Origin of the sequence: Oceanisphaera ostreae (genome assembly GCF_042676125.1) — a bacterium.
In the GTDB taxonomy this organism is placed as follows: Bacteria; Pseudomonadota; Gammaproteobacteria; order Enterobacterales; family Aeromonadaceae; genus Oceanimonas; species Oceanimonas ostreae.
The window spans coordinates 57,524-106,449 of the sequence record NZ_JBHTJS010000015.1 but is presented as its reverse complement, the minus strand read 5'-3'; the positions used below and the strand labels follow the sequence as shown (position 1 = coordinate 106,449).

Annotated in this window: 42 protein-coding genes and 2 pseudogenes (1 of these 44 cut by a window edge); 29 read left to right on the top strand and 15 right to left on the bottom strand. The window is 49.7% G+C overall.

From position 1 onward, the window contains the following. Window positions 1-360 precede the first annotated feature (360 nt). On the top strand, window positions 361-1,746 hold the full coding sequence (locus tag ACFQ1C_RS05670; RefSeq protein WP_379557627.1) for a sodium-dependent transporter: 1,386 nt from the start codon (window positions 361-363) through the stop codon (window positions 1,744-1,746). A 69-nt stretch (window positions 1,747-1,815) separates the two neighbouring features. Here the strand turns inward: ACFQ1C_RS05670 and ACFQ1C_RS05665 are convergent, their stop codons facing one another. After that, on the bottom strand, window positions 1,816-3,180 hold the full coding sequence (locus tag ACFQ1C_RS05665) for a sigma-54-dependent transcriptional regulator (protein ID WP_379557626.1): 1,365 nt from the start codon (window positions 3,178-3,180) through the stop codon (window positions 1,816-1,818). Next, window positions 3,177-5,051 carry an ATP-binding protein gene (locus ACFQ1C_RS05660; protein WP_379557625.1) on the bottom strand — a complete coding sequence of 625 codons (1,875 nt, stop codon included), beginning with the start codon at window positions 5,049-5,051 and terminating at the stop codon, window positions 3,177-3,179. Before ACFQ1C_RS05660 ends, ACFQ1C_RS05665 begins: the two co-directional genes overlap by 4 nt. A 330-nt stretch (window positions 5,052-5,381) precedes the next feature. On the opposite strand from ACFQ1C_RS05660, the gene ACFQ1C_RS05655 reads away from it, so the two are divergent. The 4 genes from ACFQ1C_RS05655 (at window position 5,382) to ACFQ1C_RS05640 (ending at window position 11,079) form a co-directional block, all read left to right on the top strand. Then, window positions 5,382-6,788: a cytochrome ubiquinol oxidase subunit I gene (locus ACFQ1C_RS05655; RefSeq protein WP_379557624.1), complete on the top strand. Its 1,407-nt coding sequence runs from the start codon at window positions 5,382-5,384 to the stop codon at window positions 6,786-6,788. A 1-nt stretch (window position 6,789) separates the two neighbouring features. Next, the gene (cydB, locus tag ACFQ1C_RS05650) at window positions 6,790-7,779 is read left to right on the top strand and encodes a cytochrome d ubiquinol oxidase subunit II (RefSeq protein WP_379557623.1); all 990 of its coding nucleotides are present in this window, start codon (window positions 6,790-6,792) and stop codon (window positions 7,777-7,779) included. Between the two features lie 397 nt (window positions 7,780-8,176). Continuing rightward, window positions 8,177-9,661 carry an aldehyde dehydrogenase gene (locus tag ACFQ1C_RS05645; protein WP_379557622.1) on the top strand — a complete coding sequence of 495 codons (1,485 nt, stop codon included), beginning with the start codon at window positions 8,177-8,179 and terminating at the stop codon, window positions 9,659-9,661. A gap of 428 nt (window positions 9,662-10,089) precedes the next feature. Next, window positions 10,090-11,079 (top strand): META domain-containing protein, encoded by a 990-nt coding sequence (locus ACFQ1C_RS05640; protein ID WP_379557621.1) that lies wholly within the window; start codon window positions 10,090-10,092, stop codon window positions 11,077-11,079. A 60-nt stretch (window positions 11,080-11,139) separates the two neighbouring features. Here the strand turns inward: ACFQ1C_RS05640 and pncB are convergent, their stop codons facing one another. Continuing rightward, window positions 11,140-12,342: a nicotinate phosphoribosyltransferase gene (gene pncB / locus ACFQ1C_RS05635; RefSeq protein WP_379557620.1), complete on the bottom strand. Its 1,203-nt coding sequence runs from the start codon at window positions 12,340-12,342 to the stop codon at window positions 11,140-11,142. After that, window positions 12,335-12,982, bottom strand: a complete 648-nt coding sequence (locus tag ACFQ1C_RS05630; protein ID WP_379557619.1) for an isochorismatase family protein — start codon at window positions 12,980-12,982, stop codon at window positions 12,335-12,337. The genes pncB and ACFQ1C_RS05630 overlap by 8 nt, the downstream gene beginning before the upstream one ends. 144 nt (window positions 12,983-13,126) lie before the next feature. On the opposite strand from ACFQ1C_RS05630, the gene ACFQ1C_RS05625 reads away from it, so the two are divergent. Next, window positions 13,127-13,468: a DUF2750 domain-containing protein gene (locus ACFQ1C_RS05625; RefSeq protein ID WP_379557618.1), complete on the top strand. Its 342-nt coding sequence runs from the start codon at window positions 13,127-13,129 to the stop codon at window positions 13,466-13,468. A 108-nt stretch (window positions 13,469-13,576) separates the two neighbouring features. Further along, the gene (zapE, locus tag ACFQ1C_RS05620; RefSeq protein ID WP_379557617.1) at window positions 13,577-14,689 is read left to right on the top strand and encodes a cell division protein ZapE; all 1,113 of its coding nucleotides are present in this window, start codon (window positions 13,577-13,579) and stop codon (window positions 14,687-14,689) included. 114 nt (window positions 14,690-14,803) lie between these two features. On the opposite strand, the gene ACFQ1C_RS05615 is transcribed toward zapE, so the two are convergent. Beyond that, window positions 14,804-15,262: a hypothetical protein gene (locus ACFQ1C_RS05615; RefSeq protein WP_379557616.1), complete on the bottom strand. Its 459-nt coding sequence runs from the start codon at window positions 15,260-15,262 to the stop codon at window positions 14,804-14,806. Window positions 15,263-15,438: 176 nt separating this feature from the next. Between ACFQ1C_RS05615 and ACFQ1C_RS05610 the strand changes: the two genes are divergently transcribed. The 7 genes from ACFQ1C_RS05610 to ACFQ1C_RS05580 all read left to right on the top strand — a co-directional run bounded on the left by ACFQ1C_RS05610 (window position 15,439) and on the right by ACFQ1C_RS05580 (window position 25,204). Next, entirely contained in the window at window positions 15,439-16,497 is a 1,059-nt protein-coding gene (locus tag ACFQ1C_RS05610; protein WP_379557615.1) for an efflux RND transporter periplasmic adaptor subunit, read from the top strand. 60 nt (window positions 16,498-16,557) lie between these two features. Continuing rightward, window positions 16,558-19,620, top strand: a complete 3,063-nt coding sequence (locus tag ACFQ1C_RS05605; RefSeq protein ID WP_379557614.1) for an efflux RND transporter permease subunit — start codon at window positions 16,558-16,560, stop codon at window positions 19,618-19,620. Between the two features lie 143 nt (window positions 19,621-19,763). Further along, window positions 19,764-20,345, top strand: a complete 582-nt coding sequence (locus tag ACFQ1C_RS05600; RefSeq protein WP_379557613.1) for an anthranilate synthase component II — start codon at window positions 19,764-19,766, stop codon at window positions 20,343-20,345. 312 nt (window positions 20,346-20,657) lie between these two features. Further along, the gene (locus ACFQ1C_RS05595) at window positions 20,658-21,872 is read left to right on the top strand and encodes an aspartate aminotransferase family protein (protein ID WP_379557612.1); all 1,215 of its coding nucleotides are present in this window, start codon (window positions 20,658-20,660) and stop codon (window positions 21,870-21,872) included. 77 nt (window positions 21,873-21,949) lie between these two features. Continuing rightward, window positions 21,950-22,972, top strand: coding sequence for an arginine N-succinyltransferase (astA, locus tag ACFQ1C_RS05590; protein ID WP_379557611.1), 1,023 nt, complete (start codon window positions 21,950-21,952; stop codon window positions 22,970-22,972). A gap of 55 nt (window positions 22,973-23,027) precedes the next feature. Then, window positions 23,028-24,497 (top strand): succinylglutamate-semialdehyde dehydrogenase, encoded by a 1,470-nt coding sequence (gene astD / locus ACFQ1C_RS05585; protein WP_379557631.1) that lies wholly within the window; start codon window positions 23,028-23,030, stop codon window positions 24,495-24,497. Between the two features lie 107 nt (window positions 24,498-24,604). Continuing rightward, complete coding sequence (locus tag ACFQ1C_RS05580) at window positions 24,605-25,204, top strand: DUF938 domain-containing protein (protein WP_379557610.1); 600 nt, start codon at window positions 24,605-24,607, stop codon at window positions 25,202-25,204. 286 nt (window positions 25,205-25,490) lie between these two features. Here ACFQ1C_RS05580 and ACFQ1C_RS05575 read toward each other — a convergent pair whose 3' ends face one another. Further along, on the bottom strand, window positions 25,491-26,639 hold the full coding sequence (locus ACFQ1C_RS05575) for a GNAT family N-acetyltransferase (RefSeq protein ID WP_379557609.1): 1,149 nt from the start codon (window positions 26,637-26,639) through the stop codon (window positions 25,491-25,493). Window positions 26,640-26,964: 325 nt separating this feature from the next. On the opposite strand from ACFQ1C_RS05575, the pseudogene ACFQ1C_RS05570 reads away from it, so the two are divergent. The 5 genes and pseudogenes from ACFQ1C_RS05570 to ACFQ1C_RS05550 all read left to right on the top strand — a co-directional run. Then, window positions 26,965-27,435: pseudogene (locus ACFQ1C_RS05570) on the top strand (NAD(P)-dependent oxidoreductase); the annotation flags it as partial. Window positions 27,436-27,438: 3 nt separating this feature from the next. Beyond that, window positions 27,439-27,831: an NAD(P)-dependent oxidoreductase gene (locus ACFQ1C_RS05565; protein WP_379557630.1), complete on the top strand. Its 393-nt coding sequence runs from the start codon at window positions 27,439-27,441 to the stop codon at window positions 27,829-27,831. 421 nt (window positions 27,832-28,252) lie between these two features. After that, window positions 28,253-28,525: a nucleoid-associated protein HU-alpha gene (hupA, locus tag ACFQ1C_RS05560; protein WP_379557607.1), complete on the top strand. Its 273-nt coding sequence runs from the start codon at window positions 28,253-28,255 to the stop codon at window positions 28,523-28,525. A gap of 131 nt (window positions 28,526-28,656) precedes the next feature. Beyond that, window positions 28,657-29,079, top strand: a complete 423-nt coding sequence (locus ACFQ1C_RS05555; protein WP_379557605.1) for a hypothetical protein — start codon at window positions 28,657-28,659, stop codon at window positions 29,077-29,079. Between the two features lie 11 nt (window positions 29,080-29,090). Further along, window positions 29,091-29,447 (top strand): sirohydrochlorin chelatase, encoded by a 357-nt coding sequence (locus ACFQ1C_RS05550; RefSeq protein ID WP_379557603.1) that lies wholly within the window; start codon window positions 29,091-29,093, stop codon window positions 29,445-29,447. An 84-nt stretch (window positions 29,448-29,531) separates the two neighbouring features. On the opposite strand, the gene bepA is transcribed toward ACFQ1C_RS05550, so the two are convergent. Then, window positions 29,532-30,974, bottom strand: a complete 1,443-nt coding sequence (gene bepA / locus ACFQ1C_RS05545; protein WP_379557601.1) for a beta-barrel assembly-enhancing protease — start codon at window positions 30,972-30,974, stop codon at window positions 29,532-29,534. A 119-nt stretch (window positions 30,975-31,093) separates the two neighbouring features. On the opposite strand from bepA, the gene ACFQ1C_RS05540 reads away from it, so the two are divergent. The 3 genes from ACFQ1C_RS05540 (at window position 31,094) to ACFQ1C_RS05530 (ending at window position 33,956) form a co-directional block, all read left to right on the top strand. Continuing rightward, window positions 31,094-31,315, top strand: coding sequence for a sulfurtransferase TusA family protein (locus ACFQ1C_RS05540; protein ID WP_379557599.1), 222 nt, complete (start codon window positions 31,094-31,096; stop codon window positions 31,313-31,315). A 12-nt stretch (window positions 31,316-31,327) separates the two neighbouring features. Next, window positions 31,328-32,404 carry an AI-2E family transporter gene (locus tag ACFQ1C_RS05535; RefSeq protein WP_379557597.1) on the top strand — a complete coding sequence of 359 codons (1,077 nt, stop codon included), beginning with the start codon at window positions 31,328-31,330 and terminating at the stop codon, window positions 32,402-32,404. Between the two features lie 214 nt (window positions 32,405-32,618). Next, complete coding sequence (locus ACFQ1C_RS05530) at window positions 32,619-33,956, top strand: sodium-dependent transporter (RefSeq protein ID WP_379557595.1); 1,338 nt, start codon at window positions 32,619-32,621, stop codon at window positions 33,954-33,956. Window positions 33,957-34,079: 123 nt separating this feature from the next. Here the strand turns inward: ACFQ1C_RS05530 and ACFQ1C_RS05525 are convergent, their stop codons facing one another. Further along, window positions 34,080-34,916 carry a tetratricopeptide repeat protein gene (locus tag ACFQ1C_RS05525; RefSeq protein WP_379557593.1) on the bottom strand — a complete coding sequence of 279 codons (837 nt, stop codon included), beginning with the start codon at window positions 34,914-34,916 and terminating at the stop codon, window positions 34,080-34,082. 39 nt (window positions 34,917-34,955) lie between these two features. Beyond that, window positions 34,956-35,711, bottom strand: coding sequence for a 4'-phosphopantetheinyl transferase family protein (locus ACFQ1C_RS05520; protein WP_379557591.1), 756 nt, complete (start codon window positions 35,709-35,711; stop codon window positions 34,956-34,958). A 121-nt stretch (window positions 35,712-35,832) separates the two neighbouring features. On the opposite strand from ACFQ1C_RS05520, the gene ACFQ1C_RS05515 reads away from it, so the two are divergent. Further along, complete coding sequence (locus ACFQ1C_RS05515; RefSeq protein ID WP_379557589.1) at window positions 35,833-36,357, top strand: NlpC/P60 family protein; 525 nt, start codon at window positions 35,833-35,835, stop codon at window positions 36,355-36,357. Between the two features lie 204 nt (window positions 36,358-36,561). Here ACFQ1C_RS05515 and ACFQ1C_RS05510 read toward each other — a convergent pair whose 3' ends face one another. Together ACFQ1C_RS05510 and ACFQ1C_RS05505 are read right to left on the bottom strand one after the other, a co-directional pair. Next, window positions 36,562-38,418, bottom strand: coding sequence for a DUF3413 domain-containing protein (locus ACFQ1C_RS05510; RefSeq protein WP_379557587.1), 1,857 nt, complete (start codon window positions 38,416-38,418; stop codon window positions 36,562-36,564). A gap of 80 nt (window positions 38,419-38,498) precedes the next feature. Beyond that, window positions 38,499-38,726: a YejL family protein gene (locus tag ACFQ1C_RS05505; RefSeq protein ID WP_379557585.1), complete on the bottom strand. Its 228-nt coding sequence runs from the start codon at window positions 38,724-38,726 to the stop codon at window positions 38,499-38,501. 77 nt (window positions 38,727-38,803) lie between these two features. On the opposite strand from ACFQ1C_RS05505, the gene yejK reads away from it, so the two are divergent. After that, window positions 38,804-39,796, top strand: coding sequence for a nucleoid-associated protein YejK (yejK, locus tag ACFQ1C_RS05500; RefSeq protein ID WP_379557583.1), 993 nt, complete (start codon window positions 38,804-38,806; stop codon window positions 39,794-39,796). Between the two features lie 240 nt (window positions 39,797-40,036). Here yejK and ahpF read toward each other — a convergent pair whose 3' ends face one another. Together ahpF and ahpC are read right to left on the bottom strand one after the other, a co-directional pair. Continuing rightward, window positions 40,037-41,611, bottom strand: a complete 1,575-nt coding sequence (gene ahpF / locus ACFQ1C_RS05495; protein WP_379557581.1) for an alkyl hydroperoxide reductase subunit F — start codon at window positions 41,609-41,611, stop codon at window positions 40,037-40,039. Between the two features lie 84 nt (window positions 41,612-41,695). Continuing rightward, complete coding sequence (gene ahpC, locus ACFQ1C_RS05490; protein ID WP_379557579.1) at window positions 41,696-42,262, bottom strand: alkyl hydroperoxide reductase subunit C; 567 nt, start codon at window positions 42,260-42,262, stop codon at window positions 41,696-41,698. A gap of 760 nt (window positions 42,263-43,022) precedes the next feature. Between ahpC and ACFQ1C_RS05485 the strand changes: the two genes are divergently transcribed. Beyond that, window positions 43,023-44,621 (top strand): isocitrate lyase, encoded by a 1,599-nt coding sequence (locus ACFQ1C_RS05485; RefSeq protein WP_379557577.1) that lies wholly within the window; start codon window positions 43,023-43,025, stop codon window positions 44,619-44,621. Between the two features lie 231 nt (window positions 44,622-44,852). Here the strand turns inward: ACFQ1C_RS05485 and ACFQ1C_RS16170 are convergent. Both ACFQ1C_RS16170 and ACFQ1C_RS05475 read right to left on the bottom strand, forming a co-directional pair. After that, window positions 44,853-45,461, bottom strand: a pseudogene (locus ACFQ1C_RS16170) (acyl carrier protein phosphodiesterase). After that, a complete protein-coding gene (locus tag ACFQ1C_RS05475) occupies window positions 45,458-45,964 on the bottom strand; it encodes a CBS domain-containing protein (RefSeq protein ID WP_379557573.1) in 507 nt (168 codons plus the stop codon). Before ACFQ1C_RS05475 ends, ACFQ1C_RS16170 begins: the two are co-directional and overlap by 4 nt. Before the next feature lie 209 nt (window positions 45,965-46,173). On the opposite strand from ACFQ1C_RS05475, the gene queA reads away from it, so the two are divergent. The 4 genes from queA to secD all read left to right on the top strand — a co-directional run. Then, window positions 46,174-47,238: a tRNA preQ1(34) S-adenosylmethionine ribosyltransferase-isomerase QueA gene (gene queA, locus ACFQ1C_RS05470; RefSeq protein WP_379557571.1), complete on the top strand. Its 1,065-nt coding sequence runs from the start codon at window positions 46,174-46,176 to the stop codon at window positions 47,236-47,238. An 87-nt stretch (window positions 47,239-47,325) separates the two neighbouring features. Next, entirely contained in the window at window positions 47,326-48,471 is a 1,146-nt protein-coding gene (gene tgt / locus ACFQ1C_RS05465; protein ID WP_379557569.1) for a tRNA guanosine(34) transglycosylase Tgt, read from the top strand. A gap of 105 nt (window positions 48,472-48,576) precedes the next feature. After that, on the top strand, window positions 48,577-48,903 hold the full coding sequence (gene yajC, locus ACFQ1C_RS05460; protein ID WP_379557567.1) for a preprotein translocase subunit YajC: 327 nt from the start codon (window positions 48,577-48,579) through the stop codon (window positions 48,901-48,903). Between the two features lie 21 nt (window positions 48,904-48,924). Then, window positions 48,925-48,926 carry a 2-nt sliver of a protein translocase subunit SecD gene (gene secD / locus ACFQ1C_RS05455; protein WP_379557565.1) on the top strand. The gene runs 1,852 nt beyond the window's last position, so just 2 of its 1,854 coding nucleotides fall inside the window; its start codon straddles the right edge of the window (only 2 of its three bases are visible, at window positions 48,925-48,926); its stop codon lies off the right edge, out of view.

Here is a 48,926-nt window from a genome sequence, read left to right as displayed (position 1 = left end):
TTTGGTTCGGTATTGCATACACTTCCTCACTCTGAAGAAGTGTCTACTTATTCGGGGCCATTCCAACAAGTCAAGTGCAGTCGCAGAGCGACCCGATCTGTATTCCGTTGTCGCGCATGGGAACGAGACACAAAAACAAAGCCAGCAACGTCGATTCTGATGTACTGATTTAGCTCAGCGCTTGGTGCTGGGCGCTCGGCGCTAATTTTACCCATTTTTTATTTTAGCCATTAGTGGCAATATAGCAGGACATGCTGTCAGCTATCCTTTACACCGATCTAGGATGCTGGCATTTTTGTTACGTAAGACGTTTAGTTTCAAGCGTTGAATACAAATACACCAACAGGAGTGGCAGCGCCCGTGCCCCATAACAAGCAAATGGCCCAAGGCCAACCCACCTCGATTAGCCCCGCGCTATGGTCTAGTCGTTTTGTGTTTATTATGGCCGCGGTTGGCTCGGCCGTTGGCTTGGGTAATATTTGGAAGTTTCCTTATATTACCGGCGAAAACGGCGGCGGTGCCTTTGTGTTGGTGTATTTGGCGTGTATAGCCGTTATTGGTTTGCCGCTGATGATGTCGGAAGTAATGGTGGGGCGACGCGGTGGCAAAAGCCCGATTGGCACCATGGCGGTGGTGGCTAAGGCAGAAGGCCGCAGTAAACACTGGGTCGGTGTGGGTATTATGGCCACATTGGCGGCGTTTATAATTTTGTCGTTTTACAGCGTGATTGCCGGCTGGACCATGCCTTATATTATATCGGCTATGAGTGGCAGTTTTAGCGACATAAGCGCAGAAGACTCGGGAGCCTTATTTGGCGGCTTACTGGCCTCTCCCTGGCAATTACTATTGTGGCATTCCATCTTTATGGGCCTGACCGTACTGGTATCGGCCGGCGGCGTTCGCCATGGGCTCGAGCGTGCCGTGACTAAGTTGATGCCCGCGCTGTTCATATTGTTGCTTATTTTGGTGGGCTACGCGGCCACCACCGGGCACTTTGGTGAAGCGGTGAGCTTTTTGTTCAAGCCGGACTTTTCCGCGCTCACCGCCGAAGCGATACTGACTGCCCTGGGCCATGCCTTCTTTACCCTGAGTCTGGCCAGTGGTGCCATGATGGCCTACGGTGCCTATTTGCCGAAACACGTTTCCATTGCGCGCACCGCCGTCGTGATCGCGGTCATGGACACCGGCGTGGCGCTGTTAGCTGGTTTGGCTATTTTTCCGATCGTATTTGCCCATGGCTTGGCTGCGGGCGAAGGCCCTGGCTTAATTTTTGTCACCTTGCCAGTAGCCTTTGGTCAAATGCCGGGCGGCGGATTCTTTGCCACGTTGTTTTTTGTGCTGCTGCTGTTTGCCGCCTGGACGTCGTCTATCTCTATGTTGGAGTCGTTGGTTAGCTACCTAAACGAAAAAGGCATAGGACGCGTAAAAGCGGCCATTGGCGGTGGCCTTGCAGCCTGGTTGGTGGGAATTACCACGTTATTATCATTAAACGTGTGGAGTGATTTTACCCCGCTGGATATGTTTGCCCGCTTTGAAGGAAAAACCCTATTTGATTTATACGACTATTTAACCGCTAACATCATGATGCCGGTCGTCGCCTTGCTGATCGCGGTGTTTGTTGGTTGGAAAATGAAACCCGAACATTCCGCCAGTGAGCTGGGCGCGTGGCACAAGGTGTGGTTTCCGGTGGTTCGTTACTTGACCCCGATCGCCTTGCTGATCGTATTTTATTTTAATTTGAAATAAGAAGAGATGGCGCCGATCACCAAGCGCCCAGCCAGCTGGCAGCTTACCGCTTAAAGCTGACGGCTTTCCCTATAACCCGTACCTCTCAATCTTCTTTAACAGCCCTTGTCGCGATAGGCCGAGGGCTTGGGCGGCGTGGGTGCGATTGTTCAGGTGTTTGGTGAGAGCTTGGCTGATGAGTGATATTTCTAGCGCGCGCACTTGGGCGTCTAGGCTGTCGCCGGGGTGAGCGGGAGCTTGGGGGCGGGATGAAACTTGCGCATCAGGATAAAGCAGGCCGATGTCGTCTAAGGTGATCACGCCGTTGCGGGCAATGGCGGCTACGCTGTCGAGTGCGCTTTTTAATTCACGCACGTTGCCGGGCCAGCTGCGCTGAATAAACCAGTTAAAGGCCGGGGTGTCGGGGTTCATTGGTGGCTGTTGATGAGAGTGTGCCTGCAACTCTAAAAAGTGTTTAATCAGCAAGGGAATGTCTTCTGGCCGCTCATCAAGTGGCCGTGTTTCTATATTCACCCCTTTAATACGATAAAACAGATCTTCTCTAAACTCTCCCTGTCGTACTTTTTCTGCCAAATCAGCATTGGTCGCCGACACCAGCCGCACGTCAATTGTTTCTAGACTGCGCCCTCCTACGGGATAAAAGCTGCCTTCTTGTAATACCCGCAATAGCTTTACTTGCATGGCTAATGGCGTATCACCAATTTCATCTAAAAACAGCGTGCCACCGTCAGCCAGTTTTAATAGTCCTGTGCGTGCTTTATCGGCCCCGGTAAAGGCGCCTTTGGTGTGGCCAAATAATTCGCTTTCTAGCAACTCGGCCGGAATGGCCCCGCAGTGCACCGAAATAAATGGCTGATTGGCGCGGTTGCTTAGATCATGAATCGCACGCGAGATCACTTCTTTACCGGTACCCGAAGGGCCTGTGACTAATACGCGCACGTCGGTGGGGGCAATACGTTGCACTAAGGCGCGAATATTATTCATGGAGGCGGAAGCACCAATAAGCGTATTTAACGCTTGTTGGCCGCCCAAGTTGTGCTTAAGGCAATTTAGCTCGCGCACCAATTTATGCTTAGTGAGTGCTCGTTTAACCACCACCGCTAGCATATCTGGATCTATCGGTTTGGCTAAAAAATCCCACGCACCTTGGCGCAATGCCTCTAGTGCCAGCTCGCGCTCACCATGGCCAGTTAAAATAATTACCGGCCGCTCAATTAATTGGGGTAAGGCCGCCAAGGTATGTTGGGGATCAAAGTGCGGTGGCAGTGATAAGTCGAGCAAAATTAAATCGGCGTCAAAATGGCTAAGCAGGCTGTACAGTTCGGCTAAACTGGCCCCAGTTTGTACTTGATAACCTTCTGCTTGTAACCATTGTGCGCTTAAGGTGCGAAATGCGGGTTCGTCATCAATTAACACGATACGGGGCAGACTCATGGATGTTCCTCAGGAAAATAAAGCTCAAAAGTGACGGGCCAGCCTAGATCGCAGCGATGAGTGATGTGGCCACCATGGGCATCCATAATTCGGCGCACAATAGACAACCCTAATCCGCTGCCGCCACTGCGCTTGCTAACAAAGGGGCGAAATAAATGGGCTAGCATGTCGGGAGCAATGGCTGGGCCATTGTTGTGCACGCGGATAATGCTGTTGGCTTGTGGCCCTTCACCAGCAGTAATGCAAATGATCCCATTTTCTTGATTACGTACAAAAGACAGCGCGTTATCAATGAGATTAACCAGTACTTGTTGCAGTCGATAGGTGTCTGCCAAAATAAGCACGTTGTTGGCAATTTGACAGTCAAATTTGGTCTTATGCCAGTCAAATTGCGGGCGTAAGCTGCTAAGTAATGACGCTAACGGTACCGGGGTGCGGTGCACTGAGATATTGCCAGAATAGGTGAGCATGTCAGAAATAAGGCGGTCGGCGCGCTTAAGTTGCGCTTGGATTATCGCTTTGCGCCCGACTTCTAGGCCAGCCGATGCCATTGAAATAATATTAAGGGGGTTGCGCAGTTCGTGCGCCATGGCCGCCGACAGCCCGCCTAGCTCTACTAAATGCTGATCAGACAACCGTGTACGCTCGGCTTCGGCCAACTGTAATGAGCGCTCTAATAAGCTGCAGCGCGTGGTAAGCAAAGAGGCAAACACTTCTGCGGTGAGCCTGACGCTTGGAGTTACATCATCAAAGCCCTGCAAAGATGATTGCCACTTTAATGGCTGGTAATAACAAATGATGCAAGGACCAATAACAGGGGGCATAACAAAGGTGTGTGGTTGTAATAACACGCAAGCGGATTGGCCCATTTGCTGACCGAGCAGTTGTTCGGCAATGCGGCTTAACTCAGGCCAGTCGTGGGCTTGTGCTAAATGATGCTGCCAACTGTTTAACTGTTGTTCATTTAATTGGCTGCCAGGATAAATAAGCCGTGCAACCAGTTTGCTAACCGGTTGATAGAGCGCTAACGCCAAGGTGAGTAACAGCATGGAGTACAGCCACAACTGCCAATTGGGCACATTAGCCAGCGCTTGCATGCCAAAAGGCCCCGCCAAAGAGCTAAACAGCGCTATGATCCCTAGCACCAATAGTGTCATTAAAATCCACAGTAGTGCACGGTTGGCCCAGGCGTTGACCTCTAACATTTGATAGCGCACTACGCCGTACACCAATAGCACCACATAGCTGGGCAATAGCAGCATTGGCCACGGATACCAATGTAGGCCGAGAGACGGAAAAATAAAGCTGCTGGCCAGCAATAAGCCCCAGGCACCGGCAATAAACATAGCGGCAATAGAGCGGCGGCGATTGCCACTGTGCATTTTCCAGCCCCACAGTAACAACGCATGGGCCACTATGCCTACGCCAATGGTATATGCGATATTAAACCAGCCGATACCACTGAATACGAAGTAGTGACTAAAGGGGCCAAATGCGATCACATTGCCCCCTTCACCCAATAAGCTGCCTCCCAGCACCAGCAGGGCGGCGACATATAATAAGGCGCGGTGGCGGGCGAGGCGACTTAACCAAGGGCGCTGGGCTGGCCCTTGGTTAACAAAGCCAATGGCAAAGTCGAGAAAAAAGGTAGGCATCAGAGGATTTGCTAAAATGAGCGCGTTGCCCAGCCCCGTTTTGCCATAAAAAATTGCCACATGGCCGCAGCACCACAGCGCCATCATAATGCCAAATCCGGCCAGTGCCTTCATGCTGTGCTGGCTTTGGGCCCGCCAAAATAGCCAAGCGGATACTAATAATGCGCTGCCTGCAGTAAGCAGCATCATCAGTTCAAAGGCGAGATCGAGCGCCATGCAGTATCCTTGGGTTTGTGGAAATTGTGGGTGTAAAAATAATCTCGCTGTAAATAAGGTTTACAGTCAGGCCGTCGGGAACTGTAAACCTAGTTGTCGGTTGGAGCAAGTGTTAGCAGGGGACTTGATCTAAGTTAAGGTAATTGCAGGTTTTTTTGTTAGTGGCACAGTTTATGCTTATTAAGCGTATTGTTATATTGCCTTCACTCTGCGAGCGTATTTATGAACATTACCACTTTAATTTTAGAATTTTCTGCCATCTTTATTGTTCTACTCTTGGCTACTCTGCCTGCGGCAGTTAATTGTTTTCAACGTACATAAGGAGGCAATATGGACTTAGATTCAGCCATGCTGTCGCGAATTCAATTTGCGTTTACTATCAGCTTTCACATTATTTTTCCGGCCATTACCATTGGTTTAGCCACCGCGATTGCGATTTGGGAAGGCCTATGGCTGAAAACCCGCAATCCAGTTTACTTTCAACTCGCTAAATTCTGGATTAAACCGTTTGCCATTACCTTTGGTATGGGGGTAGTCAGTGGCATTGTGCTGTCTTATGAATTTGGAACTAACTTCTCTAAATTTTCCGAGTTAGTGGGGCCGGTCTTGGGGCCACTGTTGGCCTATGAAGTATTAACTGCGTTCTTCTTAGAAGCGGGATTCTTAGGCGTTATGCTATTTGGTTGGCAACGCGTGGGTGAAAAGCTGCACTACTTTGCTACTTGCGTGGTGGCGGTGGGTACTTGGATATCGTCGTTTTGGATTATTGCCGCTAACTCTTGGATGCAAACACCGGCTGGTCACAAGATAGTAGACGGTCGTTTTGAAGTGGAAAGCTGGATGGAAGTAATTTTTAACCCTTCCATGCCCTATCGCTTAACACACATGCTGTTGGCCGCCATGCTGACGGCTACCTTTGTGATTGGTGGCGTCAGCGCCTGGTATTTACGTAAAAATCGTGATGTGGCCTTTGCGCGCAAAGGCTTATCGATGGCGTTATGGGCGGCTTTGGTTCTGGCACCGTTGCAGCTGATGGTGGGTGATGCTCATGGTTTGAACACAAAAGAGCATCAGCCAGTTAAAATCGCGGCCATGGAAGGTATTTGGCCCGCTACAGAAACCGGCGCACCGTTATTGCTGTTCGCCATTCCTGATATGGAAAATGAAACCAACCACTTTGAAATAAAAGTGCCCAAGGTGGCGTCACTCATCTTAACCCACTCATTAGACGGCGAGTTGCAAGGGCTAAAATCGGTGCCGGCTGAAGACCGGCCTTATGTGCCCTTAATATTCTTCTCGTTTCGCATTATGGTCGGCTTAGGCATGTTAATGATTGCCGCCGCTGTTTGGGGCCTGTGGTTGCGCCGAAAAGGTGGGACGTTTGAGAGCAAACCCTTTTTATTGTTGATGAACATGATGATCCCTGCTGGCGTAATTTGTACGTTGGCGGGTTGGTACGTAACCGAAGTAGGCCGTCAGCCTTGGTTGGTACATGGACTGGTACGCACTATGGAAGTGGTGACGCCACTGCCTGCCGAACGAGTATTGTTTTCGCTCACCTTGTTTGTGCTGACCTATAGCACGCTGCTGTTAGTGTATTTGTACTTTATGGCGAAGTTAGTGCGCAAAGGTCCGCCCAATATGGCGACCTTAGAGCAGCATATGATTGGTGTAAATGCACCTAGCTTTGCCCTCGAGTGGGTGAAAAAACTACAACGCGACGTGGTGGAGAAATAATATGGATCTGGCACTGTTTTATTATTTATTACTGGGCTTTGCGGTCCTAATGTATGTGGTGCTTGATGGCTTCGATCTTGGCCTCGGCATCTTGTATCCCTGGTTTAAAAGTGAAGGCGAGCGCGACCACATGATGCGCTCTATTTCACACGTGTGGGACGGTAACGAAACTTGGTTAGTGTTTGGTGGCGTGGTGTTATTTGCCGCGTTTCCTGCAGCCTATGCCGGCATTTTATCGACCATGTATACGCCAATCATTATTATGCTGATTGGACTTATTTTTCGTGGCGTAGCTTTTGAATATCGCTTTAAGGCGCATCGCTCTAAACACTTGTGGGATTGGGCTTTCTTCTTGGGCTCTGCGGTGGCGACTTTTTGCCAAGGCACCATTTTGGGGGCCGTGGTACAGGGGGGTAAAGCCGGCGATCAGGGCGCGCTAGACTGGCTGACGCCCTTTAGCGTGTTTACCGGCTTTGCGCTGATGACCGCCTATGCTTTGCTGGCCTGCTGCTATTTGGTGATGAAAAGCCGAGGCGAGATTATGGCGCGCTCCGCTCATCTGGGCCGCAAGCTGGTGATCGCCCTCATGGTGATTCTGGTGATTGTGAGCCTGTGGACCCTGTATGCCAATACCGAAGTGCGCGCGCGCTGGTTTGACGGCATTAACTTTATTCTGCTGTTGCCACTACCCTTGCTGAGTGCGTTGTTCGGTTGGTTGCTGTATCGCGACCTAGACGGCGATCCTCACGAGACGCGCCCGTTTTGGCTAGCGGTAGGGTTGTTTATTTTAGGGTTTGCAGGGCTAGTAGTAGGCTTATTCCCCTACCTGATTCCGCATCAGCTAACCTTGTGGGAAGCCAGTGCGCCTGACTCTAGTTTGACCTTTTTACTGCCCGGTATTCTCATTTTCTTACCGTTAATTTGTGCTTACACCCTGTGGGGCTATCGCATTTTCTCGGGCAAGGTTGAAGACTTTGAAGAAGGGTATTAATCATGGCTTTAACTTATGAGTAAGAAAAAAAGCTGGTTGTGGTTTGCGGCCATCTATTTGGGTGGTGTACTGCTACTCACCTTAGTGGGCGGCGCCATTAAGCTGCTGCTAACGGGTTTGTAAAAGCCGGGCTGAGCATTCTGGCATAGGCCAAAGAATAATAAAAAAGCCGCAGCAGCGGCTTTTTTATTATCTAACTCACCGTACAGGAGAAGCCTGCTTTGAGCGGCCACTACATTCGTGAAATATGTTGGAATGATGCCGCTTCTGGCACTGCTTTAGTCGCAAAAATAGTTTTTAGTGTTTGTTATTTGCCGCCTTTGCTTTAGCCGATTAGAGTAAAAGCTATTGCAGCGTCTTATTGCTCGACATCAAGCTACAACATGCAGGGGTCATTATGGAATATAAAGACAAGGCGTATTGGCAGGAACTAGCAAGCACGTTAACCCTAGAGCACCGATTGTTTATTGCGGGGAAATATCAAAAAGCACAGGCGGGTGAATACTTTAGCTGTATTAATCCGGCAACAGAGCAACTGCTGGTTGAAGTGAGTCGGGCGCAAGAAACCGATGTAAATAAAGCGGTAGTCGCGGCAAGAAGTAGCTTTGAGTCAGGTGTGTGGTCAGATACGTCACCCGCTGAGCGTAAGGCGGTATTACTGCGTTTTGCGGCATTAATAGAAAAGCATCAGCATGAACTGGCACTGTTAGACACGCTGAATACAGGTAAACCGATTCGCCATAGCCTGAGTGATGATATTCCTGGCGCCGTACACGCTATACGTTGGTATGGTGAGGCGGTTGATAAGGTGTACGGTGAAGTTGCACCTACTGCCAGCAATGTAGTGGCATTGATAACGCGAGAGCCTGTGGGGGTGGTAGCGGCCATTGTGCCGTGGAATTTTCCGCTGTTGCTGGCGTGCTGGAAGATAGGCTCGGCGTTGGCCACGGGCAACTCAGTGGTACTTAAGCCATCAGAAAAGTCCCCCTTAAGTGCCATTCGTTTAGGGGCTTTGGCCAAAAAAGCGGGGCTGCCAGATGGAGTATTAAATATTATCCCTGGTTTGGGTTTAGAGGCGGGCAAGGCGCTGGCTTTACATCACGATGTTGATTGTTTGAGCTTTACTGGCTCTACCGGAGTAGGACGTCGCTTACTGGAGTATGCGGGCAGTTCTAACATGAAGCGGGTATGGATTGAAGGAGGCGGAAAAAGTGCCAATATTGTGTTTGCGGATTGCCCCGATCTGACCAAAGCGGCAACAACCTGTGCCGCCGCCATTTTTTATAATCAGGGTGAAGTGTGTATTGCCGGTGCTCGTCTATTAGTGGAGGCGAGTATAAAAGACGCTTTTATGGCTGAATTTAGGAAGGCTGCCGCCGCCTTCGTGCCTATGGACCCGCTCGATCCGCAGTCGATCATGGGGCCGCTGATCGATCAAAATCATCATGCTAGTGTGTGCCGTTATATTAATCTGGGGGTAGAAGAAGGCGCCAAACTAACCTTGGATGGCCGAGATCACCCAGGTAATTTTATGGGGCCGACCGTGTTAGAACAAGTAACGCCGAACATGCGCATAGTAAATGAAGAAATATTCGGGCCCGTATTGGTGATGGCCACGTTTAGTAATGAACAAGAAGCGCTGCACCTCGCCAATAGCAGCAAATACGGCCAAAGTGCGGGAGTATGGACTGCTAATCTACAGCGGGCCCATAGGCTGGCGCGCAAGCTTAAAGTTGGCTCGGTATTTATCAATAGCTATAACGAGGGTGACATGACGGTGCCATTGGGCGGCATGAAAAAAAGTGGTAACGGCCGAGATCAGTCATTACATGCATTTGACAAGTTTAGTGAGTTGAAAACCACCTGGCTGGCGCTGGATTGAGCCTTGAACCAGTGAACTTATTTGATGGCAAAGGGTGGAACCTGTGCATCAGATCCGGCGTTGCCGGATTTAGCAGCTAAAGCAGCTACTACAAGGTGCGAGGGTCTGGTTTTTGTAGGCGCTGCTTTAGCTGCGCAATGCCGCAAGGCGGCATCTTTGCTCCGAGATTGCATATATCGTCGTATTGCTTTGAACCTGTGCATCAGAATGACGTTTTGTGCAGGCATCCTGCAATATCGCGCAGCGCCGTCTGCTTGTGTCGCAATGGTGGTGGTTTACGGGGTAAAGGCCGGACTTTTGCCATTAGCTAGCGCTTTTATTTATCACACCCTATATTGTAATTAGGTTTCTTACTCTAACTTCTGAATTGCAAGCGGACGTGCACTTTTGCTCAAGGATGATGGTACCTTATTATTTGAGGTGTATTTATGAATAGACTAACTTCCCTTGCATTAACTTCGGCTGTAGCCATGACGGCGCTTAGCGGTTGTGCTGGGCAAAATGATGTGACCCAACAGCAGCAGATAACTGGTAGCTTATCTTACTTGTCTCGTATTGCGCTGGCGCCGAATAGCGTAGCCGAAGTAACGGTACGTGATACCAGCGTCGCCAATGGTGCCATTATTGCCCAACAGCAGATCGATCTGGATAAGCAGGCGCTGCCCGTTCCGTTTAATGTGACCGTTAATACCCGGGAGTTGAACTCGGGTGCTTACAGCTTGAGTGCGGTCATTAAAGAGCAGGGGCTGGAGAGCTGGCGCAGCGCCCCCATTGGTGTGACCGTCGAGCCGGGCCTGACAGATATGGGCAATCTGCTATTGCAGCAGGTAACCGATTACCAATCTCGCAGTGTAATGCAATGCGGTGAGCAGCGTATTCAGGTGAAATTTGCCGATGATCAGGCGCATTTGCAGCTTAACGAGCAGACTCTGACTCTAGATCTGGTCAAGTCAGCCTCTGGCGCTCGCTTTCAGTTGGCCAACGACGGCAACACCGAATTTTGGAGCAAGGCAGACATGGCTCTGCTAACCGTAAACGGTCAGGCATATCCCGAGTGTGTGTCCGATCCAAAGGCGTTGCTGCAGAGCAGAGAATGGCAGGTGACCAATCTAAACGGTGAAGATGTATCGGTGCCCGCCGAGGCCGTAGCAGATGCCGAAACCAGCATTCATTTTGGCGACGATGGCCGTTTGTATGGGCGCGCGTTTTGTAACAGCTTTAACGGTAGCTATCAGTTGCAAGGCGACAAGTTAAGCGCCTCCCAGCTAGCGGGCACCATGATGATGTGCAGCGATGCGCAAATGCAGCACGAGCGCACCATGTTAGATGTGTTGGGGCATGCCCAACGTATTGAGTGGAATGCCAACGGCGGCTTGGTTATCTTTGCTAAAGACGGCCGTACCCTCACTGCCAACTAAAGCGGCTAACGAAATAGACATTACAGAAAAAAACGGCCAGCATTTGCTGGCCGTTTTTATTTACTTTACAGTCGCTAAATCGACCTCGAATACTTGCGCCAAATAGGCCATATAGCCTTCGTCATCGCTCATCGCCTTGCCCGGGCTGTCGGACAATTTAGCCACGGCTTGGCCATTACAACGGGTCATTTTTAGCACAATATTAATCGGCGAATGGCTCATGATGTCGTTGGTTAAATGGGTACCGATGCCAAAGGCTGGCCGACACTCGTCGCGAAATTGTCTATATAAATCGAGAGCACTGTGCATGGTTAGGCCATCGCTATAGACAAAGGTTTTGCTGCGCGGATCTATGTTTAACCGACGATAGTGCGCTAGCGCTTTTTCGGTCCACTCTACTGGATCGCCTGAGTCTTGGCGCAGGCCATCGAATAGCTTGGCAAAGTACAAATCAAAATCCCGTAAAAAGGCGTCCATGCCCACCACATCGGTGAGGGCAATGCCTAATTGGCCGCGATATTCATGAACCCACGCTTCTAACGCCATCTTTTGGCTATCGATAAGTCGAGGCCCTAACGCCTGAAAAGCCTGCATAAATTCATGGGCCAAGGTGCCCACTGGTTTAAGATTGAAGCGACGAGCTAGGTCCAGATTACTGGTGCCACTAAATTGCAGTGGCAGTTGCTGAGCCAGTTCTTGCACCACCTCTTGCTGCCAAAGACGCGAGTAACGGCGGCGGGTACCAAAATCGGAAAAACGAAAATCTGCATGGGCGTCGTTACTTTTTACGAGACTAATTTTGTCTTGTAGTCGTGAGCGAGCGCCGGCCAAGTCTGGATTGGGGTGATGACGGCGACAATAGACTTCGCTGATAATCGCCAGCACAGGCACTTCAAATAAAATGGTATGTAACCAAGGGCCGTGAATCTTTAGCTCTAGGGTACCTTGATGGCAGCTTAAGTGAATAAAGCGTTGATCGAGGCGAAACAGCCGTAAAAAGTGAATGAAATCGGGCTTAATATAGTCGAGTTGGCCTAGGTAAGTTAGTTCTTCTTCGGTTAAACGAAGCTGACACAAATGCGCTATTTCGGCTTCTATTTCGTCGAGGCAGTCACTGAAGTCTAAGTCGAGATTACGGCTGCGAAAATGGTATTCCACTTCGGCTGCGGGGTGTTGATGCAGTACGGTCTGCATCATGGTGAACTTATATAAGTCGGTATCAAGCAAAGATTGAATTACATTTTTTGTTTTAAGCTCAGTCATTGGCTTGCTCCAACTCAGCACTGTGGTGCACAAAGTGGGCACCGTGCTGGATCATCTCGGCAATGGCGTGACGGCTGGTCTTATCGGCGACACCAAAAGTAGCAGCACGATTAACGATCACCTCGAATCCCGCTGCTAATAATTGCAATACGGTGTGGCATACACAGTAGTCTGTGGCGAGCCCGCCGACGATCACCGTGCTTACCTTATTTGCCCGTAAATATTCGATAATACCGGTACTCATGCGCTCGGCTAAGTCGTGATAACAAGCACCGTAAGGATGCATGTCTGGTTCTACGCCTTTCCACACAAAAAAATCGTAGTCGGCTGGGTGCGGCAAGCCGGCTAGCAGCTCAAATCCTTTGGTGCCGGGCACCGCATGACTTGGCCAGCGAATGTCCATGTTGGCGCCATCAACCGGACTAAAAGGAGGATGCTGCTCGTTACTTACCCAGAGCGCCTGAGGTGAGTGGGCATCTTTAGAGCCAAGACGATAAGCGCCAAATTGTGCCTGATGGTTGAGTTCGTTTGCAATGGTGTCACCACCGGGGACGGGCAGCTCGTTGGGGCAAACGGGAGTAAAAGTGTATTGAGCATCTACATCTAGGCTAGCAACGTATTTTCTGGCGGGTAATTGCATACTCCACCTCCTATTATTTGATATGGACATTTGGCTCTGGTGTGTCGCTGTATTAGTATTGTTTTGATTGAGTCTAGGGGGGATTTGGTTCAGTATCGCCCCATTAGGGGTATCTTCCCCGTTATCAGCCCAAAGGTGAATGACATGAGCGATAGCCATCAGCAAAATTACCAGCGTTTTCTCGACGAAGTAACCGCCAACCGAGTAATGTGGGGGTTGCGCTTCGGAGAGGAGTGGGTCGTTTGTGACTCGTCCGAGTTTGAAGATACCGAAGTTATGCCTGTATGGTCTCGCGAGAGCGAGGCAAAAACCCAGTGTATCGACGAGTGGGCCGAATATGTTCCCTTTGAGATTACTTTACCCGAATTTTTAGAAATATGGGTAGAAGATATGTCGGAAGATGGCGTGCGCATTGGTCCTAACTGGGATGCAGAGCTGGATGGCGTTGAACAGGATGTATTAGAGCTGGTAAAAGCCTTGGCTTAATCACCACCGCTTTTGGGTTAACGGCCTGTTCTGCTTGCAGAACAGGCCGTTTCTATTTGTGGGCCAAGTCTGGCTTAATAGGGTGGCATTCTAATTAACGGGGGTTTAATGGCGGCACTTTCTCCTTATCTGGCCTATCAGCAGGCACTAAACGCCGGTTTTAAAGAAGATAGCGCTCAACTGCGGGCCGTTGAGTGTTTAGAGCGGTGTTATCAGCAATTAGAGGCTGGTGACGCCGTTATCTGTGGTGTGTATTTGTGGGGGCCGGTTGGGCGGGGTAAAACGTGGCTAATGGACCGTTTTTATCAAAGCTTAACGAGCGGCCTAAGTGTGCCAGCCCAGCGAATGCATTTTCATCACTTTATGCGCTGGGTACATAAACGATTGTTTCAGCTTACCGGACAGCAAGATCCGCTGAGCCTGCTAGCACAAGAGTTAGCGAGTAAGGCCAAAGTATTGTGTTTGGATGAGCTGTTTATTAATGACATTGGCGATGTGATGTTGCTGAGTCGTTTATTACAACAGTTGTTTGAACAGGGTTTGACGTTAATTGTGACCTCTAACCAGCCGCCAGAAAAACTCTATGAAAATGGTTTCAATCGTGAGCGTTTACTACCGGCTATTGATGCGATTAACCGACACATGCAGGTGCTAAGTGTGAATGGTGAAGAAGATCACCGTTTGCACCCCGGCCAGCAACATCTGCGATTTTGGGTTAACGAACCTCAGGCATTAGCAGCGGTATTTACTGAGTTAGCGCAAGGAACAGCGCACGATAGGCCACTGCACTTGGGTCACAGAAATATTAAGGTGATACGGCGCAGTGCGCAGGTGTTGTGGTGTGGTTATGCCGACTTATGCGAGCAACCCTTGGCCGCGCCGGACTTTATTGAACTATGTGATGAATTTTCGCATATATTGCTCAGCGACGTGCCCAAGTTAACGGGTAGTAATCAGCAAAATGCTATCGCCCGAGGCACCGAAGATGGCGTGGTTCAGGTAGCAGCAGGGGATAGACTACTTCCCGTATTATCCCGTCAAGATGATGGTGTACGGCGCTTTATTGCTTTGGTTGATGAGTGCTACGACCGCCAGATCCCCTTGTATTTAAGTGCCGCAGTGCCGCTGGATGAGTTATATGTACAAGGTGCGTTGGCGTTTCCTTTTCGGCGTACGCTAAGCCGATTAAAAGAGATGCAACTACAACGGTTTGGTCAGTAATCTAGGCTTATACCAATCTGGAAAACTAACTGATCAGATTTTTATGTCTTCTGTAGGGGCGGTTGGTATTCGCCAGTTTTATATTTGTTATTTAAAGGCGTGCTGTCTCGATATTTACTCGAACTCTTTTTTATTAAAAGCAATGCCGCTGGCACCTAGGGCAACCAGATATTGCACACTGGCTTCGGTAGATACAGTCAGCTCAGTGGTCGCTTTTGCGGTAATTTTTAGCATGCCTTGGGTGTCACGATGTACGTAGCCTAATTGCTCCAATTTATTGACTTTGCGGCGTACTGTTTCTCGGGCGATGCCACTGCATTCAGCGACCGATTGAATATTAATGGGTTGTACGTTGGCGGCTGGTTTATCGCTTGCCTGAAACTCTTGATAGGTCATGGCGGTGGTTTGTCTTGCTGGTAGTGCGCGTGAGCCAATAATGGCCAAGATCAGCATTAAGTCGAGATCACCAAAAAATTGCTTACGTAATACGATCAGTAACTCGCACAACTCCTCTACATGGGTGGGGAAGATATGACCAAAATGGGTGGTAATCTTTTCATAACTAAAGGGCATTCTCAGCACTCAACTCATAATAAATCGCCATTTAGGCGTTAGGTTGCCCATTTTGGGCGTAGGGTGCGTTGTCTGCAAGTGATGTTTAACCGACACTGTTATGTTGACCTACTATATAGCTCGACAGGTGCGCAGTGTTAGGGCGAATAAAAATAAATTGTGAACTAAATGGGAGTATGAGGTTGAAAAACTATGTTGGTTTATTCTCAGGGATATTGCTGCTGAGTGCATTGAGCGGTTGTGGCGAGCAGGAAGAGGCAGTAGAGCCGGTAGAGGTCTCGCGGCCAGTATCTATGATCACTGTTGGTGCCGGTGATGCCAGTTCGGGATTACGCTTTCCTGGACGAGTGCGAGCGGTGCAGCGAGCCGAGTTGGCCTTTAATGTGCCAGGGCGCTTAATTGAGCTGCCGGTGCAAGAAGGTCAGCGAGTTGCCAAGGGCGACTTGGTGGCGACACTCGACGGCGAGAATTACCAGATAGTATTGGCCTCGGCTCAGGCGGAATATAACAAAGCCCGCACCGATTATAACCGCGTGCTAAAGATCTGGAAGCAAAGTCAGGCGGTGGCCAAAGCTGAAGTCGATCAAAAACTCACCGCTATGGAAGTGGCGCGCTCCCATTATTTATCTGCTAAAAAAGATGCCGACGATACTCGTTTAACGGCGCCGTTTAGTGGTGTGATTACTAAGCGTCAGGTAGAAAATTTCAGCAATGTACAAGCCAAAGAGCCGATCGTCAGCCTACAAGACCTTAATAATCTAGAAATTGTGATTAATGTGCCCGAACGAGTAGTGCGTAATCAACCTAAGCAGGTAGCGGGTTATGCGATATTTGCCGGTCATACTGAGCATCCTTTGCCTGTCACACTTAAATCATTCTCTTCAGAAAGCGACAGCCAAACTCAAAGTTATGAAGCGGTACTGGCGCTAGAACCGGGCTATGAGATAACCGTATTACCCGGTATGTCAGTCGATATTATTCCTAAAGACGAGCAGACAGCAGAGAGTGACGGACTCGTTAGCGTGCCCCTGAAGGCGATTTATGCCAGCGGTGACAGTGAGACCAGCGTGTGGGTAGTCGACCAAGACGAGTCTCGGGTGTCGTTGCGTGCGGTGGAATTAGGCGAAGTGATGGGCACCGAGGTGGTGGTGCAAAGCGGCTTAAACAGTGGCGAACAGATTGTTACGGCCGGCGTCAGCCAACTACGAGAAAACATGTTAGTTAGACCCCTGTAGACCTTTGAAATACACCTTTTTAATACACCAAGGTAATCACTTAATGATAAGGCGTATAACGTGAATATTGCTGAACAGACATTAGCAAAGCGTACCATTGCTTGGATGGTATGTGTGTTGCTGCTGGTGGGGGGATACATCAGTTATCAGAAGCTTGGGCGGTTTGAAGACCCTGAGTTTGTGATCCGCCAAGCGGCGATTACCACTCCCTATCCAGGGGCCTTGCCCGCACAAGTAGCGGAAGAAGTTACCGAAGTTATCGAAGAAGCGGTGCAACAACTGCAAGAGCTAAAAGAAGTGACTTCGGTGTCGCGCATGGGCAGCTCGCTGGTTAAGGTTGAGATTTCCATGGAGTTTGCCCATAGTCGGGCCGAGCTGGAGCAGGTGTGGGATAAGCTCAGACGAAAAATTAATGATGCGCAAAGTAAATTACCGCCTGGGGCTGGGCCATCCCATGTGAATGATGATTTTGGCGATGTCTATTCACTGTTTTTTGCCGTCACCGGCGAAGGTTACAGTCTGCAACAGATCAAAGATTATCTTGATGATTTGGAGCGCGAGCTTTTACAAGTCCCCGGTGTGGCGCGCATTGCTACCTTGGGTGCCCCTCAAGAAGCGATATTTTTAGAAATTGCCTCGGCTAAAGCTGCCCAATTAGGGATCTCGCAAGATAATATTTATGAGTCGCTACGCCAGCAAAACGTCATCAGCGACTCAGGTAATCTGCTGATTGGCCCGCAGCGAGTCCATTTTAGTCCCAAAGGGCAAGTGGAATCGGTAGCCGCGCTTGGCAATATTGCGCTGGCTTCGCAAAGCGGCGATCAGGTGATTTTCTTAAAAGATATCGCCACCATTACCCGCTCTACTATAGAGCCCACTCGTGCTTTGATGAACTACGACGGGAAACCCGCCATTGGCTTAGGGATCTCGCAAGTGGCCGGCGGTAACGTGGTGGACATGGGGGATGCCGTTCGAGCACGTTTAAAAGAGCTAGACGGGCAACGCCCGCTCGGCATGGATCTGGAAATTGTTTCGTACCAGTCCGACTCGGTACGTGACGCGGTAAATGGTTTCGTCGCTAATCTAGCCGCCGCCGTGGGCATAGTGGTGCTGGTACTGATTATCTTCATGGGCTGGCGCAGTGGCGTGATCGTCGGCACCGTGTTGTTGCTGACCGTGGCCGGTACCTTGATTGCGATGTACATGGATAATATTGCCATGCAGCGAGTCTCGCTGGGGGCATTGATTATCGCCCTTGGTATGCTGGTAGATAATGCCATCGTAGTGACCGATGGCATTCTAGTACGTATGCAAAAAGGTGAACGGGCCGAAAGTGCCGCCGCCGCCGTAGTCAAAGGGACTCAGTGGCCGCTGTTGGGTGGTACTTTAGTCGGCATTTTGGCCTTTAGCGCCATTGGTCTATCACCGACCGACATGGGCGAATATGCTGGATCCCTGTTTTGGGTGATCATGTATTCGATGCTGCTCAGCTGGCTGTTTGCGGTTACTTTAACGCCGCTGCTGTGTGTGACGCTGTTGAAGGTAAAAGTACGCGCCGCAGATGAGGATGATAAGCCAACGGGTATTTTGGCTCGTTATCGTGCCTTGCTAAATAGCGCGCTGCGTCGTCGGATGATCACTGGCGGCATTTTACTGGCGCTATTAGCGGGTGCTATTTTCGGCTTTGGTTGGGTACAACCTGGTTTTATGCCAGAGTCGGCACGACCCCAGTTTGTGGTTGATATGTACTTGCCCCAGGGCTCGGATATTACAGAAACCGCCGCCGAGTTAGCCGGCATGGCCGACTATGTGCAGAGCCAAGACGGTGTGAGTCATGTCACCAGCTTCGTCGGACAGGGTGGTTTGCGCTTTATGCTGACCTACAGCCCAGAAGATCCAAACAGCAGTTATGGGCAATTACTGGTGGATGTAGAGGATCCCACCATCATTGCCAAGCTGGTAGAAGACTTACAAGCTGAACTGTCAGAACGTCATCCATTGGCGGCGGTTAAAGCCTGGAAGTTCATGCTCGGCCGCGGCGGTGGTAAAAAAATAGAAGCCGCCTTTATGGGGCCAGATCCGGCGGTATTACGTGAGCTGGCCGAAGAAGCCAAAACCATTATGGCCAACGATGGCGGTGCTATTGCCATTCAGGATGACTGGCGAGAAAAAACGCCGGTGCTACGTCCCATAGTGGATGAAGTGGCGGCGCGCCGTGCTGGGGTGGATATTACCGACATCAGCCAAGCGATTAACCGCGCCTTTACCGGCGAGCGAATTGGTGTGTATCGAGAAAGTGACAAGCTGATCCCGATCATTGCCCGTGCTCCTGAGGCTGAGCGCGGCTTGGCGCAAGATATCGATAACGTGCAGGTCTATAGTCCCACGGCCAAGAAGTACCTGCCGGTGAGTCAATTGATCACCGGCGTGGATGTGGAATGGGTAGATGCTATTTTACGACGGATCGACCGTTTCCCCACCATTATGGCACAGACCGATCCACCACCAGGTGAGCAGTCTAACCCCTTGTTAGATAGACTGATGCCCAAGATCGAAGCTATGGAATTACCGCCAGGCTATCGTTTGGAATGGCACGGTGAATACAAGGCTTCTAACGAGTCGAACGAAGGCTTAGCCATCTCGGCACCCTATGGCTTTACTGCCATGATCTTGGCGGTGGTTGTGATGTTTAATGGTCTACGTCAACCGTTAGTGATTTGGCTAACTGCACCGCTGGCCATCGTCGGCGTAACCGTCGGCTTGGTGATTTTTCAGGTGCCGTTTGAGTTTATGGCGATCCTCGGTTGCTTAAGCTTAGTGGGGATGTTGGTGAAAAACTCCATTGTGCTGGTAGATCAAGCCGATGAAGAGATACGGGATGGCAAGCCCGGCTTTACCGCGGTACTCGATGCGGCGGTCAGTCGGGCACGACCAGTATTCCTTGGTGCCTTCACCACTATTCTAGGGGTGGCGCCTTTGCTGTTCGACCCCTTCTTTAAGAGTATGGCGGTGGTGATCATGTTTGGTTTAACCTTCGCCACTATTCTTACATTAGTCGTGGTGCCGCTGTTATACGTGACGGTGTTTCGTCTACCAGCCGATCCGCAAACCAGCAGTAAATGACCGGTTGAGTATTTAACAGACCAAAACTAACACCAAGCGCCCTACATAGGGCGCTTTTTTTATCTGGCGCGTAATTGCTAATAGCAGTCGAACCAAGCAGAATAAAACCGAGTATCAATAATATATTTCTACATAGGCCCAACATGCTGCTGATGATCGATAACTACGACTCTTTTACTTATAACTTAGTACAGTATTTTGGTGAGTTGGGGCAAGAGGTTGTGGTGCGGCGGAACGATGACATCAGCTTGACAGAGATCGCCGCATTACAGCCGACGGGGCTGGTGATTTCACCGGGTCCTTGTACGCCTAGTGAGGCGGGTATTTCGCTGGCAGCCATTAAAGAGTTTGCCGGTAAGCTACCAATTTTGGGGGTATGTTTAGGGCATCAAGCGATTGCCCAAGCGTTTGGTGGCAAGGTAGTGCGGGCGCGCCGAGTGATGCATGGCAAAACCTCGGCCATCCGCCATACCGGTATCGGTTTATTTGATGAGCTGCCTGACCCGCTAACGGTGACCCGTTATCATTCTCTGATTGTAGAGGCCGCAAGTTTGCCGTCTTGTTTTACCGTCACCGCCTGGAGCGAAACCGAGATCGGTGAACAAGATGAAATTATGGGCATGCAACATAATGAGCTGGCGTTGCACAGCGTGCAGTTTCACCCCGAAAGCATTTTGACCGAACGCGGCCATCAATTGCTGCAGAATTTTCTTCGCCTACTTTAAAACCGTATTGTTTGTTGTTTACTGCTAATTCAGGAAATTTTAGTAATAGGTTGAAAGTAGGCGAATTAACACTTTCTGTTGCTGCGCTTTACACCATTTTTATGCACTATGGGACAGTATTAAGCGCAAGTCTGATATTTTGAGTGCGAGCTTATGCACTATCTTTGACTAACTCTTATTAATCAGCCGAATAAACGACTGCTTTGTTTATTGTTTGTAGAGACAGGTCACAGGTTGTTTGCAATAATGTTTGTATATTTACATGGATTTAACGTTTGTCGCAGAGCAAACTGCGATATCTGAGGAGTAAGCATGACTAATATGGCCGTCACCCGCGAGTTATTTGATCAAGTAATGGTCCCCAACTATGCCCCAGCCGAGATGATCCCTGTGCGTGGCTTGGGTGCTCGCGTGTGGGATCAGCAACACCGAGAGTATGTCGATTTTGCCGGTGGTATTGCGGTTAGCTGTTTAGGTCATTGCCATCCTGTATTGGTTGGTGCGCTAAAAGAGCAGAGCGAAAAGCTGTGGCATGTGAGTAATGTGCTGACCAACGAGCCGGCGTTGCGCTTGGCAAGCAAAATGGTGGAAGCCACTTTTGCTGAAAAAGCCTATTTTTGTAACTCGGGCGCCGAGGCTAATGAGGCTGCATTTAAGCTGGCGCGTCGTTATGCACTCGAGCACTTTGGAGCCGAAAAAACGCAGATTATTGCCTTCAATCAAGGGTTTCATGGCCGTACCTTCTTTACCGTGACCGTCGGCGGCCAAGCCGCTTATTCTGATGGATTTGGCCCCAAACCGGCTGATATTGACCATGTTGATTACAACGACATAGCCGCGCTTAAAGCCATTATGTCGGACAAGACCTGTGCCGTGGTTATGGAGCCGCTGCAAGGAGAAGGCGGTATTATTAGCCCTGAACTCGACTATGTTAAGGCGGTGCGTGAGTTATGCGATCAGCATAATGCGCTATTGATTTTTGATGAAGTGCAAACCGGAGTAGGTCGAACCGGTGCACTGTATGCCTACATGAATTTAGGCGTGACTCCCGATATTTTAACCAGTGCTAAGTCATTGGGGGGCGGCTTTCCTATTGGTGCCATGTTAACTACCAGCGTGATTGCGGCCTCACTTAAGCCTGGCACACATGGCTCTACTTATGGCGGTAATCCGCTGGCCTGTGCGGTAGCAGAAGCCGCCTTTGATGCGGTGAATACCGATGCGGTATTAAATGGCGTTAAAGAGCGTGAAGGCTGGTATCGTGAAGGACTCGCGGCCATTAACGCTAAGTATCATTGTTTTGCAGAAGTTCGTGGCAAGGGGCTGTTACTGGGCTGCGTGCTAAACGAAGAGTTTAAAGGTCGAGCAAAAGAATTTTTGAATGCCGCCATGGCTGAGCAACTCATGGTGTTAATCGCGGGCGCCAATGTGGTGCGTTTTGCGCCTTCTTTGGTGATCAGCAAAGAAGATATCACCGAGGGGCTGGCGCGTTTTGAGCGGGCAGTGGCTAAGATCGTAAACGGCTAACTTACTTCTCGCGACAGCCATACAGGGCGGGGCAGCATGCTCCGCTTTGGCCGCAACTTAGTCATAAGGAGTGCTGCATGTTGGTTATTCGCCCCATTGAACAACGGGATTTCACTGCTCTTAAACAGTTCGCTATTGAGTCTGGTCATGGTTTTACCTCGCTGCCAGTTAATGATGAACTACTGCAAAAAAAGCTAGATCATTCTATTGCTTCCTTTGCCAGCCGTCCGGCAGGTAAGGGCGAGTGCTTGTACTTCTTTGTGGCAGAAGATAGCGACACTGGTGAGGTGATAGGCACCTGTGCCATTGATGCCGCCGTGGGATTGTCTGCGCCTTTTTATAATTATCTGTTGGGTAAACAAGTGCACAGCTCGTCGCGGCTGGGAATTTATAATGTGGTCGACACGCTTACGCTCACTAATGATTACACGGGGGTGAGCGAGCTGTGCACGCTGTTTTTGCGTGAGTCGGCTCGTCATGGCTTGAACGGACGCTTGTTATCTAAGAGTCGCTTTTTATTTCTGGCGGAATTTAGCGAATTATTTGATCATCGAATTCTGGCAGAAATGCGGGGCGTGTCGGATGATAAAGGCAACAGTCCTTTTTGGTGCTGGTTGCAAGAGCACTTTTTTTCGATGGACTTTCCTACCGTCGATTATCTGACTGGCATTGGTCAAAAAGGCTTTATTGCCGATCTCATGCCCAAATATCCCATTTATGTGAATTTGCTATCTAAAGAGGCTAAGTCTGTTATTGGGCTTACCCACGATAATACGCGGCCCGCACTGCGCATGTTGGAAGAAGAAGGTTTTAGCTGGCGTGGTTACGTCGATATTTTTGATGCGGGCCCCAGCGTAGAGTGTGAGTTATCACAAATACGTAGTGTGCGGGCCAGCCGCAAACTAAAGGTACACGTTGCAGATCGAGAGGTACCTCACGGGTATACTTGTTTACTGAGTAATATACATTTTGCCGATTTTCGTGCTCTTATTGCCGACGTTGCCGTTAATGAAGAGAAAGAGCAAGTGGTGCTGAGTGAAGAAGTAGCGCTCTTACTCAAGGTCGCAGACGGTGATACGGTTCGGCTTGTCGAAATATAAGCCGAGCTAAGCCAAGATATAAATGGAGATATCATTGATGACTGACACAGTACAAATGACTGACGCGGTTCAATATATTAATGGCCAATGGCTGCCAGGTGAGGGCCCGTTGTTTACGTCTCGCGATCCTGCTAAAAATGCAGAACTCTGGCGTGGCGCTGCCGCCAGTACTAGCCAGGTGAGTGCGGCGATAGTGGCAGCACGAGCGGCCAGCGTAGCATGGGCCGACAGAGGCGTTGAAGAGCGTCTTATTATTGCCAAGCGTTATGGCGACTTGCTGGTCGAGCACAAAGAACGGCTTGCCCAGTTAATTGCAGAGGAAACCGGCAAACCTTATTGGGAAAGCTTAACCGAAGCGGCGGCCATGGCAGGCAAGATAGCCCTGTCGGAAAAAGCCTATTTTGAACGCACCGGCACCACCGAAAATCCCATGGCCGATGGTCGCGCCTTTATTCGCCATAAACCCCATGGCGTGGTGGCGGTGTTTGGTCCTTATAATTTTCCAGGGCATTTGCCCAACGGCCATATTGTTCCTGCCTTAATTGCCGGCAATGCGGTGGTATTTAAGCCCTCAGAACTGACCCCTAAAGTCGCCCAAGAAATGGTTAAATTGTGGGATCAGGCAGGCTTGCCAGCAGGGGTGTTAAACTTGGTGCAAGGGGAGGTAAGTACCGGCCAAGCGCTGGCTGCACATCCTAATATAGACGGTTTATTTTTTACTGGTTCGTCGCGCACCGGTAATGTGCTGCACACTCAACTAGCCGGCCAACCGAGCAAAATTTTGGCGTTGGAAATGGGCGGAAATAATCCCTTAGTGGTGGGCGAAGTGGCCGATATAGACGCCGCCGTGCATAGCATAGTGCAGTCTGCGTTTATTACTGCCGGCCAGCGCTGCACCTGTGCCCGACGTTTATTACTACCCAAAGGTGAGGCGGGCGATCGCATTCTTGCGCGCCTGCTGGCCGTGACCAAAGCGATCAAGGTGGGGCTGTACGATGCCGAGCCACAGCCGTTTATGGGCTCCATGATTTCTCCTCAGGCGGCTAAATCCATGATAGCGGCGCAGGCGCATCTGCTAGCGCTGGGCGGGCAATCGCTGTTGATGCTGAAATCACTGCAAGCAGACACGGGGTTGGTGTCGCCTGGGATTATTGATGTAACGGCCATTAGTGATTTACCTGATGAAGAGTATTTTGGCCCCTTGTTGCAGGTGATCCGCTATGGCGATTTAGCCGAAGCATTAACGGTAGCTAACAACACCCGCTATGGTCTTTCTGCGGGCTTGTTGTCGGATTATCAGCAGGACTGGGAGTACTTTTTCCGCCATATTCGTGCCGGTATCGTCAACTGGAACAAACCCATTACCGGTGCCTCTGGTGCGGCCCCCTTTGGTGGCGTAGGCAATAGCGGTAATCACCGAGCCAGCGCCTATTATGCCGCCGACTACTGTGCCTATCCGGTGGCCTCGGTGGAAGATGACAAGGTCAGCATGCCAGCGAATTTGTCGCCAGGGCTGAACTTTTAAGCCAAGGGTTTCTTAAGTACTCTTCTGTCATAATATGACCCTGCTTTACGCATGGCGTGGGGGTAGGGTTATCTGTTTATCGATTCAGCAATGAAGGAAATATCTTGATGGTCGACAAGCCTTTTTCCCAGGCCAGTGAAAACAACAAACGGCCGATTCTGGCGGTGCTGGCGCGGGTGTTTGACCGGCCGGGTAACGTGCTGGAGATTGGCAGTGGCACCGGCCAGCATGGGGTATTTTTTGCTGGGAGTCTGCCCCACCTGCAGTGGCAGCCGAGTGACAAGACCGAGAATATTCCCGGCATGTCGCTCTGGTTTGCCGAGGCGGCTCTGCCCAATCTGCTGCCGCCGCTGGTGCTGGATGTTACCCAGCCGCAATGGCCGGCCGGGCAGTATCGGGGGGTATTTACCGCCAATACCCTGCATATTATGGCCTGGCCCGAAGTTAAGGCCATGTTCGCTGGGTTGGAAAGGGTGCTGGCACCGGGGGCAGCTGTCTGTATCTATGGCCCCTTCAATTACGAAGGGCGCTTTACCAGCCCGAGCAATCAGGCCTTTCACGCCATGCTGCGCAGCCAGACTCCCCATATGGGGATACGGGATATTGCGGATGTGACTGCGCTGGCCGGGCTACATGGGCTAACCCTGCAGGCAGATCATGCCATGCCCGCCAACAACCGGCTGCTAGTGTTTAACTACCATAAGTAGGGCGCAGGCAGCCTGATAACTGATATTAATTTTGGGAAAGCACAAACCTAAGGCCTTCTTCGCCACGGAATCCACGGAACCCACGGAAAAATAGAGATAAGATCTGAAAAACACTGTCATTAGCAATGACCTTATAAAAAGAAAGGGGGTGATCACTTTTCGATCTTGTCTCGCCTCGTCTCGATTTTTCCGTGGCAAAAACATCTTTAGTCTTTAAATACGAGATCCTGACGTTCGTCAGGATGACGGCTTAAAACAAAGCTGGAATCTCCCTAATCCCTAATCCCTAATCTCCACTCTTGAACGGCAATTGTTGCCGGCATTGTGCTTGATAATGGTGCATCTGCTCTTCTTCCCGTCGGCAGTAGTCGGCAATGGCGTCATTGAAGCCCCGCTCGAACAGTTTGAAGTAGCCGTAGCAGAGGCGGGGCTCAAAGCCGCGTTGTAGCTTGTGCTCGCCCTGGGCCCCGGCATCGAAGCGGGTCAGCCCATGTTTGATACAGTATTCAATGCCTTGGTAATAGCAGGCCTCGAAGTGCAGAAATTCCAGCTCCTGTTCGCAGCCCCAGTAACGACCATAGAGGGTGTTGTGTGAGCGAAAACACAGGGCGCCAGCCACCATGGTTTGATCTTGCCAGGCAGCAAATAGCACGCATTGATCCCGGCAGTATTCGCCCCACAACAGTAGGGTTTTCTGGGTGAGGTAACCGTTATGACCGGCCCGTTTCTGGTAGGTGCGCCGATAAAATCGGTAGAACTGTTGCCAGATTTCCGGGGTGAGCGCATCGCCGCTCAGGGTGGTAAAACGGATGCCGCTGCTCTGCACTCGGGCCCGCTCTTTCAGCAAGTTTTTGCGCTTGCGGGAGCTGAACCGGGCAAGAAAATCGTCCATATGGCTATAGCCCCGGTTCAGCCAGTGAAACTGCACATTGACCCGCCGTTGCCAATTCTGGCGTTGTAACGGCTCTTCCAGCTCAGGCTCGCAGAACAGGCACTGGTAGCCGCTGGCGCCGATGCTCTCGCTCAGGGCAAGCAGGCCCTGTTCAAGCCAGGGCATAACCTGTACTGGCTGATAACCGGGTGCCAGGCCCAGTCTGGGCCCGGTGGCAGGAGTAAAGGGGATGGCGCAGACCAGTTTGGGGTAGTAGTCCAGCTGGTGACGCTGGTAGGCCTCGGCAAAGGCCCAGTCGAACAGGTATTCACCATAGGAGTGGGTCTTGATGTAGCAGGGCATGGCGGCAATCAGCTGTCCGTCCTGATACAGGCAGGCATGCTGCACCAGCCAGCCGGTGTCTTTGCCCAGGCTGGTGCCTTCCTCCAGCGCTTGCAGAAAACCGTAGCGGGTAAAGGGATAGTCGTCGGTAAACAGCGCATCCCAGTGGTTGGCGTCAATTTGAGTAATAGCGGGGATAAAAACCAATTCGGGGGAAGGCATAGCGACCTGCTTTATATTAGACACGGCTGTGGGCGAGTATACCATTGTGGGGTTGGATTTGTTCGGGCCCACAAGACCTGCGGGCATTTTGACTGATGATTGGGTAGGGCATGCATAACAGCCGTGTAAACATAGCCGTAAGCCGTAAGTTAAAGATCAAACCGCGCCGGGCGCCCAGTAAAACATAGGGCGGTGTGGTTTGTGTTAGGGGCATCGTTCTTCGTTCGTGGTTTTTGTGGAAAAAAGTGTTTAAGGTTGGATGCGGTATCGCCATATCTATGCGGCATTAGTTATGTGAAATAACACAAAAAACAAAGGAGTAGCAGTAATGAAACTGGCATTTATCGGCTTGGGTGTCATGGGTTTTCCCATGGCGGGACACTTACAGCAAGCAGGGCATCAGGTATGTGTTTATAACCGCAGCCAAGCCAAAGCAGCCGATTGGGCCGAGCGCCACGGCGGTACTTTTGCCGCCACTCCCGCCGAGGCGGTAGCAGAGGCCGATATGGTCATGGTGTGCGTGGGTAACGACGATGATGTGCGCTCGGTTGTCTATGGCGATGAAGGCGTGCTGGCTGGCATTAAAGCTGGCGCCTTGTTGGTCGATCACACCACGACTTCGGCCATATTGGCGGAAGAGTTAGCTGCAGCGGCAGAGAAGTTGCAGGTGCGTTTTATTGATGCACCAGTGTCTGGCGGTCAGCTTGGCGCGGAAAATGGTGCGCTGACCATTATGGTGGGCGGCTCTGAGGCTGATGTTGCGGCGGCGTCACCAGTATTAGCAGCTTACGGTAAAAAGGTGACTCGTTTAGGGCCTGTAGGCTCAGGTCAGCGCTGCAAGATGGTGAATCAAATTTGCGTGATTGGTGCCGTGCAGGGCATTGCCGAAGGTTTGATGATAGCTAAAAAAGCAGGGTTGGATATACCCACGTTAATTGATGTGTTAGCCGGTGGAGCGGCACAAAGTTGGCAGTTACAAAATCGTGCACAGACGATGGCCAATGGTGAATTTGATTTTGGCTTTGCCGCACAGTGGATGCACAAAGACTTAGGCATCTGTTTGGATGAAGCCGAACAACAGGGGCTAAAGCTGCCATTAACCGACCATGTGCACAAGGTCTATGAAAAACTGCTAAGCGAGGGCTTTGGCCGTTGCGACTCAACTGTCGTGATCAAGGATTTAGAGTCTTAATGCACTAAAGGTGCGGTGAATAGTGTAGTGAATAGAGCGGTGAAAATACCAAAACAGAGATCAGAGGCGGCTGGGTAGTCTCTTGCTGCCCGTTTCAAGCACTTCCACGTGACGCTCAGCTTCAGCGTAGTCGGCTGGTGACATATTCCCGGACGGGTTTTGTCGGGCAGGCATAGCTTAAGCGGGTTATTTTGCGCCAAAAGGCGTTTGAGACCTAGAAGCCTCGGTACACCTCGGTTATGCTGCGTTTGTCGTTGGCTGCAGCTTAGCGGTATTTTATGTGGCGGTTATGTGATGTTTTCCGCAGATTTAGCACAAAACAACGGCACTTGATGCAGGGCTACAAGACAAAGGCTTTGCTTGACGCCTAAATTTGAATAGAGTGGGTAACCACTTAATGCCAAGTGAGAAAGGATCCCTTATGAATAAGACTCAGCTTGTTGATGCAATTGCCGCCAAGGCAGATTTAAATAAAGTACAGGCCAAGGCCGCGTTGGAAGAAGTGCTAAGCGGTATCACCCAAAGCCTGAAAGAAGGTGATCCGGTGCAATTGGTTGGTTTTGGTACCTTTAAGGTTAATCACCGTGCCGCCCGTACTGGCCGTAACCCACAAACGGGTAACGAAATTCAGATTGCCGCTGCGAATGTTCCCGCTTTTGTTGCCGGTAAAGCATTTAAAGACGCCATCAAGTAATTGCTTATCAGCTTTGCTTTCTAGCGCATGCTTCCAAACCCGGCCCTCGCCGGGTTTTTTCTTCTATACTTGCTCTTTTAGCTGTTAGGTTATTATTACTTAGTTCAGTCGGTTCCCGCATTTGGGAGGCTATGATGGAAGTGAATACAATTCGACAAATGACAACTCCTTGGGCTGGTGCTCGTGGTTTAACCACTGGGCTAATGCTGACTGAGATACATCAGGATGTGTGGACAGGTCGGCTACTGCTTTCTATGGGCATGCCTATTCAGGCAGATGTTCCGCCTCAAGTTATTTATCAGCTACAGTTTGATCATTTGTTTGGTTATCGCGTGTTAGAAGGTGCCGACGTACTGGACCTAATGGACGATAACGACTCTAACTCAGATAGCCAAATTCAGTTGATTACTCCTTCGCGTTTTTTGATTTGGTTTCACCAGCAAAGCCAAGGCATACATCTGGATGAAGATATTCAGCATTATCGTATTGCGAGTTGGGATTATTGTGTGGATGTGCTGGCAGCACAAGAACCCTTGGTAAAGCGTAAAGTATAAAAAGGGATAATATGAACGGATTTATACTGGTTGCCCACGGTAGTCGCCGAGTGGCTGCTAACCAAGAGATTGCCGCATTTGCACAAAGCTTATCTCAGGCGATGGCAACACGCTTCGATGTGACAGGACATGCGTTTTGGGAGCTTGCTGATCCCAGAATAGGCGAGGTCATTGACCAGCAAATAGCGGTGGGGGCTACAAATATTAAGTTGTTACCGTATTTTCTGGCCCAAGGCACCCATGTGGTGAATGACCTGCCGTCAGTGTTAGAACAAAAACGAGTACAATATCCAGAAGTAACGCTCACGCTATTACCTCACCTTGGGGCATTACCTAATTTCGCCAACTGGTTAGCCGAACAGCTGTAATACGAATAAGAGCCCGATAATGGGCTCTTATTCGTTTATGGCGCTAGCTGAAGCTAGGCGTGTTGAGCTGATGAGATACGGTCGTTATTCTCTTAGTGCTTCCCATTCTGTTTGCTGCTGGCGCAATTGCTCTAGCCTGGCACCGAGGCGGGCGCGTTGCATACTATCTTTTGAGAGATTAGCGGCAATTTCCATTTGGTCCACTGCTAAGTCATAACGCCCTTTTAGCGCGGCAACTTCGGCCTGCGCTTGGCGAAATGCCGACTCATCACTAAGAGGGCGATAAGCTTGTGCTATTAGCTCCCAAGCAAGCAGATTTTCTGGATGACGACGCAGGTAATTATCGAGCAGAGTCGCCGCTTGCTGATAACGACCCGCTTGCAGCATGCTATCGGCCAAGTTAATCATGACCACTTGGTTATCGGGGCGATGTAACTGTGCAGCTTGCAGGCGAGCGATGGCTGCATCAAACCGGTCTTGGCCATTATCAAGATCCGTTAGCGCATCTAATATAAAAATATTATTGGCATGGCGGCGGGCCAAATCGTCCAATATTGGACGTGCTTGATCATATTTATGAATTTTTAAGAGTGCTAGTGCCTGCCCATAACGGGCGGCATCAACGTGCCATTCGCCGCCTTGCGCTGGCTGTTGCTCAAAAAAACGCTGTAGTTCACCGGCGCTACCTCGTTGAAAACGCACCATAACTCTGGCCTTCGCTAATTGAAAACTGAGGCTGTCGGGGTAGCGCTGCTTAGGGTAATCTTGTGCCCGGCTACGGGCCTCGGCAATACGGCTGCTAGGCAGCGGGTGAGTTAGCAACATGGGGGGCGGAGTGCTGGCAAATTGATATTTATCAGCCAGCTTTTGAAAGAAACTCGCCATGGCATTAGGATCGAAGTCGGCATTATGCAGCAAACGTAAACCAATGCGGTCTGCTTCAAGCTCATTGTCTCGGGTATAGTTGATGGCCGATTGCATTTTCAGGCCCAAAGTGGTTTGCAAAGCCGCCATGCCGGCTTGGGGATTAACCACTGCCAGCGCCACCGAGCCCACTAACCCGGCAATAGTCAGTGGGGTACTGCGCGATTGAGATTCTAAATAACGCGCAATATGGCGTTGGGTCACGTGGGTAATTTCGTGAGCAATAACCGACGCCAGTTCGCTTTCGTTATCTGCATATAAAAACAATCCAGTATGCAGTTGCACTACACCGCCTAAAAAAGCGCTGGCATTAATGGTGTCTTCGTTGATCAATAAAAACTGAAACGGAAAGCGTACCGAGTCGGCCTGAGACAATAATTTTAAGCCAAGATCGGTCACATACTCATTAAGCACAGGGTCGTCTATCACGGGCTGATTGGCGCGAGCGAAGCGGGTAAATGCCTGACCAAATCGAGCTTCGCGCTCTATCGACATAGCCGTCACACCTGCGGTGCCAATGTCGGGCAAGTTATTTGCGGCCCCAACGTGTGTGGTGAGCAGCAAAGAAAACACCAGTGCCAACTTGCTGGTATTCAACCCCATGTTAATTACCTTGTTTTATGATGCGCTTATAGCAGAATACCTGCCCCTATTGGGGGTAACAAGCATTGTTTGACGGCCGTAACAAAGGGATAATGCTTTTCATTTTTAGTGGAGCTGCGGTGGAAACATTAGATGCTAGCGCTTGGCGCTGCCCTGTACCGTTGCTGCAGGTTAAATTGTGGCTCAAAGAGGCGCAGGGCGGGCAACAGTTGCAGTTGGTGATGACGGATGCGGGGTCACGACAAGACATTCCCGCATATCTTTTGCGCATGGGGCATTCAATAACAGTGGCGAGCGAAAATGCCAACATGCTGACACTTATTATTACCAAAGCACCATAAGGAATCATTTGCATGCTGGATGTTATTAAGCACTGGTACCGGCAGCGGTTTACCGACCCCGGTGCCGTTGCGCTATTTTTAAGCCTGCTGTTTGGCTTTGTGGTGGTGTATTTTCTTGGCCATATATTGGCGCCGTTTTTTGTCGCCGTCGTAGTGGCTTATTTACTGGATTGGCCGGTTACTCGCATGCAGCGATTTGGCTTAGGCCGAGTGTTGTCTGCCGCAATAGTACAGCTATTATTTGCTATTTTGGTGGTGTTATCACTGATCAGTATCGTGCCGACGTTTTTAACGCAAATGGCGAACTTGGCGCGTGAAATACCCACCATGATCAGCCGCACTCAAGAATTATTGTTAACGCTGCCCGAGGAATACCCAGAACTGGTCGATATTACCTTGATCCAAAGTGTGCTCGACGATTTACGCGCCCGTTTGCTGGGTTCGGCAGATGCGATTTTGAGCGTGTCGTTAAATTCATTGACCAATGCGGCAGTCTTGATGGTATATGCGCTTTTGGTGTCGGTGCTGGTGTTCTTTATGTTGAAAGACAAGCGCCAGTTGCTAAACAGCACCAATCGTTTTTTACCGCGCAATCGTGAGTTAGTTACTCGGGTGTGGCGAGAAATGAATGTGCAAATCGCCAATTATGTACGTGGTAAAGTTATTGAGATTTTAATCGTGGGTAGCGTGAGTTACCTCACCTTTATGTTGTTAGACTTGCGCTATCCGTTGTTACTGTCAGTGCTGGTAGGCTTTTCAGTGCTGATACCCTACATAGGGGCGGCAGCGGCAACGGTGCCGGTGGCTATGGTGGGGCTATTTCAATGGGGCTTTACGCCGCCCTTTTTATATCTGATTATAGCGTACGGTATTATTCAGGCGCTGGACGGTAACGTACTGGTGCCAATTCTGTTTTCGGAGGCGGTCAACCTACATCCCATTGCCATTATTATGGCGGTGCTGTTGTTTGGCGGGCTGTGGGGCTTTTGGGGAGTATTCTTTGCCATTCCGCTCGCCACACTCGTGAAGGCGGTGGTCAATGCATGGCCTAGGAATGAGGATCCGGCGGTGTTAATAGAGAAGACATAGCTTTAAGCGGTCAGCGGTAAGCTATCAGATAAGAACAACGGAAAAAATAGTTACCGCTTTAGCTGGCGAGTCTGGGTTTCAGGTACTCTGCTTCCTTTTAGTACTTGAGTTGTCTGTGAGTAATGCTGACCGAACACTCAGGGTTATAAAAAGAGGCTACCCAGTTGCCTCTGGGCTAATAAACAAAACTAATAAAAAATAGAAGGACGCTACAGTGAGAGAACATTTCGGCTCGCGCTTCGGGTTTATTATGGCGGCAGCCGGTGCCGCCGTGGGGCTGGGCAACATTTGGGGATTTCCGACACAGGCAGCCAGTAATGGTGGCGGGGCGTTTTTAATTGCCTACCTAGTGCTGGTGATGCTGCTCGGTTTCCCCATGCTGGTGATGGAAGTAGCCATTGGTCGTTTTGGTCAAGCAAACCCAGTGGACTCCGTTCGTAAACTGGGTCGTAATCCGCTGCAAAAATTTATGGCTTCCTTGGTCGGCTATGCGGGTATGTTGGTACCCAGCCTAGTGCTCTCTTTCTACGCCATAGTAGCCGGCTGGCTACTGGCTTTTTTAGCGGCGGCCGTCACCCGTTTGCTGGGTTGGGAGCAAGCGACGAGCTGGCTACAAGACTTTGGCTTAGCTCGCAACATAGTAGGTACGCTGGTATTTTATCTGTTGACGATTTTGGTGGTGCAGGCTGGCGTGCGTAAAGGTATAGAGCGTTGGTCGGCACGACTAATGCCCGCGTTGTTTGTGTTGTTCTTACTGCTGTTCTTTTATATTTTGACCCAAGACGGCGCCATGATGGGGCTGAAGCATTACTTAGTGCCTGACTTTAGCAAGGTGTTTGAGCCAGGCTTGCTGATCAGCGCCATGGGGCAGGCGTTTTTCTCGCTGACCATTGGCGGCTGCTCTATGCTGATGTATGGCTCGTACTTGAGTAAGAAAGAGAATATTCCTCGTACCGCTTTGCAGATAACCTTGCTGGATACCGGAGTGGCTTTTTTAGCGGGGCTGGTTATATTGCCGGCCATGTTTGTGGCCATGAAAAACGGTGTGACCATTTATGCCGATGACGGTAGCTTGCTGAGCTCCGACACCTTGGTGTTTGTGGTACTACCTGCGTTGTTCGACACTATGGGTCCAATAGGACTGGTGATGGCGTTGGTGTTCTTCGTATTAATGGGCATTGCGGCGCTAACGTCGTCGATCTCTATGCTAGAAGTGCCGGTGTCTTACAGCACCGAGCGCTTTAACATGCCGCGCCCACAGATGACGTGGCTATTGGGTGGCTTGCTGGCGTTAGTGAGTGTGATTATCTGCTTGAACTTTGGTAATTTGTTTGGCTTTGTTATTCGCCTGTCGACGCAACAAATACAGCCGTTAGTGGGGTTAGGCTTCGTGTTGCTAGGCGGCTGGATGTGGGGCCGAGCCAAGCTATTTGAAGAGCTAGCACAAGGCACTCCTGAACTAGCCAACAGTACCTTTTGGAAGATTTGGCCTTGGTACGTGCGCATTGTCTGCCCGCTGCTGGTTATTCTGGTCATCGCCAGCAGCTGGTGATGTATCGCACCGATCGCCCAGCTGGATAGTAATGCCAGCGCAGAACCATAAAAAAGCCCCGAACTCACAGGTTCGGGGCTTTTTCTTTAACTGACAGCCTAAAGCTGATGGCTTACCGCTTTTTTAATAAAGCATGCTGTATAGCTTGCGGCGATAACGAGAAGCGACTGGGTCGGCTCCCATGGTGGTGAGCATGTCTAAAAAGTACTTTCTGGCGTCACCAAAGGCAAGGTCAATTTGTAATACTTCAATCAGCAACTGCAGCGCTTCTTCTTGTTTACCTGCCTGAAATAACTGCACGGCTAACTCTTCTTTAAGCGGCAAGGACTCAGGTTCTGCCGCCAGTTTTTGCTCCAACTCGCGCAGTTCTGGGCTGTCGGCGGCTTCTACTGCTAGCTCTAACCGGGCCAGAATATGCTGATATTGCTGATCTTGATCCGCCATGCCGATAGTGGCGAGCAATTGCTTGGTTTCTTCAAGCTTATGCAGCGCTAATGCGCATTCAGCCAAGTAAAGTCGAATGGTGGCGCTGTCTTCTAGCGCGCGAGCTTGTTGCAATAAATCGTAAGCGGCCTGTGGATCCACACCCAACATTTGCTTAGCCTGAACGAGTAACAACTCGGCTTCATTAGGCTGATAAGGCTTTAAAAATTCGGTAATCGCACTCTCATCCTGAGGGCCTTCCAGAGCATCAACGGGTTGCCCCTCTTTAAAGGCCGCCATCGCCGGCAGTGCGCGCAAACCTAGCTGTGACGCCAAGCTTTGCAGCTGAGGATCTCCAACGTCCACTCGAGCTAAATCAATATGCTGGTTGTCGGCACCAATTAATCGCTCTAACACCGGCACCATCATTTGGCACTCGGGTACGGCTTGCGCATGGAAAAATACAACCACGGTTTTGCTATTGGAGGCTTCAATTAGTGCCTGCTGAAAATTCTGCACATTAATGTCAACGATCATAAAAAGGAATCTCGCTCAGGAAAAAGTGGATGTAATTATCTAAACGTATTTAAACGACTGTATACCTAAATTGGGTTGCGGGCCGATAATTTCAAGCTCAAAAGGCAAATCAGACACGTTAAGCAACTCTATACAGGTGCTCTTTGTGGTGGCGTTTTTAGCGTCACTCTTTGTGTGATTAAGAGCCAGCGTCACTCGGCTTTGCTGATAGCAGTATTGATGTAACTGATATTCGGTGTCGTTAAAGTGGGCGATATCTTCAAAAGGCTGCCAATGCACGGCGTTTAAGTTATTTGCAATACCACCGCCATGGGCTTTTAGTACGGCTTCTTTGATGGTCCATAACTGCAAAAAACGGTCTGAATTGTCTGTTTGGCTAAGCCTGATTTGCTCATCGGTGGCAAAATAACGCCGTGCTAAACGCTGTATTTGTGCGCTGGATAACCGGCGGCTTTCTACGTCGATGCCTAATGGCCCTTGGTTACCAAATGCCAGCGCTAATAGGCTGCCGCTGTGGCTGATATTAAAGTGCCAATCAGGCTCCAAAAGCTGCGGCTTGCCTTTGCTATCAACATGAATATGCACCAGCTCGGGAGCTTGCTGTAAAGCGAGGGCCAATAATTGGCGTGATAAGTAGCGACCTAATAAAAAGAGCTTCGCTTGCTGAGCATGCTGCATGTTGCTGAGGCGAGCTTGCTCTGGCCCCGAGAGCAGGCACTGCGCATTCATGGGTAAAATAAGGTGATTAGCATCACATATTAGGGCGCGGGTAAAAATAACCTTGTTTTTACTCATATTATTTTTGCAAACTCCCTATGTTCTGCTCTACTATATTTCTTTTCGGATGCCATTATTCTCATTAATCACTACTCTTATTAACACCCATTTTCACTTACCGTTGGTTGCCATTATTCTTATGAAAAAGGTAATTCTTCTTAGCAGTTTACTGGTGCTTGCCGGCTGCAGTAGCACAACGCAAGAGTCAGGTAAAAAAAAGGCTGGTAAACAGCCGGTTTCTTCCCTGACTTACAGCGTTAGCAAAGGCTCCATCAAATCTAAATCTAGGCTAAATTCTGTGCATAGCTTGCAGCAGGCTTATCAACGCTGGCGTGGTGTGCCCTATCGCTTTGGTGGTACGGATGGCGATGGAATGGATTGCTCTGCGTTCACTCAAACTATGTATCAAGAAGTATATGATATGTCTCTGCCGCGTAGTACTTACGAACAGGTTGAGGTAGGTCGTCCCATCGCTAAAGATGAACTACAACCGGGTGATGTTGTCTTTTTTCGCACCGGCCGCTCTAGTCGCCATAACGGCGTGTATGTTGGAGACGGTAAGTTTGCTCATGCCTCATCTAGCGTCGGCGTCACTATTTCTCGCCTAGATAACGTCTATTGGCGCAGCCGCTACTGGCAAGCTCGCCGGATGATTGATGACTGAAAGTAGAGCTGAAAGCCGTCAGCTGTAAGCGATCAGCTAAAGAAAAACCCTACCACCATACACTGTCTTTCTCCGTCTTACCGGGCTCGCCCCGGTATCTTGTACTTAGCTAAAAGCAGTCCAATACTCTTCGCCATAAAATATGGCTCCTACAAAACCGAGCACTCTTCTGACAGCTGAAAGCTTATCGCTGACCGCTGTATCTTAATCCCCTTGAAAGCGATTTAAATCGCTCATCACCTGCAGTAATAAAGACAATTCAGGGCTGTCGTCAGACTCCTGACTATAATCTTTAGCCCGCAATAATTGCATGTCACCGCGGCGGTTAAACAAGGTGATATCTTGGCGCTGATAAATCGCATATTCATCTTCGTCGGAAGCGAGCCGCCAGCGTTCAACATCTGCTTTAAATAATGACTGCCCAGTGCTGTAACTACGCGACGGGTTTTTTACGCCTAACGCTTGGCGCATCAAGGTTGGAACCAAATCCAGCTGGCTGGTGGGATGATCAAAATGTGCCGGTTGCAACTGACCTGGCCAGCTAATAACCAAGGGTACCTTTAGCTGAGCCGGAGAGTAAGCATTGCCGAACCCCCACGTATTGTTGTCGTTATCGTTAAACTCCATGCCATGACCAGAGGTAACAATGATCAACGTGCTGCGCTCATTGGCTGGATGCTTAAGTGACAATAAATTACCCAGTAAGCGGTCGGTATAAAATACCGAATTACGATAGCTGTTGAACAGCGCGTCTCGCTGCTCATTTTGATAAGACTGTGCGGGGTTCAACTGCTTAATAGCAGGCTGAAAAGGCCCCTCAGCATGTTCGGGTAAGTCCAAGGAATTAAGTGCATCTAAGTAGACAAATGAGAACCAAGGGCGCTCGTCATTTTGTTCTGCCTGCCAAAGGCTAAAGTCGGCCACTGCTTGACGGTCCCCAGCAGAGCCGCCGGGAGCTTCGGTAAAAGAGCGATGGCGTAAGCTTGAAAAAATCGCTTTATTATACAATCGCTTATCTAGCCCACCGCTAGCGAATAGGCCAAATCGGTAATCTTGGCGTTGTAATTCATCAATGAGCACTGGCGCCATGCTTTCTTGCTCAACGTCGCGCTGATAGCGGCTTGGCAAACTATAAAATAGGCTGAATAGCGCCGACTCCGTCTGATTACCCGCACTTAAATGATCGTTAAAGCGTACGTGTCGATTCGCAAAACGATTCAGGTTTGGCATGGTAATGGCGTCTAGCTGATCGGCCCGCAGGCCATCGGCTACCACCAGCAAGATATTGGGAGCCATATCCGGTGCACTGACCGTTAATGGGCGCAGCGGATAATTCATTTTACGTGTGGGCTGTTCGGCAACTTGCTGAGAGAGTTGTCGATACTGATCTTCGTCCAACCAGCCCTGCTTTATAAGGAAGCTTTTCGCCGTCATGGGGTAAGAGAGCGGAAAGTTGGCTTTTTGCTCAGTAATCGGCGCATATACCAGCGCATCAGCCCAAATATGCATGCTATGAGTCAGAAAAAAGCACACCAGTAGCGGCAGAGATAAGGGTAGGGTCAAAGAGCGTCGGCGACGCTGACTCCAGCGCCATAACCAAGACGCGAGCCATAGTTCAAACAAAAATAGCAGCGGCACCCATACAAATAACCACCCCCAACCCGAAGCTTCTTCGGTTTGTGCTTGCTCTAACAGCAAGCGCCAGACGGTGGGATTAAGGTGGAATTTGAATAAGCTAAATACTTGGGTGTCGACCAATAGCAGCGTGAGAGCCGCCGTGGCAATAGTTGCTCCCATTAGCTGTACAGCACGCACCTTGGGAAACAAAAACGTCAGCGGAAAAAGCGTGAGTAAGTAGGTGAAAAAGGTAAGAAAAGCAAAGTGCCCGGCCCAGCTGACCAGCATATACAACACGCCCATGAGCGTATCGGGCCAGCCCGCGATCAGCAAATAGCGGCTTGATACTGCCATGGCAAGCAGCACATTGACAAACACCAGCCAATGTCCCCAGCCGATGAGGCGGGAAACATTGTCGCGATAAAGGTTACCAGTTTCGAGCATAGTTCAGCATGATTCAACTATTTGGGTTAACACTCATGACGGCACATCGCCATGCAAAGTGTTTAACAGTAAAAAGGCGCTCAGTGAGCCCCTTTCTGCGTATCCACCGAGGAGGTAAGCACTTGTGCAAACTTGTCGGCAATGGCCTTACGCTGTCCCGGTGCTATCTGATGATTAATAATGTGGGTCGCTAAGTTTCCCAGTACCATTAAACGCAGATCGGCAGGAGCACGTTGCTTATCCATTACCGCTTCTAGGTCGCTTAACAGCGTATCAAATTCTTTCTCGTACTTCGAAATAACAGGCATAGGCGTTCAATCATGTATCTTAATAACAGGACGGCTATAATACCCCACCCCTTCTGGCAACTCTACGGCAATCTGTTATGAGCTTGGATATCGAACACATCATAGTACATTCTCTGTTTCTCGATGAGCAGGGGCAGACTCAACTGGTTACGCGAGAGCAAGAGCTGGATACCGGACCAGCAGTTAATCACCTGATGAGCGAATTACATCACATTTACAACACCAAGGCGGGCAAAGTATTTGGCTACTTTAGCGAAGAAGATACCGGTTTTCGTGACTTGGTACGCCGAGCAGAAGACGAAAGTTTAAGCTTCGCGGCTTTTAGCCATCAAGCGTCACAGCGATTGCTGGACGAACTCAACCGATTGGAGATGAGCGAGCCCGGCGTACTGTTATTTGTGCGCTACCAATGGCTGGGAGCTCACTACTTACTTATCGCTCTGATAGACAATAAAGACAGCGTGACCGTGACCGATAAGCTGGATGTTAGCCATGCGAGTTATTTAGACTTGGGCAAGATGCAGCTGGCGGCACGGCTAGATTTAACCGAGTTACAAACTCGTCCCGACTCACGCCGTTACTTCTCCTTTATTAAGGGACGTGCTGGACGCAAAGTATCCGATTTTTTCTTAAACTTTCTGTCTTGTGTCGAAGGCATGGACCCTAAGGTGCAAAGCCAAGGACTATTAAAGGCGGTGGATGAGTTTTGTGAAACCCGTCAATTAAGTAAAGAAGAAAAACAAGACAGTAAGGCGCTGGTCAACAAATATTGTCGCGAGCAGCTTAAAGAAGGGGAAGAGCTGGAGTTGCGTGAGCTATCCGCCGAGCTGGGCACCGATAACGACTTGGACTTTTATCAATTTGTGAGTGAAGAATATCAGCTAGAAGATAAATTTCCGGTCGACCGCTCAGCCCTTAAAGGGCTCACCAAGTACGTGGGCTCCGGCGGTGGCTTAACTATCAGCTTCGATCAAAAGCTGCTAGGCGAGCGCATTCAGTACGACGAAAATACCGACACCTTAGTCATTAAAGGCCTACCGCCTAACCTAAAGTCGCAACTGCTTAAGTAAGGCTAAGGGCTAAAGAGTTTTTGCCACGGAATCCACAGAATCAACGGAAAAATTAAGCCGAGATAAGATTGAAAAGGGATTTTATTGGTAAGAGCTAAAACCTATGCAAAAAGTGATAGGCGAAAAAGAGCGGGATATGTTGCTTGCTTGATGCCTTTTCTTACCGCTCAAGCTGTAAAAAACACCGAACCCTTTTGGTTTCGGTGTTTTTACGTATGGCGTATGGCGTAGCGCTTTATCTTAAGATCGGATCAAATGATCAAAGGCACTGAGAGCGGCGGTGGCACCGGCACCCATGGCTATAATAATTTGCTTATGGGGTACTGTAGTGGCATCACCGGCGGCAAATACGCCGGGCAGTGAGGTAGCGCCTTTGGCATCGATGATCACCTCACCAAAGCGAGTTAGCTCAATCGCTGAGCCTTGTAAAAACTCGGTGTTTGGCACTAAACCAATTTGCACGAAGACTCCTGCTACGGCTAAGTGCTGCGTTTCACCACTTTTACGATCTATATAGTGCATGCCACTGACTTTTTGGCCGTCACCCACCACGTCCGTGGTTTGTGCACTGCTAATAATCTCGATATTAGGCATCGAGCGGGCTTTACGCTGCAATATCTCATCGGCACGCAAGGTATCGGCAAACTCCAACACGGTAACGTGCTCTACTAAACCGGCTAAATCAATGGCCGCTTCAATGCCCGAGTTACCGCCGCCGACCACAGCCACGCGCTTACCTTTAAAGAAAGGGCCGTCGCAATGTGGGCAATAAGCCACGCCTTTATTACGGTATTCCACTTCACCGGGCACGTTCAGCTCACGCCAGCGGGCACCGGTGGCCAAAATAATGGCTCGGCTTTTTAGTGTCGCTCCATTGGCAAGCGGCACCTCTAGTAAGTACGGTTGTGCTGCATCGCTAGCACGTTGCTGAATGCCGGCTGCGCGCTGTGCGGTAATAATATCGACACCATACTCTTTAACATGCAGCTCTAGGCTGGCTGCTAATTTAGGGCCTTCGGTGTAAGGCACAGAAATAAAGTTTTCGATGCCCACCGTATCGATCACCTGCCCACCAAAACGCTCGGCGAGTAGACCGGTACGAATGCCTTTACGTGCCGCATAAATAGCGGCCGCAGCACCCGCAGGGCCACCGCCCACTACTAATACATCGTAAGGGTCGTTTTCATCTAGGTTGGCTGCTTGGCGCTCTGCGGCACCGGTATCAATTTTGGTGACGATTTCTTCTAAGCTCATACGGCCTTGGCTAAAATGCTCGCCATTTAAATACACAGCAGGCACCGCCATAATATGGCGTCGTTCTACCTCTTCTTGAAACAGTGCACCGTCAATCATCACATGAGTGATGTTGGGATTAAGGGTCGCCATCAAATTAAGTGCTTGCACGACATCGGGGCAATTTTGGCACGACAAAGATATATATGTCTCGAAATGAAACTCGCCTTTAAGGTTGCGAATTTGCTGCTGTAGCTCAGCACTCACTTTAGAAGGGTGTCCGCCAGCTTGCAGTAACGCCAATACTAACGAGGTAAATTCATGGCCCATAGGAATGCCAGCAAAGCTTACCCGTGGCGCTTGGCCTACGGGCGCTATGCTCATGCTGGGTGAGCGTAGCGCAGGTACTTCTTTTAGGTTAATGCGGGTAGACAGCTGGCTGATTTCTGTCGCCAACTCTCTTAATTCGGTCGTTTTTGCTGTTTGATCTGAGTGGTCGCTCAAGGACACGCTGATCTCGATGGGCGAGACGATGTTCTGTAAGTAAGCATCCAATTGTTTTTTGAGGTTAGCATCTAACATAGCGGTGTCCTGTGCTGAAGGTAAGAGGACTCGGCTGGCGGTCTTGGCCAGCCGAGCAAACGTTAGGGAGTAATTAAGTCGGTCTTAGATTTTGCCTACCAGATCCAGTGAGGGAGCGAGAGTGGCTTCACCTTCTTGCCATTTAGCGGGGCACACTTCACCTGGATGCGCAGCAACATACTGGGCAGCTTTGAGCTTGCGCAGTAAGTCAGCTGCGTTACGGCCAATCCCTTCAGCAGTGACTTCAACCGCCTGAATAATGCCTTGTGGGTCAATAATAAAGGTGGCTCGGTCCGCCAGGCCTTGGCCTTCACGCATCACACCAAAGTTATTGGTAATAGTGCCGGTTTGGTCGCCCACCATGTAGTACTGAATTTTACCAATAGTGTCTGAACTGTCGTGCCACGCCTTGTGAGTAAAGTGGGTGTCGGTTGATACCGAGAACACTTCTACGCCCATTTGTTGCAGCTCGGCGTAATGGTCGGCCACGTCACCCAGTTCGGTGGGGCATACAAACGTAAAGTCCGCAGGATAGAAGAAGACCACCGACCACTTACCTTTAAGGCTTGCCTCAGTGACTTCAACAAAGTGTCCCTGATGAAAGGCCTGAGCGGTAAAAGGTTTAATTTCAGTGTTAATAGCAACAGTCATGTTAGTTCCTTAATGTGTTAGATAGGTGTTGTGCTGTGAACGGTTATCATCATAAAGGCTGACATTGGCTAAGTTAATTCGTTGTTTTCTATCTTGGTGATAGGCCGTGACTATCAATCTGGTTTTGTTAAAGGTTGGAGAGTGGCTATACAGAGAGAAAGTAGGCTGAAATGGTAAAGCAACGACAAACCGTGATGCTGCTCTAAAGAAGAGGCTGGCTTGGGAATTATTTTGCGATCGCAAAATAATATAGATAGAAATCTAACACGACTGCTATGACAGGCTCAGCTGTAAATATAGCGACTACTAATATCAAGATAATCAAAAGTTAAACGTGAGAGTTAACTTTAGGTTTGCGACATTCAATGTACTTAAATAACGTAATTATATTACATTATTTTTTCTGTAATGTGGCTGGCTGTTAGATGGGGCCAGTGTTGGCAAGGGTTTGGGCCATTATGCTTTAGTTTCAAGTATTGTCTGTTATGTGACCTATGTTATATTTTTGTAAAGATACTACTTGATCTTATGTCGTTTATTGCGCAGATTAAGAGTCGTAACGCAACGCAAAATAAACGGGAACGTTATATAACGTAGGCCAGACAGTTAGACACTGGCGCACAAAAAATAGACATGGTTGCGGAGCACATTAATCAAGGTCACTGCACACAACAAGTAGTTACACTCGATGTATTGTTGTGACAGGGAAGTACAAGGTCCAGCTAGGGGCCTCACTCGACAGAATAGAAGGACGGACACCATGCCATACGCAAGCGAAATAGATACTCTGGCCTCTTTGATCAAGAAAAATCCGACTTGGAGCGCCATTAAACCGGAGCATGCAGCCCGTATGCGTGTCCAGAACAAGTTTAAGACCGGATTGGATATTGCCAAGTACACGGCAAAAATCATGCGTGAAGACATGGCCAATTACGACTTAGATACGTCTCAGTACACCCAGTCTTTGGGCTGCTGGCATGGTTTTATCGGCCAACAGAAGATGATTTCTATTAAGAAGCATTTTAACAGCACCAAGCGTCGCTACCTTTACTTGTCTGGTTGGATGGTTGCCGCTTTACGTTCGCAGTTTGGTCCTTTGCCCGATCAGTCAATGCATGAAAAGACTGCGGTATCTAGCCTGATTGCCGAGCTTTACACCTTTTTACGTCAGGCAGACTCTTGGGAGCTAAATCATTTGTTCCGTGACCTAGAAGCGGCCGAAAAAGCCGATGATCAGGTTAAAGTAAAAGAGCTTATCCAAAAAATTGATAATCACGAAACCCATGTGGTGCCTATTATTGCCGATATTGATGCCGGCTTTGGTAACGATGAAGCCACGTACTTGCTCGCCAAGCAAATGATTGAAGCGGGCGCATGCTGTATTCAGATTGAAAACCAAGTATCAGACGAGAAACAGTGTGGCCACCAAGACGGTAAAGTCACGGTTCCCCATGCAGACTTTTTATCTAAAATTAATGCGGTACGACTGGCGTTTTTAGAGCTTGGCGTAGATGACGGCGTTATTGTGGCGCGTACCGACTCATTAGGTGCCGGCTTAACTAAGCAATTTGCGGTGACCAATGAGCCGGGTGACTTGGGCGACCAATACAACAGCTTTATTGATGGCGACGAGATTAACTCGGCAGATGATATTAACAACGGTGACGTGGTTATTAAGCAAGACGGCAAGCTGATTAAGCCAAAGCGCCTTGCATCTGGCTTGTTTCAATTTAAAGAAGGTTCGGGTGAAGATCGCGTAGTAATGGATTGTATCGCCAGCTTACAACACGGGGCCGATTTATTGTGGATTGAAACCGAGAAGCCACACGTAGGGCAGATTGCCGCCATGGTGAATCGTATCCGTGAAGTGGTTCCTAACGCTAAGCTGGTGTACAACAACAGCCCCTCGTTTAACTGGACGCTTAACTTCCGTCAGCAGGTATATGACGCCTGGGCTACAGAAGGCAAGGATCTGGCCGGATATGATCGCGACAAGCTGATGAGCGCCGATTATGACCAGACCGAACTAGGTAAACTGGCAGATCAATGGACGGCTAATTTCCAGCGTGATTCGGCGCGAGAAGCGGGTATCTTCCATCACTTGATTACCTTACCAACCTATCACACGGCCGCTTTGTCTACCGATAACTTGGCTAAAGGTTACTTTGGTGAAGAGGGTATGCTGGCCTATGTGGCGGGTGTGCAGCGTAAAGAAATTCGCCAAGGTATTGCTACGGTTAAGCACCAAGATATGGCGGGTTCTAACATTGGTGATGATCATAAGGAATTCTTTGCCGGTGAAGCAGCCCTTAAAGCCGGAGGTAAAGACAACACCATGGGCCAGTTTGAGAATATTTAATGACCAAAAAATAACATGATGAGTACATCATCAGTGATTATCCTTTAGTTGTTGGCAGCCCCTTGGGCTGCCTTTTTTTTTAACGCAGTGAGGAGTTAGGAGTAATACCAATTACATTAAACAATCGATCTATTTGATTGTCATATCAGGCCCGAACAAAGGGCCCGCTCCACCGACCCGCTGCAAGCACATCCACGCAGATCATGAATGTGTGTTTTGGTTTAGTTTAGTTTAGTTTGGCGCTTGGTTCTGGGCGCAGCGCGCTATGTTTACTTCAGCAAGCACAAACTTCGTTAACTCGGGATAAAAGCCCAGAAAGGCGTGCTCCATATCTCGGTAGTGCGCTTGCACTATTGGGGCGCAGTGGGGGAGGGGCGTGGGGCGACGAAAACGATGGTCGATACGCGAGATCGCCAAGTTAATGCCGTCTATCGTTTGATAGCTTGCCAGCAGCTGATACTGCTGCATGCGAGAAACTAGCGTCACCATGGCGGGGGGCCAGTGTGCACCGGGTAGTAATTGTGCGTGGGCGTGATCAATAAAGTCGGTTAGCGGCTGATCATGATAGCGGGACCAATGCAGCGCCAAAAAATGATCGAACATCATGTCCATAATAATACCGCCATAACGACGATAAGGGCTGGGTAAGGCGCGGACTTGGCCTAAATGCAGGGGATGAGCATCAGTAAAGGTGTCGATGCGCCGGTGCAGCTAAACACCCATCTGCAAGTTTGCGGGTAACTGTGAGTCTATGTTGCCCTTAACATACTCGCCTAATAGTGCACCTGCCAGGCTTGTTTGGCTAAGTTGTGCCAGATGCAGGTGCGCCAGATAATTCATCGTGCCGACAGATCGTCGCCGTCGTCTTGGGTAGCGGCTAAGTCGAGGTCATCGAGGTCAAGCTCGTCATCGGGCTGTTCGGCCAGCTGCGCGTCCAACACTTCCAGCAGATGAATAGCCACTGTTACAAAATCACTATCGGTAACAATGCCCACTAACTTGCCTTTGTCGATGACAGGCAGGCAGCCGTATTTGTGCTTTTGCAAATACAGTGCCGCTTCACGAACGCCGGCCTTAGGGCTGACGGTGGTTACATCTTGCACCATCACCTCAGATAACAAGTGCTGCTGCAAGAAGGCGCCATTATGATCTTTTTCTAGACTCGACTCTTGGGCTGCTAAAATGTCGCGCTGACTAACGAGCCCTACTAGAGTATCTTCTGCCAATACGGGGAGGTGGCGAATATGGTGGCGCTGCATCAGAATGCGCGCTTCGCCTAAGGTGGCACTGGGTGATAAACCAATGACGTCACGGGTCATAATTTCAGAGACGATGGCTGGCATAGAGTATTCCCCTCTTTTTATATCAAGATAGCTTAATCGCCGTGCCTTGTATGATGATGGCGGCGATTAATTCCTCATTCGTCAAACACTTGTTATATCGACCTTACGCTATATCTTAATAATATGCATTATGCCTTAGTACAGCGAATTGCCTTGATCCTGTCGGTCGGCCTCACTAGACTAGCGCCCGTTATTACAAGAGGTTGTGTATGCTGGTCCGCGATTTTTCTTTTGAACTTCCCAATGAACTGATAGCCCGTCACCCCATGCCGGAACGCGGTGCAAGCCGCCTGTTACAGCTAGATGGTAACAGTGGTGAAATTAGTCACGGTCATTTCCATCAGGTGTTGGATCGGGTCAATCCCGGTGACTTGCTGGTTTTCAATAATACGCGGGTGATCCCAGCCCGACTATTTGGCCGTAAAGCCAGCGGTGGCAAGCTGGAAGTGCTGATAGAGCGCGTGCTGGACGATAAGCGAGTGCTAGCACATGTGCGAGCGTCTAAAGCGCCTAAACCTGGCACCGCCCTGATATTGGATCCCGACGTGCAGGCCACTATGCTTGCCCGCCACGACGCCTTGTTTGAAATTGAATTTCACGATGACAATCGCACCGTGCTCGAAATTCTAGAAGCCGTTGGGCATATGCCATTGCCGCCTTACATCGACCGACCGGATACCGAGGCCGATAAAGAGCGTTATCAAACCGTGTATAATGAAAAACCCGGTGCGGTTGCCGCACCCACTGCCGGCCTGCACTTTGACCAACCTTTGTTAGATGCGTTAGTGGCCAAAGGCGCCGAGCTGGCGTTTGTGACGTTGCACGTAGGTGCAGGTACCTTTCAGCCAGTGCGAGTTGATAATGTACTTGAGCATAAAATGCACTCCGAATATATAGAGGTACCGAGCGATGTGGTGGCCAAAATTGCAGCCACTAAAGCGCGCGGTGGGCGAATTATTGCCGTAGGAACCACTTCGGTGCGCTCGCTTGAAAGCGCCGCACAGGCGGCCTTGGCTAACAATACGCCGCTGGTGCCTTTTTACGGTGATACCGATATTTTTATCTATCCCGGATATCGCTTTCAGCTAGTGGATGTCATGATCACCAACTTTCACCTGCCCGAGTCGACACTAATCATGCTGGTGAGTGCGTTTTGCGGTTATGATCATATTAAAGAGGCGTATCGACAAGCCGTTAGTGAGCGCTATCGCTTCTTCAGCTACGGCGACGCTATGTTTCTGACTAAACAACAGGGACTTGGGACTGGGGAATAGGGACTGACTAATCCCAACTCCCTAATCCCCAGTGCCCAATCCCGGAAATGAAGGTCAGACTGTTTCTCTGGCCGTAAGAGGTAACACATGAAATTTGATCTACATACTACCGATGGTTTGGCTCGACGTGGCCGCCTAACGTTTGATCGTGGCGTTGTTGATACCCCGGCCTTTATGCCTGTAGGCACTTATGGCACCGTAAAAGGCATGACCCCTGAAGAAGTGGCCGACACCGGTGCACAAATTCTGCTGGGTAACACCTTCCACCTTTGGGTACGCCCAGGCCAAGAAGTAATGAAGCTGCACGGCGACTTGCATGACTTCATGAACTGGCAGGGACCTATTTTAACCGACTCTGGTGGTTTTCAGGTGTTTAGCCTTGGCGATATTCGTAAGATCACCGAAGAAGGCGTGTATTTCCGCAACCCGGTTAACGGCGACAAGATTTTCTTATCCCCTGAAGTGTCGATGGAAATTCAGTATGACCTCGGCTCTGATGTGGTGATGATCATGGACGAATGTACGCCGTATCCTGCCACGTGGGAAGAAGCGAAAAAGTCTATGGAAATGTCACTGCGCTGGGCCAAACGCTCGCGAGATCACTTTGACAAACAAGGTAATAAAAATGCTTTGTTTGGTATAATTCAAGGTGGTATGTACGAAGATTTGCGTGATGTGTCTTTGACCGGCTTACTGGATATTGGTTTCGACGGCTACGCCATTGGCGGATTAGCTGTGGGTGAACCTAAACCCGAAATGCACAAAATATTGGAGCATATCTGCCCACAAATACCGGCCGATAAGCCTCGTTATTTAATGGGAGTAGGCAAACCAGAAGATTTAGTAGAAGGTGTACGCCGCGGTATCGATATGTTCGACTGTGTGATGCCGACCCGAAACGCCCGTAATGGTCATTTGTTTACCACAGATGGTGTGGTAAAAATTCGTAATGCCAAGCATAAGACGGATACCGGCCCGCTAGATACCGAGTGCGATTGCTACACTTGTAAAAATTATTCTCGCTCTTATTTGCACCATTTAGACAAGTGTAACGAGATTTTGGGGTCGCGTTTAAACACCGTTCACAACTTGCGTTACTACCAACGAGTAATGGAAGGTTTACGTACAGCCATAGAGCAGGGTAAATTAGACACCTTTGTTGCTGAGTTTTATGAGCGACTAGGTAAGCCTGTTCCAACCGTTGGGCAGCAGGTAGTAGCAAACGACCAGTAGTATTAGCAGCAAAACACTCTGAAAAGGGCATGGCGGTTGCCATCCCTTTTCTTTTTAAGTACAAGTTTATTAATCGCTTTAATCATCAATGAGGAACTAAAAATAATGAATTTTATCTCTAACGCTCATGCTCAAGGTGGTGCCGCCGGTGGTGGTATGGAAATGATCATCATGCTGGCTGTATTTGGCCTTATTTTCTACTTCATGATTTTCCGCCCTCAGTCTAAGCGAGTAAAAGCGCAGAAGAACCTGATGGCTTCTTTGAGCAAAGGCGACGAAGTGCTAACTAACGGTGGCTTGGTCGGTAAAATTGCTAAAATTACCGGTGACAACGATTACGTGGTACTGAGCTTGAGCGAACAAAGCCAAGTAACCATTAAAAAGGACTTCATTACAGCGGTTCTTCCCAAGGGTTCAATTCAGTCCCTTTAATTCCTTATCGAGGAGCACAGCGT

Excerpts from the sequence above, each read along its gene's own strand:
- ACFQ1C_RS05665 (WP_379557626.1), bottom strand. The coding sequence starts at position 3,180 with ATGAGTCTGCCCCGTATCGTGTTAATTGATGACGAACCCGCATTTCGC.
- ACFQ1C_RS05660 (WP_379557625.1), bottom strand. The coding sequence starts at position 5,051 with ATGGCGCTCGATCTCGCCTTTGAACTGATGATGCTGCTTACTGCAGGC.
- ACFQ1C_RS05655 (WP_379557624.1), top strand. The coding sequence starts at position 5,382 with ATGGACTTAGATTCAGCCATGCTGTCGCGAATTCAATTTGCGTTTACT.
- cydB (WP_379557623.1), top strand. The coding sequence starts at position 6,790 with ATGGATCTGGCACTGTTTTATTATTTATTACTGGGCTTTGCGGTCCTA.
- ACFQ1C_RS05645 (WP_379557622.1), top strand. The coding sequence starts at position 8,177 with ATGGAATATAAAGACAAGGCGTATTGGCAGGAACTAGCAAGCACGTTA.
- ACFQ1C_RS05640 (WP_379557621.1), top strand. The coding sequence starts at position 10,090 with ATGAATAGACTAACTTCCCTTGCATTAACTTCGGCTGTAGCCATGACG.
- pncB (WP_379557620.1), bottom strand. The coding sequence starts at position 12,342 with ATGACTGAGCTTAAAACAAAAAATGTAATTCAATCTTTGCTTGATACC.
- ACFQ1C_RS05630 (WP_379557619.1), bottom strand. The coding sequence starts at position 12,982 with ATGCAATTACCCGCCAGAAAATACGTTGCTAGCCTAGATGTAGATGCT.
- ACFQ1C_RS05625 (WP_379557618.1), top strand. The coding sequence starts at position 13,127 with ATGAGCGATAGCCATCAGCAAAATTACCAGCGTTTTCTCGACGAAGTA.
- zapE (WP_379557617.1), top strand. The coding sequence starts at position 13,577 with ATGGCGGCACTTTCTCCTTATCTGGCCTATCAGCAGGCACTAAACGCC.
- ACFQ1C_RS05615 (WP_379557616.1), bottom strand. The coding sequence starts at position 15,262 with ATGCCCTTTAGTTATGAAAAGATTACCACCCATTTTGGTCATATCTTC.
- ACFQ1C_RS05610 (WP_379557615.1), top strand. The coding sequence starts at position 15,439 with ATGAGGTTGAAAAACTATGTTGGTTTATTCTCAGGGATATTGCTGCTG.
- ACFQ1C_RS05600 (WP_379557613.1), top strand. The coding sequence starts at position 19,764 with ATGCTGCTGATGATCGATAACTACGACTCTTTTACTTATAACTTAGTA.
- ACFQ1C_RS05595 (WP_379557612.1), top strand. The coding sequence starts at position 20,658 with ATGACTAATATGGCCGTCACCCGCGAGTTATTTGATCAAGTAATGGTC.
- astA (WP_379557611.1), top strand. The coding sequence starts at position 21,950 with ATGTTGGTTATTCGCCCCATTGAACAACGGGATTTCACTGCTCTTAAA.
- astD (WP_379557631.1), top strand. The coding sequence starts at position 23,028 with ATGACTGACGCGGTTCAATATATTAATGGCCAATGGCTGCCAGGTGAG.
- ACFQ1C_RS05580 (WP_379557610.1), top strand. The coding sequence starts at position 24,605 with ATGGTCGACAAGCCTTTTTCCCAGGCCAGTGAAAACAACAAACGGCCG.
- ACFQ1C_RS05575 (WP_379557609.1), bottom strand. The coding sequence starts at position 26,639 with ATGCCTTCCCCCGAATTGGTTTTTATCCCCGCTATTACTCAAATTGAC.
- hupA (WP_379557607.1), top strand. The coding sequence starts at position 28,253 with ATGAATAAGACTCAGCTTGTTGATGCAATTGCCGCCAAGGCAGATTTA.
- ACFQ1C_RS05555 (WP_379557605.1), top strand. The coding sequence starts at position 28,657 with ATGATGGAAGTGAATACAATTCGACAAATGACAACTCCTTGGGCTGGT.
- ACFQ1C_RS05550 (WP_379557603.1), top strand. The coding sequence starts at position 29,091 with ATGAACGGATTTATACTGGTTGCCCACGGTAGTCGCCGAGTGGCTGCT.
- bepA (WP_379557601.1), bottom strand. The coding sequence starts at position 30,974 with ATGGGGTTGAATACCAGCAAGTTGGCACTGGTGTTTTCTTTGCTGCTC.
- ACFQ1C_RS05535 (WP_379557597.1), top strand. The coding sequence starts at position 31,328 with ATGCTGGATGTTATTAAGCACTGGTACCGGCAGCGGTTTACCGACCCC.
- ACFQ1C_RS05525 (WP_379557593.1), bottom strand. The coding sequence starts at position 34,916 with ATGATCGTTGACATTAATGTGCAGAATTTTCAGCAGGCACTAATTGAA.
- ACFQ1C_RS05520 (WP_379557591.1), bottom strand. The coding sequence starts at position 35,711 with ATGAGTAAAAACAAGGTTATTTTTACCCGCGCCCTAATATGTGATGCT.
- ACFQ1C_RS05515 (WP_379557589.1), top strand. The coding sequence starts at position 35,833 with ATGAAAAAGGTAATTCTTCTTAGCAGTTTACTGGTGCTTGCCGGCTGC.
- ACFQ1C_RS05510 (WP_379557587.1), bottom strand. The coding sequence starts at position 38,418 with ATGCTCGAAACTGGTAACCTTTATCGCGACAATGTTTCCCGCCTCATC.
- ACFQ1C_RS05505 (WP_379557585.1), bottom strand. The coding sequence starts at position 38,726 with ATGCCTGTTATTTCGAAGTACGAGAAAGAATTTGATACGCTGTTAAGC.
- yejK (WP_379557583.1), top strand. The coding sequence starts at position 38,804 with ATGAGCTTGGATATCGAACACATCATAGTACATTCTCTGTTTCTCGAT.
- ahpF (WP_379557581.1), bottom strand. The coding sequence starts at position 41,611 with ATGTTAGATGCTAACCTCAAAAAACAATTGGATGCTTACTTACAGAAC.
- ahpC (WP_379557579.1), bottom strand. The coding sequence starts at position 42,262 with ATGACTGTTGCTATTAACACTGAAATTAAACCTTTTACCGCTCAGGCC.
- ACFQ1C_RS05485 (WP_379557577.1), top strand. The coding sequence starts at position 43,023 with ATGCCATACGCAAGCGAAATAGATACTCTGGCCTCTTTGATCAAGAAA.
- ACFQ1C_RS05475 (WP_379557573.1), bottom strand. The coding sequence starts at position 45,964 with ATGCCAGCCATCGTCTCTGAAATTATGACCCGTGACGTCATTGGTTTA.
- queA (WP_379557571.1), top strand. The coding sequence starts at position 46,174 with ATGCTGGTCCGCGATTTTTCTTTTGAACTTCCCAATGAACTGATAGCC.
- tgt (WP_379557569.1), top strand. The coding sequence starts at position 47,326 with ATGAAATTTGATCTACATACTACCGATGGTTTGGCTCGACGTGGCCGC.
- yajC (WP_379557567.1), top strand. The coding sequence starts at position 48,577 with ATGAATTTTATCTCTAACGCTCATGCTCAAGGTGGTGCCGCCGGTGGT.